Below are 55,318 nucleotides of genomic sequence, written 5' to 3' on the forward strand. Positions count from 1 at the left end.
GGCTCGGCGGCGGGCGGATGAAGAAGAACGGCGGCGCTTGGCTGAGGAAGCACGGCGCTTGGCTGAGGAGGAGGCACGGCTGGCTCGATTAGCCGCCGAGCAGCAGCGGTTGATAACCCCCGTTGTCGCGGTGGTGGATGATGAGTTGGTCGAGGAGATCATTGCGCCGCGTCCGCCCGTGCCACCGGTGACGTCAAAACGTGAGAAGCCGCTGGACGTTGATGCGGATGATTTGACGGTCAAGCCCGTTAAAAAACATGTCGAGCGCTTGGAAAAAGAGAAGGAAAAGGTTGTCAAAAAGGCGCCGCGCAAGGATGTCGGGCGTGGCAAGCGGCTGGATACGGTGGCGGTGGATTACGAGGAAGAGGATGTCGGTGAAGCCGCACCTGTTGGGCGGTCGGCGAATCGGCGGCGGAAAAAACCCACCAAGCCGCAACAATTGGTGGATAAACACGGGTTTCAGCGCCCAACTGCGCCGATGGTGCGCGAAGTGGCGATTCCCGACACTATTTCGGTCGGTGAATTGGCGTCGCGGATGTCGGTCAAAGTGGCCGAGGTCATCAAAGAACTGTTCAAGCAGGGCATGATGGTCACGATCAATCAGGTGCTGGATCGGGATACCGCCACCATCGTGGTTGAGGAACTCGGCCACAAGGCGGTGGCGTTTAATGAGCAGGATGCCGAAGATACCTTGTTGGCATTTTTAGAAGCGGAACAGGAACAGGCCACGCGCCTGCCGCGGCCGCCGGTGGTGACGATCATGGGGCATGTGGATCATGGCAAAACGTCGCTGTTGGATTACATTCGCCGCACTCGCGTCGCAGCGGGTGAAGCGGGCGGGATTACGCAGCACATTGGCGCATATCATGTTGAAACGCCGAAAGGGGCGGTCTGCTTTTTAGACACGCCCGGTCACGCCGCGTTTTCTGCCATGCGGGCGCGGGGGGCGCAGGTGACGGACGTAGTGATTTTGGTGGTCGCAGCGGATGATGGTGTGATGCCGCAAACGGTGGAGGCAATTAACCACGCCCGCGCTTCCAATGTCCCCGTCGTGGTGGCGGTGAATAAAATGGATAAGCCCGGCGCCAATCCTGATCGTTTAATGCAGGAATTAACCCAATACGCATTGGTGGCAGAAGAATGGGGCGGCGAGACCATGATGGTCAAGGTGTCGGCTAAAACGGGATTGGGCATTGATGAATTACTCGACGCCGTGTTATTACAAGCTGAAGTATTAGAATTAACCGCGCCACTCGGCGGTTCCGCACACGGCACCATTATTGAATCGAGTTTAGAAAAGGGCCGCGGCCCCGTCGCCACTGTATTAGTGCAATCGGGGACGTTGCGCACCGGTGATATGTTAGTCAGCGGTTGTGAATACGGGCGGGTGCGCGCTCTATTTAATGAAACCGGTCAACAAGTGCAGAGCGCCGGGCCATCAATTCCGGTGCAAGTTTTAGGATTATCCGGCGCCCCGAATGCGGGTGATGATGTCATTGCCGTTGTGGATGAAAAACGGGCGCGTGAAGTGGCTGAATTACGCCAACAACGTGAACGGCAATCCAAAATGGATGAGCAGCGCGTGGCCAGTTTGGATAAATTGTTCTCGCAATTCAAAGAGGGCGAGGCCAAGAGCGTTAATCTTATTCTGAAAGCCGATGTGCAGGGCAGCGTCGAGGCATTGCGCAGCAGTCTATTGCAATTAACCAGCGATGAAGTCAAGGTCAATATCGTCGCGTCTGGCGTCGGTGGTTTAACTGAATCAGATGCCAATTTAGCGGTCACATCCCACGCCATTTTATTAGGCTTTAATGTCCGCGCCGATGCACAAGCGCGACGGATTATTGAAGAAAAAGGCTTGGATTTGCGCTATTATTCAATTATCTATGAATTAATTGGCGATGTAAAACAGGCAATTTCCGGGCTGCTCAGTCCTATTGTGACCGAAGAAATTATTGGCTTGGCCGAAGTGCGCGATGTATTCCGCTCATCCAAATTCGGCGCCATTGCTGGGTGTATGGTCACAGAAGGCGCTATTCGGCGGAATAATCCCATTCGCGTCCTGCGCAATCATGTCGTGGTCTTCACCGGCGCATTAGAATCATTACGCCGCTTTAAAGACGACGTGCAAGAAGTCAAAGCGGGCATAGAATGCGGCATTGGCGTTAAGAATTATAATGACGTGCAAGTGGGCGATCATATCGAAGTGTTTGAACGCACCGAACGGGCGCGTGAATTGTGACCACCAATTATCATGCAAAACGGCGCGCACCGAATAACACCCGCTATGAACGGGTCGGCGCTGAATTATTACGCGCATTAACGTTGATTTTGCGTGATACGGTCAAGGATCCGCGCCTCGATAGTATTACCGTACATGAAGTGCGGGTCAGCCGTGATTTAGCCTATGCCAAAGTATTTTTCACTTGTTTTACTGATTCTCATTCACCGGTGGACACCTCGGCGGGATTAGAAGCTACCCAACAAGCGCAGCAACATCATCAAACTCAGCAACGGTTATTAAATGGTTCATTAGCCGGTTTTTTGCGTCAAGCATTAAGCCGCGCCGTGCAATTGCGGGTGATGCCTGAATTGCATTTTGTTTATGATGATTCCATTCGCCAGGGCGAATATTTGGCGGCATTAATTGAAAACGCACAACCTGTCCATTCAGTTGACGAATTAGACGATTCCCATACAGCGTAATGACACATGGCTAAACGACCCTCCGGCCGCGCAGTTGCCGGTATTCTGCTGCTTGATAAACCCATTGGCATTACCTCCAATCATGCGTTACAGCGGGTTAAACGATTATTTTACGCCGCTAAAGCCGGTCATACGGGCAGTCTTGATCCACTTGCCACTGGTTTATTACCGCTGTGTCTTGGTTACGCGACCAAGTTTTCGACGTTTTTATTAGACGCCGATAAACATTATCGGGTGCGAGTGCGCCTCGGTGAAACCACCACCACTGCCGATGCCGAGGGCGAAGTATTAGCCACCGCATCCACTGCCGGTATTACCGAATCGGCGGTGCGTTCGGCATTAACGCAATTCACCGGGGCGATTGAACAATTGCCGCCGATGTATTCAGCAGTGAAATATCACGGCGAACGGTTGTATAAATTGGCCCGCGCTGGTCAAGAAGTTGAACGCACCCCGCGCACCATTCACATTTATCAGCTTGATTTATTAGCCGTTGACTTACCCGATATTGAATTAGACGTGCATTGTTCAAAAGGCACCTATGTCCGCACCTTAGCGGAAGATATTGGAAAAGTATTAGGCTGCGGCGGCCATGTTGCGGCATTACGGCGCACCGGTGTTGGGCCGTATTTAGAAATGGGTGATACGCCGACCCAGTTTATTACCATGACTGAATTAGAAACCATTAGCCAACGCGATGAACCGCCCGCCGCTCGTTATTCGGCATTAGATGCGTTGTTATTACCGCTCGACACCGTGCTGGGGCATTGCCCGGCGGTGAAATTATCAGCGGATGCGGCCTTTTATTTACGTCAAGGTCAATCGGTTTTAATCCCGCAAGCGCCCACCGATGGCTTAGTGCGCTTGTATGATCCGTCGGGACATTTTATTGGGATTGGTGACATTCTCGACGACGGTAAAGTACAACCGCGTCGGTTATTATAATTTCGTATTGCGCTGTGCCTGAAGTCATTGTTGGGCAGCGCGAGTTTTATTCCATTTGATGGCATTAGGAGATTGCCCATGACAATGACCGCGGAAGATAAACGTCAAGTCGTAGCCGACCATGCGCGTGGTACCAATGACACGGGTTCGCCCGAGGTGCAGGTCGCGTTATTAACGGCGCGTATTAAACAACTCACCGAACATTTCACTATCCACAAGCACGATCATCATTCCCGGCGCGGTTTGGTACGCATGGTTAATTCACGGCGCAAGTTGCTGGATTATTTAAAAGGTAAAGACATTGACCGGTATCGGGCATTGATACAAAAACTTGGCTTACGGCGTTAATTCCATTTAGCATTTGGGCTGTACTGTCTTTAATAACCGTAGGCGCGGGAGTGGCCGTTTTAGATAATTAACATGCCGTTATTATTCTCAAATTCGGCGCTCCCCAACATGATCCAATGAGGCGTTAATTCTGTGACTCCAATTAGTAAAACCTTCCGCTACGGTGAACACACTGTCACGCTCACCACTGGTGAAATCGCCCGTCAAGCCGATGGCGCCGTGATGATTGCTGTTGATGATACCGTCGTATTAGTCACCGTGGTTGTGGATAAACGTGCCACTGAAGAAAAGGATTTTTTGCCATTAACGGTTGATTATCAAGAAAAGAGTTATGCGGCAGGCCGTATTCCCGGTGGGTTTTTTCGACGTGAAGGGCGCCCGAGTGAAAATGAGATTCTCACGGCGCGGTTAATTGATCGTCCCATTCGCCCGTTATTCGCCGACGGCTTTGGGCGTGAAGTGCAGATTATTGCCACAGTTAAATCATTAAATCCGGCAGTTAATCCAGAAATTCCGGCACTGCTCGGTGCATCAGCGGCCTTATCTATTGCTGGTGTTCCCTTTAATGGCCCAATTGGTGCGGCGCGGGTGGGTTATAAAAACGGTGAGTATCTATTAAACCCGGCGCTGATTGGTTTAACCCCTGATAGCGATTTGGATTTAATTGTCGCCGGTACCGAACAGGCGGTGTTAATGGTCGAATCCGAAGCACGCGGGTTATCAGAAGAAGTGATGCTCGGCGCGGTGTTATTTGGTCATCAACAGATGCAGGTTGTCATTCAAGCCATTCGTGAATTCGCCGCGGCGGTCAATAAAACACCGCTGGCTTGGGCGCCGTCAACGGTTGATTCTGAATTAACTGCGGCGGTGGCGGTGGCAACAGATCGGTTGGGTGACGCCTATCGTATTAAAGATAAAATGGCGCGTTATGCGGCATTAGATGTGATTCGTAGTGAATTATACGCACAATTAGCGACTGATAATACAAATTGGACGCAGCCGCAGGTGTACGCGGCAATTGACCAATTAGAAAAAAGTATTGTGCGCGGGCGGATTTTGCGGGGTGAACCGCGTATTGATGGGCGTGATACTAAAACGGTGCGGCCAATTACAATTCGCACCGGTGTATTACCGCGCACGCATGGTTCGGCATTATTCACACGCGGCGAAACGCAAGCATTGGTGATTACCACCTTGGGGACGGAGCGTGATTCACAAATTATTGATTCATTAGATGGTGAACACCGCGAACCGTTTATGCTGCATTATAATTTCCCGCCGTTTTGTGTCGGTGAAATTGGGCGGGTTGGTAGCCCTAAACGGCGCGAAATTGGGCATGGACGTTTAGCAAAACGCGGCGTATTAGCTGCGATGCCGAGTACGGATGAATTTCCGTATTCAGTGCGCGTGGTATCAGAAATCACCGAATCGAATGGATCGAGTTCAATGGCGAGTGTCTGCGGCACCAGTTTGTCATTAATGGACGCTGGGGTGCCAATTAAAGCACCCGTGGCCGGCGTGGCAATGGGGTTAATTAAAGAGCATGACCAATTTGCCGTGTTGACTGACATCATGGGTGATGAAGATCATTTAGGCGATATGGATTTCAAGGTCGCCGGCACCGCCGACGGTATTAACGCCTTGCAAATGGATATTAAAATAGAAGGAATTACGCGGGAAATTATGGAGGTCGCTTTAGCGCAAGCCAAAACCGGCCGGTTGCATATTCTTGGTGAAATGAATCGAGTGATTTCCAGTCACCGCACTGAGATGTCCGAACATGCCCCGCGTATTATTGAATTCAAGATTCATCCTGAAAAAATCCGTGATGTCATTGGTAAAGGCGGTGCCGTCATTCGTGCAATTACCGAAGAAACCGGCGCGACCATTGATATTACCGACGATGGAATTGTTAAGATTTTTTCAGTGCAAAAGAGTGCAGGTGAAGAAGCAAAACGCCGTATTCGGTTAATTACCGCAGATGTTGAAGTGGGTAAAATCTATGAAGGGCGCGTGGCGCGGTTAATGGATTTTGGCGCTTTTGTGACTATTATGCCCGGGCGTGATGGCTTGGTGCATATTTCACAAATCTGTGAAGAACGGGTGCAAAGTGTCAGTGATAAATTGGCTGAAGGGGATGTGGTGCGCGTCAAAGTTTTAGAGGTTGACAAACAAGGACGGATTCGTTTAAGTATGAAGGCGTTGACGGATGCAGAACGCAATAGCACGGATGACTAACGGCTATTCAACTTCATTACCTTGCGATCATTGCCACCATGAAACAAACCATCGCTCTCATTAGCGTTCTCCTTTATCTTGGTAGTGCCGCGTTAATTACTTACCGGTTATTTTGGCGTGATAAAGCACCTAATATCCCGCCGCGGTGGTTGGCATTAGGATTGGCGTTTGCCGGGTTATTGCTGCATACATGGTTATTATCACAGGCGATCTTCTCTCATGGCGGTTTGAATCTCGCATTTTTTAATGCGTTGTCATTAGCATCTTGGACAATTGTTGCGTCGTTATTAGTGCCAAGTGTGAATAAACCGGTGGAAAATCTTGGGATAATCTTATTACCAATTGCCGCCCTGACTATTGCATTAGATGCGCTGTATCCCAATTTGAGTTTCATGGGCGCTGATGCCAGTTGGATGTTGAAATTACATGTTTTATTATCCATGCTGGCGTATAGCTTATTGACACTAGCGAGTGTGCAAGCTATCTTATTAGCAGTGCAGGATCATTACTTGCGGCGGCGGTTGCACGGGAGTTTTATTCGGACATTACCGCCGTTGATGACAATGGAAGCATTGTTATTTGAAATGATTACCGTTGGTTTTGTGTTGCTGACATTAGCCCTATTGAGTGGGATTGCATTTCTTGATAATATGTTTGCGCAACATCTTGTCCACAAAACGGTGCTGTCGGTCGTGGCTTGGCTGACCTTTGGTGGGTTATTGGTGGGACGGCAATTGTGGGGCTGGCGTGGACGCAAAGCGATTGTGTGGACGCTCAGTGGGTTTGCATTATTGATTTTTGCGTATTTTGGCAGTAAATTGGTGTTAGAATTGATCTTGCACCGAGCGCCTGTGTATTGAGTTGTTTTGCAGCGGAATTGGTTTTTTAGTCACAGTTTTATTGATTGCCGATGTAGCTCAGTTGGTAGAGCAACTGATTCGTAATCAGTAGGTCGGCGGTTCAAATCCGCCCATCGGCTCCACAAATTCAAGGACTTAGATTCACAGGCAATCAGGCTTGTGAAAACGCTTGTGAAAACTATCGCGTTGCTGGGGCAGTCGCCGGTAACACATCGTAAACACGCAACATGGCAGCAGACCGATGCCCGCTTGCAGCCAGTTTGTCACCATCAGCATCAGATACACCCTTACGTTTCAAGTCGTGTAGCGTAAATCGCACATGTCCCGCAATTGCCCATTCCACCATCATTCTTTGCCATGCAGTCTGAATTGTTGATTCAGACATACGGCCATTCGTTGGCGACGGTATCACATACACGCAGTCACTACCGCTATGCAACGCGAGTGCCAACTCGACCGCCGCCCGCAAGCGCGGTGTCCACTGGGTGAGTGCATCTTTTGAACCCTTCCTTCTAGCAGCAAATAGCCCGTCGTCACGAATTGATTCCCGCCGCATGTCACAGACTTCTGAGACACGCAATCGGCATAAATAAGCCAATTCAGCAACAGGGATTAAATACGAATAGCGGGCGCCCGCGTGAATTAAAAACGCTTCGTATTCATCATCACTCACATACCGCTGTCGCGGCGATTCTTTTAATGTTTTCACTCCGCGAGCTGGATTCGTTTTCATTAAATCACGTTCAAATGCCCACGCAAATAAACGCCGCAAATAACGCAATTCGTGATTAGCACGGCTACGCGACACAATCGCACGAGCGTCGGTGTATTTTCGTATCACGCCCGGCGTCCATTCTGTCAGTTTTGTATCGCCCACCAATTGACCGCGCTTGTTTTCTACCGCGCAAATGCTTTTTGCACAGTAGTCATAATCCGCCTTCGTTTTAACAGCCAATTCCGCGTATTCCCGCGACGCGGTGAATTGCGTGGTTAATAGCCGAATGGTTAAAACAGGTGGCGCATGAGCAATCGCTTCATAGGCGTTCCATATCTCACGCAATGTCGCGTCAGGAGGTGCAATACGCCGCGTAATGAGTTTTTTATTATCATCATCATAATAGCGATACACCCAGCGCCCGCGACCTTGTGGTGAATAATAAACGTAGTCAGGCAATGCGTCGGGTTTAATGCCGTTGGGCAATTTCACGGCTTGATTGCGCGGACGTGGCATCTCAAAACTCCATGCTGCCAGCGGGTGAATCTAGCGTATCACGAACGATGCCCAACGCGGCGTTGAGTGCGTCCAGCGTAGTCCATATCCCAGCGCGGCTGTGAAAATAGCGTATGCCGTTTTTTTCGCACCAGCGGGCGATGTCAGATGGGCGTTTTAATCCAGTTAATTCAGATAATTTGTCATGTGTAATGATGTTCATTGATGTTCTCAGACATTAAAAAACCCGCCGAAGCGGGTTGGTTGTTGTGTTAAGTTAGATTATTTATTGATGGTTTGCATTATTTAATGGCATTACGCAATCAACACAATTCTCGATCAATCGAGATGGTGGTCGAATCCCCCATGTCATTCTGTCGCCGACAATGCCATGTTGTTGCGCGTATTGAATTGGTAACGGGCGATAATACCGCGCTAATTGTTCATCTCCGTTATCATACGTCCATTCTCTCACTCGCCCAAATCCTGCACCATACTTTGCACCGACATGATGTGCTTGTCTTAATAGCGATTGGATAGCGTTTAATTCGCCAATTACATGCCATGTCACTTTATCAGTCACAATGTGATTGATCGCCATTCTTGCGTTTTTGAAAGCACCGCTTTGCACTTGCACTTTTTTCATTGCGTCAGGCAACATTTTTTCTGCCTGCACTTGATCGAAACGTCGGTGTAAATACCGACGCGCAGAACCATGTGTTTTATAGATCGGAAAAGATGCCGCGTACCACCATATACTATCATGCTCTATATGCTCCAATGGCAAATCATCAACCGGTTGCATAGCATGGTTTAATCCCTGTTGAATATTAAACTGGTCAGCGCCATACCGCTGTTGAATATGCCAATAACCGAGTATTCCATCTATTGCTGGTGACCATTGATCGGATGATGCAAATCCTGAGTATAGGTGCGCGGTGATTAGTATTGGCTTCATGTGATTGTTTTCACTATTGGAAATAAGCAACGCAGTTTATGATACGTTTCAAAAAAATTATCTCTCAACCAAGACAATTCAGCATGCAGATGATGATCCGTGCTTATCCACCAAGATAAACGTATTCTGCCTCTGTTTTCTAATCCCAGTAATTCAGCAGAATAAATCGGATGCAATGGCAGATTGTTCACTGCAATATAAGCAAATATGTCCTGCCATTTCCAATGATTCACAGGGCAACATCGCAACATGCCGTCTTTTTTTCGATAGATAGCGCCATGAACAGCACCATCATAAGACCGTCCTCTGCCCTCCTCGCGTCTCAATCCTAATGCTACACCATCAAATCTCCCATTTGAAAAAGAATTAACTGGATCAAATAATGCTAATTTATCTTTTTTAGCAGAGCTTATCTCACCTGACAATTGCTGACGCTTTAATTCAATTACGTCGTATTCTGGTTTAACAATATGCAATTGTTCAATTAGTTTCATGGCAGTTAATTTGTCAAACATCTCATCTGTGCCGGGAAATTCAACACCTGAGTTGTGCCACATAACAGGCAATAGCGTTGGTGATATTGTTTGAATTAAATGCAGCATCACCACGCTATCTTTACCGCCTGACACAGCAATATACGGACGTTCGCACTGTTCTAGCCATTGACTAATAATTATGTGCGATTCATCTATTCTCTTACTGTGTATTGGCAATTGCGCATAAATATAATCTTCTTTTCTATAATCATTCCATAATATAGTCATACCGTTCCTATTAACCCACGCAAATCATTCGCCTTTGATTCCAGCATAGCGTCATAGATACCACGCACATGCTGGTCATAACTTTCTTTCGCACCTTCGGCTTGTGACGCTAATAAACAATTGCCGTCACCATTCACGCGCACGAAATCACATTTTTCGCCTGTATCCATATCCAATAATCGGTAATCTAATGTGACTTTGCCGTGACCTTTATTCGCTTGACCACCAAGATGTGGGCTACGCGACCACGAATGTAATGCTGATACGAATGCGCCCAGTTCAATTTGACTGACATCAATCAAATCAATCTCATTATACAGCCGCGACCCGGGCGCTAATAACTCGCAAGTGACGCGCATTTGTGTTGCAACCTCACCGTCGTTTTTAGTTTTCTTTTTGCCAGTCAATTGCTTTAATTCATCTGGTGAAGGCAAAAACTGTTGCAATTCCTCACGTTTGGCGTCGTCCGTGCGCGTGAATGATTTATCAAATGTCATGTCAGCATAAGAGATTTTTTGCGCTTCAATATGCCACTGCTCAGGTAATACTGGACAGGCTTCACGACAGAGAGGATAGCTGTTCGACACGCGCAATTTGCCAGACATAATCTGATTGCCAACGCCTCCACCAAACAGGCTTAACATTGGAATCGCGGCACGAATACGCCGCGATTGCTCTATGTCTATTGATGATTCACCACCAATGCGCCCACCAGTATAGAACAGGTGAAACAAATCTAATGGTAACTTTGGATTATCTAGTTTATTTAGCATGTAAGTGGCTGCATGATCGCGCAACGCACCACGCCACGCATTACCGTTGTAACTAAATATTTCTATCAATTCGCCGTCGGTCTGAATAATTGGCTCTTCTACCAAATAAGAGTTGGTGCTAATGGATTCGCTAATGTGGCTCAGTGGCGAGCGTAACGTAAATAAGCCTTGTAAACGGTAGTAACTCATAATGATTCCTCAACAAATGTTTCGTCTTGTAACTTGCTTTCAATCGGTTTTTCAACTTCTAATCGTTGACGCACCAATAAAACAATGAGTGTTGTTTCACGGTAAAGTTTGCGCAATACCAATGTCTCATTGCTTGCTGCAATAATGCCGGTCAAAAACTCACGACTGTTTGCCGATTGAATGTAGTTAGTATGACCTTCACTATCAATAATCGGCAATAAACCTTTAATCCCTGTTTCCATCCATTTCGGATGCAAGGTGCCACACAATAGACGTGGTTTTAATGATTCCAAGAATTGCGCTATATTTTTAGCGCGCTTTGCGCTTGCTTTTACAAAGCGTTCAATGCGTTCCCACATGTCAGGCGACACTTTGAATCGCCGCACATCACGCGAGCGATAGACTGCATAAACCAATAATGCCGCTGTCGCTTCGTGGTCATCGTCTGTATCAAATGAATAAATCATATTGATTTCCTGTTGGTTTTATTACTATTGGTGGTGATGGTAGTTGATTGATGACCGTCTGTAGTTCAGAACGAGTTGCGCAAAAATGCACAACTGATAATAAATTAGGCACAGTGTTGCGGTATGGCTTAATAGCGTTTTCCATTTCGCGCCATGCCGTTAATCCCACTTTTAACAACTGTCCTTTGTGATAATCACCCGTTAAAATTGAATCTTTACTAAATCCAGCATTATACAGCAATTCAAATGCCGTTAAACAATCAATAAACTGCTGTCGCTGAATAAATATTCTGGTAGTTTCATATTGCACCCAATATGATTCGCGTGAATAGCTGATTCTCCCTTTGAATAAAATTTGTTTTTTACCGCTGACTGCCATTATCAGTAAAAATGGTGGTAGTGGTGGATCGCTTAATACGTCACGCCAGCGGGCGCGAGTTGGTGTTTCGTGATAATCAGGTAATGAAAATACATGTGAAAAATATAGCCAGTTACATGCACGAACCATTTTTCCTTCCTTTTCAGGAAAATGCGTCCATAATCCACGCTCAGGATGAGAATTAACGTACTGTACCCAGCCAACGCTACTCGCAGTTGCAGCACACGCTTGACATAGCGTATTTGAATCAAGACGTGCCGCGCTATTGCAATCTGTAAAGTTGTTTGATAGTGCGTCTTTTAATTGCCATCCAACACCGTTGGTTTCGCCGCCGCATAACCAACAATGTGAATCCTTACCGACTCGCGGCGGCGGGTAATTACCGCAATTACAGCACTTCCATGCAAATTGCGCGGCACTGTTTATGTGTTTAATCATTAATACACCTTATTTGCATTCATACATTAAAAAACCCGCTTGCGCGGGTTGGTTGGTTGGCAACACGACTGGTAAATCAGATCGCCATAAATCAGTATCAGGGTCAAGGTTTAACGTATCCGTGCAAATCACTCTTATTGCGCCCACTACGCCCGTCTCTTCAAATAAAACCTGTGCCAAGTTATTCGCCGCTATTTGCGCGGCAGTCGGGTCAATTTCAATCATCACGCAATTAGCAGACATCTTTAATTTACGCTCGGGCGGCAGGTCAACTAATTGCAACAGCCGCGCTGTGTAAATACCTGTGCCACCGCATGGATCAAGCCATTCCACATCATCATCAGGCTCGCGGCCGAATTGCGTTTTTAATTGCTCCAGTGCAGAGCGTATTTGAAAATCCACCACTTCAACCGGTGTGACTACCACGCCATCTCTGTCTTTGCGTTTTGATTCAACGCCATTTTGATAATCCAGCGCTATTTGACACTGCCGAGACGCTCTTGCATCGCGTTCCATTGTTGAATTGCCCTATTTTTTGTCTCAGTATTGACGCGGTAATTGATGTTAATTGTATTAAAAAGCGCCGCACCACCCGCTATCCCGCATTCTTGGCAGCAGACGCGCATTCCCGCATTATTAATGTCAGACTGATTATTAACAAGTGGTATGTATGTTTGAATGTACGGCCACTTTTGACTGCCGCAAAACCGACATTTCATTAAAGTTGATTCAATCATCTGCGATTTTCCAATTACATTGCGCACACACGTTACGCGCCGTTTCAAAATCGGGAACAGCGCAGAGCCAATAGCCTTCACCGCTATCAAAATTAGCGTCTGCTACTTCAATTGCTACCGCGTATTCCTGACCTTCAATGTCAACATTAGGATTTAGAATGATGCGCACCAACAAATCGTCAGTATTCACAAATTCACTGTATTCTGAAAACTCATAAGAGTCGAGTTCAAAAAATGCTTTTCCCAGCAGGTATTCTCTATCAATCATGTATATTTCCTAATAAAAAAACCCGCCGAAGCGGGTCTGATTTGAGTACTAAACGGATTTAATGCGTATTAACTAATCTGCTTTACCCAACAACTCAGCCGCCTGCTTTATGACTGCTGCATATCGCGGCATTTTAGGTTCAATAAAAATCACGCCGGCTAATAGCGCGGCAGATAAATCCACATTCACGCAAGCGCAGGTTAATGATTCACCTTCACGCCTAATCTCAGCCACCAAATCCACTGGTTGTGGGCACACCACCTGCTCTATTTTCTCAAGATAATACAGGTTTTGATTATTTTGCGCTTTTTCTGCCATCACTATACCGTCCTTTTTTAAGTCATACAGCAGGCGGCTTAATTGATCCATGCTGTAAAACTCTTTCGCGCCACAATCATAGATTTCCCGCGCTGTGAGCGGCGTAACTGATTGTCTTAATACCGTGTAAACCACATCTTCAACCGTATTCATTTAATTACCCTTTGCTGAATGTTTTGCCAATTCCACGCCGTCTTTGAATCCATCGTCAAAGCCATGTTTGAACCCATGTTCAAACGCGGTTATGTAATGGAATTGCGAGACCGATTCGACGTATTGCCAGTGGGCGAGTGCTAATTGCTTTGCTCTATTCTCCGCATCAATTTTCATATCAGTTTCATGCCACATTTGCTCGGGCGTTTTTGCCATAATTCACCTCCCAATAATTCACTGCATCGCAAAAATGATCGAAGCGGTATTCCGTCAAGAATGCCGCATCTTGCCGCTCCAATGGCGGGTCATGTCGCCACCTGCCAGTCATTCTTGATAATGAATACTGGTCTTTTTTTATTGCAAACCGTTCAATCCCGTATTTGTCTGTGATGCAATAGACTTTGATGCCGTCACTCATAACTAATACCCATGCAACTGTTTAATTCGTGGCATTTCCCGCGATAGATACAGTCAGCTACCATTCGTTCAGCAAGCGCATAATCAATTTTCGCTATCTCATTTTTGACTGTTTTCCAAACATGTCTTGTTTCATCTGCTGACTTTTTACAGAGCCGCTTTCTACTCATGTTAACTAATTCCTGTGCATTGATTAACATGGCATGGTTAATTGGCGTATTGCGGTCAGCCAACTGGTCACGTTTTGATTGCACGAAATGAGTAACGCCGACGTTATGCCGCACTAAATGCACGGATACGAATGTCGGGATTTGATGCATCTCAATCCAAAATAGTTGCGTCCGCATCGGTGAATGTTCACACTGATACATGCGATCTAACGTCATCTTTGATGGCTCTGCATTCGGATCACGAGTGAAGTCACACGCAGTCCGCATAAGCACTTCATCTGTCAGTTTAATAGCTGTAACGCGCATATTCATCACTCCATCATCATGTCAGCAATAATCAAAAACAACCCCGCAATGGGATAATAGATACTAATAATCGTTTCAACTGTCATCATAGCCACCACTCATCTTGTGATTCAATCTCTATTTGCCGTGCTTTATACGCACTATAGCCGTACAGCGCGATAACAACCGCTGGAATTATTAACAATAAATACCACCACATCATGGTAATAATTCCTCTTCCCAGTCAGCGTTTTTATGCTTCAGTGCGTATTGAATTGACGCAACCGTTTCGCGCAAATAAAAGTGATGTTCAATGCGATTAGCGGCGACGGTCAGTGCCACCAGCATTGCAATAAACGCGGTCAGATAGATCATTAGTTCGATCATTATTCCCTCCAAAAAAACCCGCGGGTGAGGCGGGTTGGTAGAATCAAAATCAATCGCAATCAAACATCAGTTAACCCCAAGTTCAAACGCCCGCGCACGAATTGCATGAACTGATCGTTCGAGTTTTGCCGAAATAATCCGAACTGGCATAACGTCATAGACCTCTTTAATAAAGTCATCTTCGTACTGTTCAAAATCACCGCCAACGGTAATACCCAATACGAACAGTTTGTTTTTCACCGAATTTTCTGACCTATCTAGGTATGTACAAATATCTGCCATTGATGTTTTCCCGTACATCTCAAGCAAGAATTTTTCTTCTGTTTTTGACCATTTCTTTTTTAACACCATGGCGGCAAACTCAATGGTTGTATTTCCATCGGATATGATGGAAAGTCTTTTGTTTTCATGCAATGTTTTAATTTCCGCATCGCGGTTTTGTACCGCTCGCGGCCGCGTTCTATTGCATCGTCATCTAATTGATACAGTGCCACGCCATACGGCGGCTCAGTTTCTGTGACAATGTGAATAAATGCGCGATCACCTAAACCACAGGCTTTTAATGCGTCTAAATAAAACGCGGCTTGCATGTGATATTTATATTTGGCGGCTGACTTTGCAAATGATGCGGCACTGGCATCATTCGCGGTTTTCAAATCAACGATCACGTCTAGGTTGTTGCACAGCCAGTCGGGACGCGCTTTACAGCGCAAGCCGGTATCATCATCAGTCCAAGTCAGGGTGACTTCAGATTCACCAGAGTTTAATAGTATTTGCGCATATGTATTTTTATTAAGTTCAGTGCGTATATCACTCACTATCTCATGTTGTGCTTGCGTCACCACTAATGAATCTGGCAGCAAACTGTCATTAAACGCGCTAAACAATGCTTTACCTTCTTTAGTGCGTTTATCAATTGCAGGCGCTACCACAACGCGACGGTTGTATTCAGGCAATTCTAATACCGCCAAATGTATTAGTGTCCCTAGTTGTTTTGCAGGTGTTGATTCGTTCGGGTGTGTTTTGCCGTACATGTAATGCGCTGGACTACGCTCAAACAACATTAAACTGTGAACGTTGACTGCGTCTATTGCGCGGTAATCATTCATAACGAATAAACACTCGCGGTAATGACGCGATAATTGCATGGCGGGCGTTTAGCAGTCACTGCACGTTTCATTACACACCTCGTTCAGCAACCGCGTAGCATTCACAATTGAGTTGCGCCATGACGCTAGAGATTAGCGTTAATTTTGTGTGCGGCGGCGCTATTAATCGCGTAATAAAACCGCGATTCGTATCTGTTATGCTTTCGGCATAAATACCGAATAGCGCTAATAATCGGGTGATTTTTTCGCGGGTCACACCATCGGTATTTGGGCGAATGTCCAATACAATTTGTTTCATGCTGTGCGCTCCCATTTGAAATTGCTAATATTGTTAGCGCCGCCAAGATGACGTGCGGCTTCCGATAAACTATCTAGTGCGTCACAGATCGATTGATACAACACGTTGTCACTACGCTCTTTATGCGCTTTTAATAGCGCGTCTAATGCGTAAATCGCGCTCATGTATTGCCAGTAATAGGTGTTATTCATTATTCATCTCCGCGATGCGTTGTTTGCAAATTGCCGATAAATTGACCTGTTCGTTAGTAGTGAGCGATCTAATCTTTGCGCTGTTGTGCGCCCACCACTCGCGCAATTGATCTTCGGTATTGATCGTGCTTGCCTCTGTTTGTAATTCTTCTAATGCCGTTTTTAACTCTTCTGATACGCTTGCGGCTGGTTGCGCACCACTTTCTAGCCAATTCCGCAATAAAAAACCCGTCTCTACGGACGGGACAAAATGCTGCCCGTCAAAGATGCCCGTGCGATCTTTTGACGCGGTTGCTAAATGCTGTTCAATTGCCAAGTCGAATACAGTGGTGAATTCGTATTCCATGCCATCTCTTTGAATCGGCGCTAATCCAATTTTCATTGGTTTTTTCTTGCCATTTTCATCTGTCATTTCATACGCCGTTTTGGTGCGCATAGTGACAATGACGTGCAACGGTGCGCCGATAATTGCATCCACCATTGAGTTGTGTTTCGGTGTGACATCACGCCACGCGGTGAAGCTATTGCGAGTAGCAGTACTGGCTTTGCTGTGCATGTCTAATACACCACCATCGCCTGTCCATGCGTGGGAAATGGAATCAATAATTAACACTTCATAGCCTGATTTAATTGACGCGTTAATTAAATCAATGTAGCGTTGCGGCGTGTACGGCGGCGTTAATTGCGCAACGTCATAATCAGTGATGTTTGAATATAATTCACCACTGCCGCGCTCAGTATCGACTAATGCAATGCGTCCATTAGGCGTTAATCCCTGTGCAATTAATAATGCGCTATAGGTTTTGCCACTCCCGCTGGGTCCGCATATTGCCAAACGTAGTTTGGATTGTTTTCGTTCTGCTTTACGAAACATCTATACAATCTCCATTCAAATTCAAGCAATAAAAAACCCGACCTAATAAGTCGGGTTGTTTTTACAGTGTCACATGTTTCTGTTAAATAGAATTCACAGAGGCGAAATCATGCCACTGCTGCCGGTGTTATCCGCTCACTTGCCGGCTTGAGCCGCATCCATTGCGTTTAGTAATAAAACCCACCACCAGCAGCTGGTGAATAGACGTATTCGTTGTCGTCAGGTTCGATAAAATCTTCTTCTTCTTCTTTCTCACTTTCGAGCATTGCTAACAAACATAAAGCTGTTATCTCTTCATTCGTGAAGAGTCGGTTTTCGCGCTGTGCTGCATTGCCGATGGCGTTGATTGCTGTCAATTTATTCATGCTTGCTCTCAATTAAATAAGTCAAAGTCATCTTTGGCATCAAAGATTTTATTACGCTCAAGCCGTGTCAGAATGGCATCAAGTCTCTGCATTTCGTAATGCAAATAAATCAATCCGCCGGTAAATGATATTAGCAATACTGTCAGATATGCCATTAATGAAATGCTCATTTATTTATCTCCAAATAAAAAAAACCGCGGTTAAACGGTTGGTTTAGCGATATGTCATTTAAGCGTCACACGGTAGATTAAAAGGTCTCGTGAGACGCATTGCAGATTAAAACCAACGATCCCTAAAAGAGTGAGCCAGTCGTGATGTGGAATACCGCAATCTAATTTGCGGCGGATTTCATCATAGGGATATTCCTCTAAAAAGTATTTCAGTCTATTTACTGACAGATAACGATGTCCATCATAAATAATGGGTGTGTCACCATTTACATTAGGATATTTTTCTTTAACATCTTTGACTGTTTTCATTATTTCATTTTTATTGGCTTGTTTTCTAGCTTCGCTATTTGCCGCAAGAGTGAATCAATGCGCTTGCGTTTCATTTCATTTACTTGTTGAATTGCATCCTCCTCTGTGAGTGCGTAGTCACGCTTGAGATAAAAACGCGCAATGCCGTTATTTATTACGGTCAAGATTCCTTTATCGTCGACGCTGTATTCGTGATCTTCTAATTTCACGATGCCCGTTGACAGTGCGTATTTAGTAATGAATATCATTTATTCCTCCGGTTAGTAACTGTGTGCGATGTTTTCCAGCGCATTTACTGCTGACAATGAAGCATAAATCCCGCTATCAAAACCTATTGTTTGATAGGTTTTAATCGATTCAGACAGCCACTCATCTAATACAGGTTTTGGAATCTGCTTAAAAAGATAAAGCAGGTTGTGAATAGCGTAATGTCCGTCAATATGACTGACACCCGCTCCGATTAAATCGCTATGCGTCATAGTGCATTCTCCAGTCATTAAAAAACCCGCCGAAGCGGGTTATTAAGTGCGAAAACGAAACCCACTGGTCAACACCAATTGATGCTGACCGCTGGGAATTAACCAGCGCATTTATAAAAGAAAGCCCGCTGTTTGAGCGGGCTTATGATTGAACACGTCCGGTTGGAGTGCAATTTTAATAGAGATTATTCCTATGATTAACCAGATGTTTCGGTGTTGGTTGTGATTACCAACAAAAAACAGATGCTGGTACAAATCATTATTGAGTTTAAGTGCATCCCATAGCATGTAATGCTTATGGGTTGGATTTTTTCGCAAAAACTCATGTGCGCCCCAATCTCTTAATTGCAGACTATGCTTACCATCATCATCTCTAAACGTAATACGCGGCTTAATTTGCTCTGGTTTTTCTTCCTTAAAAAACGACATCATGTACTCTTCGCCTTGCTTGATATGGTCAAAACAAAACGTGACATCGTCAGGCTTGATAATACCGAGTGAAGCCCGCTTTTGATTTAATGCAGCGATTGATGTTTCTGCTTTACTCGCTAGATAATCGTACTCCTCTTTTTTATTAGCAGTCTCAATAACACTAATTGATTGATCACCATCTAATCGCCATGATTCCATTCTGCTATCATCACGCGGGCGGCGTAAAAACAGTTTTAATCGCGTCCACCGCGGTAGGCGATCAAACATGGTGATCGGATAAACTCGCATGAATGATCTTAATTCACGCGAGTAGCCGGCACTACAAACAACCATGCCGTGTTTTTTTGACTGTTCAGGCACTGTGCGCCCCAACATGACAAAGTCATCAATCACCATGAACGTTAGCCAATTCGGCTAGATGATCGCCGTGACAGCGCAATGGGTGACACCAACACACCAATACTTTGCCTTTTAAGTTGCCGATTTTCTTTAATAGGCTCGGCTTGTATGGCAAGTAATGATTAGCGTAGTTATCACACACCTCGTCGCGTGAACCATCCGCTGGCGTTTCAAATGGGTTGCCCCAATCGCTATTGCGATCAATCTTGACCATCAAACCCGCCTGATCTGCCCATGCAATTAAGGCGTTATCAATCGGCTTGCCGCTGTCGTCATTGCGCATACTGGCAACGACGGTTACGCCTTTTTCTACCAGTTGACGGCGTTCTAATTGCGCTTGCGTCCAACCTTGCGCAAGCCACATCTTGATTTGCTTCACATACTCACGAGTGGCTTGGCGTGTTGGAAGGCGACCGGTATCGGCGAAAATCTTTTCGCACCAATCCAAAACCTTGTCGGCTTCAGCGTTCGGGAGGCTGGCGACTTCGCGGTGATGACTGAACGTCACAACTTCGCGCCGGCGCGAAGTTTGAAATGCCTTACAGACATAAGCTGCATCAGCGCACGTCTGAAATGCCGGTCCATCCCATTCATCTGATTCAACCAGTGCCTTGCGATCACCGTAGCCGTGTTCACCGAATGCCCACCAATCGCCCAGCCACCAATTCATTGCGCCTTCGACTTTGGCGAGTGCAGAACCGGCTTCTTTCCATTCCGATTCAGTCAGGTTAGTTGGTAGCGTCCAGCCTGTTTTAGTCAATTGACCGGCTTGTGGCAGTAATGCCGATATTTCTTTACTCATACTATCTCCAATTATTAGCCAATAAAAAAGCCCGTGTTAGTAGCACGGGCTTTACGGTTTGTCACGTCACATGTTGTGGAATCATTCAATCATGCCGTGACTGCGGCGGTTTCGCACTCACCGCTTGCGTCCATCCGATCAACCATCAAATCAATCTAATAGCCCGCCGTGACGGGCTATAGGATTGGAATTGATTGTAATTACGCGTTTTGGCAATACAGCGTCAGGTAGGACAGCATCCCGTCATAAGTCACTAACGCATCATCTTTGTTAAGAATAATCTGTCCAGATTTAATCACCATGTCGAGCCAAGAATTAAGCTGAATGTCTGACAGATTGAAGTCTATCCTGACATCAGCGACACGATAATAATACTCACCGTTAATTGTTGTTGGTGATAACGTCATTTTTCAATTCCTCTAGTTACTGGTTATTGGTGGCAAACCCACCGGTCAACACCAATTGATGCTGACCGCTGGGGATTGTTAGTTACGCCAGCTAACCGAAAAAACCTTGCGGCGGAATAATTCGTTATGAATTAAACGCTTTGACTGCTTTGACTGCTTACTATTTGCCTGCTCATACAAAATGAGCAGTTTTTTAGTTGGCATCATGTCCATTGGGAATGATGAAAAAAACTCTTTTTCTTTTCTTGCGCGAGCAAGTGTTCCACTTCGGAACAATTTTGCTTGCGCTTTTTTTAATTCAGCCTCGTTGTCAATTCTCATAGGCAAATTTCTCCCTTAGTTTTCGCCGCCGTGCTTTTTAGGGCTTGGCATTGGGCGTGTTTGCTTGTAAAAATAGTCTATGTAAAATAGACTATGTATGCACTCTACTGTAGATAGACTTTCTTGGCAAGCAAAATTTTGCAATCTTGCGAAGCTAAAAAAACGCGACTTTATGGCTTTACAGTGTTGTTTTTGATGTTGTTAAACGAATCTTTGTACGCTTTCACAACATTAGCAAGCTGTTTTCTGTACTCAGGCGGGGTCTCACGAACGCAATATAATATGTCGCGTTCTAGGTCATCAGTAACAAAATATGGGTCTTCAGATGTGAGTTCAGCAACTGTCGTATCCAACACTTTCGCTATCTCTCGAATGGTGTCAAACAAGGGTCTGTTTCGCCCTGTGAACCAGTGACCGACAGTGCTTTTACTCACGCCTAGCGCGGCGGCGATTTGCTCATAGGTAATACCTAGCGCCTTTCGCCGTTCAGTTGCCACTTGATACCAATACTTTTTGCTCATGCCATAAGTATAGGGACTAGCCACAGGTTGCGCGTCTATCGTGGGTAGCAATATCGGTTGCAGATCACGTCTATTCATAATAGACTACTCCTATGGAAATTGCACAAATTATTGATCGTATCGGCGTCGTCGAGCTGTCGAAGCGGCTTGGCTGCACAAAACAATGTGTCAGTCACTGGCGTACAGGGCGAAACCGTATTCCCGCTGAGTACGCAGTGAAAATCGAGGAGGTGTCTCTAGGAATAATAAAGCGTTACGAGTTACGACCTGATTTATGGGAATTAAACATTCAAAAGAGTGCCTCCAATGGATAAAAGAACTTCACACATTGCGTCATGCGTTACGCCCGAGATGGAAATTGCTGTTAAAGCAATTGCGCACTTGGACGGGCTGACTGTCAGCGATTTAATTAACAAGCTGTTAATTCAGCATGTTGAAGAAAAACGTAATGAGTACTTACGTCTTAACAGCGTATTTGGTATTGGTCAAGATTTATGATGTTAAACCATGTTGAATAGGATCAATAAATGAGTGAGTTTAGAACGTCACTTGGCGAGCAGATTTTCAAAGCCCGCTATGCAATGACTAGAGATGAAACGTGGAAAACACGAAGCCAGTTAATTGTGCAGGATGTGTGCGGGCGCAGATCAGGTGCGCGCAATATCCAATCGCATCCGTTAATGAGCAAAGATGAATTGCGCGACCTTCAAAACTTTATTGAAAAGTTTATGTTTCTACCGGGTGGCAGATACATCTATTACGCTGGTCGGGAGGCAGCATTTTATAACAATTGCATGATGTACAAAGCAATTGAAGACAGTCGTGAGGAATGGGGGCGGCTATTAAAAGCGCAATCAGACGCTTTGATGAGCGGCGCTGGAGTGGGTTGTGATTATTCAGTATTGCGCCCACACGGGTTAATGCTTGCGCGTACAGGTGGCACGGCAAGCGGCGTGATACCGCTATTGCACACTGTGAATGAAATGGGCAGGAATGTCCGTCAGGGCGGGTCACGGCGCAGCGCAATCTATTCAAGTCTGAACTGGCAACACGGCGATATTAACGAGTTTATTAGCGTTAAAGATTGGCGCAATACGCCAGTGCCGGGCGTGAAAAACATGACCTACTTTGACATTAAAAATAATGATTTTGATGCCCGTGCGCCATTAGACGGCATGAATATCAGCGTGAATTATGATGATGAATGGCTGGAGAAGCCCTTAAATGATGTATTTATTCGCAATGTGGAAATGGCTTTGCGCAATGGTGAGCCGGGGTTTTCATTCAATTTCGGCCCGAATAAACATGACACTTTGCGCAATGCTTGCGGGGAAGTGTGCAGCGCCGATGATAGCGACATATGCAATCTTGGCAGCATTAACTTGGCGGCAATTGATGACATCACGACATTGCACCGCGTGGTTGAATTGGCAACGAAATTCTTGGTTTGCGGAACAATTCGGGCGCATGTCCCCGATGAAAAAACGCTAATGGTGCGCGAAAAAAACCGCCGTCTTGGGTTGGGTTTAATGGGTGTGCATGAATGGTTATTGAAGCGCAATTATCGCTATGAAATGAATGATCAATTACGCACTTGGTTAGGTGCGTACAAATACGAATCCACACGCGCTGCGAATGAGCATTGCGACAGGTTTTATTTATCACGACCAGTCGCCTGTCGTGCAATTGCACCAACTGGTACCACGAGTTTGTTGGCAGGAACGACTTCCGGTCTGGAACCGCTGTATGCCGTTGCGTATAAACGACGCTGGATTGATGGCGATAAACGACGTTATCAGTTGGTCATAGATAAAACCGCACAGGATTTAATTCAGTCACTCGGTATTACTGACCCAGACAATATCGAAACGGCAATTGACTTAGCAAATGATGTTGAGCGGCGCATTGCATTCCAAGCCGAATTGCAACGCGACTATGTGGACAATTGCATTAGCTCCACAATTAACCTGCCTGCATGGGGGAGTGAATTAAACAACCAATCAACTGTTAAAGATACCGCTAAGTTAATTGCGAAGTATGCGCGTGATTTACGCGGTTTGACCTTTTATCCCGATGGTGCGCGAGGTGGTCAACCCATTACTCGAGTTGAATATGCCGAGGCTATCGGCAATGAAAACGTGACCTTTGAAGAGAATGATGCCTGTCAGTCGGGCGTGTGCAACCTGTAATTACTAAGGGGAATTGAATGAATATCCATGAATACGAAGAGTCGGTGATTGCAACGTCAAACTATCAACGATCAAATGAATCGTTGTTTATTGTAACGGTGGCGCTGCTGGGTGAGTTAGGTGAATACGCCAATAAGGTTAAAAAAGCGAGCTTTAAGAAGACGCTTGATAACGCTTTGGTGATTGATGATTTGAAAAGCGAGCTGGGCGACGTGTTGTGGTATTTGACTGAGCTATGCCACCAGCACGATTTGTCATTAGATGATGTGGCACGGGCTAATGCAGACAAGGTGACTAATCGCAAACAAAAAGGGCTGACGTACAATCAATGAAAAAACCAGCAATAACCATTGAACCGATTGCGTATTGTGTTAGCGGTTGTGACGATCCGTTTATTCGTATTGAAGCATGTGGGCAGTCAGAATGGATTGTCGTTAGCGGTGACGGTTGCTGTCTGGGTGTTAGCGGCGAGTGGAATGATGATCCGGGCTGTCGGTTTAGAACACCCAATTGGTATCAGGAACATCAATTCTCAACTATAGAGGAGGCGGTTGACGCAATTGATTTTTATCAAAAGAGATTAGACAGGGCGGTTTTTTAACTAATAAAAAACGCCCATGCGCGTTCAACACATGGGCGTCGGGTGTCAATTGTAACGTCAATGAGAGAATGAAATGAACACAGAAATCAACGAAACAACCAACAGTAACATTATTTTAGATGGCAACGATGTTGTCAAGACGTATCCGAACGATGGCGACGTCATGGTTATTCCTGTTAGTCAAGTTAAGTTTCGTGGCGACTTGTATCCACGCATGGAACATAACCAGGCAAAGGCACAGGAATACTCAGAAAACATCGAAAACCTGCCACCAATCTGGGTCAATCAGCACTACGAATTGATTGACGGTAATCACCGGCGTATTGCACACCAATTAGCTAAATGCGAAACCATTACTGTTGAAATACATCATACAACAAGTGATGCGCATTTATTGGAATTGGCTATTAAAACCAATGCTACGCATGGATTGCAAATGTCACAGGCTGACAAAAAGAAAATGGCAATCAAGTTGTACGCGGCAGGTGAACGCGGTGCTGACCGCAAAAAGGCATTAGCTAATTTATTAGCGGTGACTGTGCGTAGCCTAACTGAGTGGGTCAAGGATTTAGATCAGGCTGAACGCGATGCGCGTAAGGCGAAAATCAAGGCAATGTACTTTCAATGCTATACCGCTGAGGAAATTGGTGACGCGGTGGGTTTGACGAGACAAGCATTAGAGAAAGACGTACTTACGCAACTTTTAGAAGATGTTCCAAAAGTTGCCAAAGTCCAGTTTTTAGATGATGAATTTCAATTGCCGATTTACAACATATGGTCATTTGCTAAGAAGACTAATAAGACATCGCACTTTGGCAATACCGAACAGCGCATTGTTGAAAACCTGCTATGGCTATACACGCAACCATTAGACATCGTGATTGACCCATTTGGTGGTGGTGGCTCAACGCTTGATGTGTGTAATGAACGCGGTCGCCGCTGTTGGATTAGTGACCGCAAGCCAAAGCCCGGTTTAGAAGAAAAACTCCGCACGTTGGATATTACCTCTGAATTGCCACAGCTTAATAAGCGTTGGGCAGATGTGGCATTGGTTTATCTTGACCCGCCGTATTGGTGGCAGGCAAAAGGTCAATACAGTGATGATGCTGAAGACCTTGCTAACACACCGACTGCTGACGATTTCCACGCCAAAATGTCTAAGGTGGTTAAAGCGTTCTCAGCAAAACTCAAAGCCGGTGCGCGCATTGCGTTAATTATTCAACCAACGCAGTGGAAATCACCAGACCGGCAATTTACAGACCACGTTATTGCAATTATTAACGCAGTCGGTAATAAGAAATTGATTGTCGAAAACCGCGTGAGCTGTCCGTATTCGACAGAACAATGCAATCCGCAAATGGTGGACTGGGCAAAAGAAAATAAACAGTTACTTGTTTTAACACGCGAACTGATTATTTGGAGGGTCGTTGAATGAGTTATCCAAAGCACGACATTCAAGCAACATCTGACGCTGTTGTTGCTTTATTAACTAATGAATTGCGTCCACTGCATTACCGTGAAGCGTATTTACGCTGTGCGGTGTTAAATCCAAAACTCGGTTTTTATTCCAACAAAACCGACCCAGCAGAGAAATTACGTCAATTGTTTGCTGAAACAAGTCGTGAGATTTTTGTCTGCGATGGTTTCTTTTATTTATATGAGTGGCTGACTGAATGCCAAGATTTGTTGTTTCGCAACACAATTGCCGCTGACAGATTAACGCAAATACAACGTGACAAATGTTTTTATGACAGCGGTCGTCGCCATGATTACATGGTAGATAAATACGGCAAAGCCAATACGCCGCATGGCATTGAAGAGCGTCAACGGCGAGCGTTAATTGAATACAGTGTTAAAGCCTACTTTCAACGGCAATTTCCAACACTGTTTTTACCACCTAGCAATGAAAACCAATTCACGCAATGGAGCGAGGATGATTTTCGTTTGCAATTCGGAAACACTCTGTCTGCGTTTGATGTAAAGGAGTTCACACGAACTAATAGAACGATTTTAACCTCTGTCAAACAGCATATCACCTACATCTTTGCTGTATGGAATTATGACCATGCAGACATGATTGGTTTTATTCGCGGACAGGATGCAATCAATCTGACTGAATTGGAGTTATCACGAGTGAACCGCATTGTTAAATCAGTAGGGATTGATGATATTTCTAATATTGCGTCTTTATTGGTTGCTGTGAATATGTACAAGTTCGGATTGTTGTTCACAGAAGTCAAGTCGGAGTTTTATAGAAAACAATCAGTCGCGGCATAAATCACAAAAACACCAACGCCCGAGTGGATTCAGCACTCAGGCGTTGGATTTAAGTCACGATTCCTAACGGAGGATCGCACGAATGGATTTTACACTCAGAGATTATCAATTGCAAGCCGAACACGACATTCGGCAGTGCTACCGCTCGGGAAAACGGGCAGTTTGCCTCGTGATGCCCACTGGTGCAGGCAAAACCCGCACCTTCTGTTCTACCGCGTCTCAATCGGTGTCACGCGGCAAACGTGTATTGATTTTGGTTCACCGGAAAGAATTATTACTGCAAACATCACGCACATTAGAATCAGTCGGTTTATCTCACGGTTTAATTGCACCCGGCATCACGTTTAATCATCGCGCACCAATTCAAGTCGCGTCAGTACAGACATTAGTACGGCGCTTAGATGTCATTAACTGGTCGCCCGATTTCATTATTGTGGATGAGGCGCATCATGCCACGCGCAAAACAATCTGGGGGCAAATTCTTAATCATTTTAATCATGCTTACATGCTCGGCGTCACCGCCACGCCACAGCGCCTCGACGGTCACGGCTTAGGCGTTAATAGCGGCGGTTTTTTTGACTCGATGGTCACGGGGCCGTCAGTCCGTGAATTAACGCGGCGCGGGTTTTTATCGCCCTCAGTTGTGTACGCACCGAAGGATCGAATTGATTTATCCGGTGTTTCAATTCAAGGCGGTGATTATAAGAAAAACGCATTAGCTGACGTCATGGCAAATCCCGCCATTGTCGGTAATGCCGTTGATCATTACCGTAAATACTGTCACCAACAGCCCGCTATTGCCTTTTGCGCTTCGGTATCTCGCGCCGAAGAAGCCGCGGTTGCGTTCAAAAGCGCTGGTTATTCCGCCGCCTGTGTGAGTGGTCAAACTGATGACAAAATCCGCGCCAAGTTAATTGCCGATTTAGGAAATGGGCAATTAAACGTATTGACTTCGTGCAATATCGTTTCTGAGGGTACGGATATTCCAGTGGTATCCGCCGCGATATTATTAAGACCGACCCAGTCATTAGCATTAGCGCTTCAACAAATGGGGCGCGTCTTACGCCCGCATAAAGACAAAACCCACGCCACCATTCTTGACCATGCCGGGAATGTATTCGTGCATGGTTTTCCTGATGATGACCGCGAGTGGTCATTAGACGCTAAACCTAGTCGCGGTAAAAAAACCAATAACGCATTACCTATGAAGCAGTGTGATCGCTGTTTTACGGTGCATCGCCCAGCGCCAATCTGCCCGCAATGCGGGTACGTTTATCCCATTGCGTCACGCGAAATCACCGAATTAAACGGTGAATTATCTATCGTGACATCAGCGCAAATCATTGAATTAAAACCTGAATCAAAACGCGCAGAGCAGGCTAATCAAAGAACGCTAAACGATCTAATTGAACTGGCTAAACGGCGTGGCTACAAACACCCGCGAGCATGGGCGCAGCATATTTTTGATTCCCGCACAATCAAACAACAAAAATCATTCGGAGTGAATAAATGAGTCAGTCGGAACATGAAATCCAAAATTTAATTCTACTCTCAGCGCGGGAATTGGGTTACACACTGTGGCGGAATAATACCGGCGTGGGTTGGCAGGGAAATAAAACGTCACGGCGTCAAGATGGCGCCATGATTGTACAGAATGCTCGCCCATTACACGCTGGGTTATGCAAAGGCTCCAGCGATTTAATTGGTTTGCGTTCCCGCGTGATTACACCCGACGATGTCGGGGAATGTATTGCGCAATTCGTGGCGCTGGAAGTGAAAGCGGCGGGCGGGCGATTATCACATGAGCAAGTGATGTTTCTTGATTTTATTAAAAACGCTGGTGGAATTGCGCGAGTGGTGCGCTCGGTGGAGGATGCGAAATGAACGACCAGTTATTTGACATTAAAAACATCTTAAGCCGTGTTGATATCGTCACTTTAATTGACAGTGCAATTGAATTAAAGGCTGTCGGGCATAACGGACGTTATCGCGCACTCTGTCCGTTTCATGATGAAAAAACGCCGTCGTTTTTTGTTAGCCAAGACAAACAGTTTTATCACTGCTTTGGTTGTGGTGCGCATGGCGACGCGATTGATTGGTTAGTCAATTATCACCGAATGTCTATTCGTGGTGCGATTGAGACTTTGGCGCATCAGGCAGGCGTGGAATTGATTCCATATGCGAAAGAAGCGCGGCGGAAACGGGCGGAAATTGAGCTGCTCAAAGACATTGAAGATGAGGTTTTATTGGAATTGCAGGTATTAGTATTGGGAATTGGTGATCGCGTCAATTATCGCAAGATTCCCGAAGCGACTAAACAGCTATACCCGCATATCACTGCACCTCCCGAACAGCCGTTAAAACGTGAGTTTGAGGCGGCTAAACGCGTATTAAAGGCATTGCAGATTTTGTATGGAGCTGCTGGGTATGAGCAATAAAGTCGAGTCATTGCTTGATCGAATTACGATTAAACCGCCTGAAGCTAAAGAGCGCAAACGCCGCGAAAAACCCACCGTGACTGTCTCACCGCCTGAGGCGAATTTGCATTTTCGCTCATTGGGTTACAACGGCGATAAGTTTTATTTCTTTACTACGGCCGGGAAACAGGTGCGTGAATTGAGTGCGTCAAAACTGTCGCGTGAAACCGAGTTATTTACATTGGCACCAATGGATTGGTGGGAGCGTGAGTTTGCACTTGACCAAGGGTTTTCAAGACAAGCGGTTAAGATGGCGGCGAACTTTTTAATTCAAAATTGTTATCAAAAAGGCGTGTTTAACGCTGATAATAAACGCGGGCGGGGCGCATGGTGCGATGGTGAGTCCATTATTGTTCATGCTGGCGACCGATTGTTTATTGATAATAGAGAAACGGATTTAGTTATCGCCGATACCGACGCGGTGTATGAGTGTGAACCGCGTATTGAAATCACAACCGATAATCCACTCACTACGGATGAATCGAAACGGGTGTGGGATTGGGCGATGTCGCTGAACTTTGAAAAGCAAACCCATTCAGTCTTATTGTTGGGGTGGCTTTCGTGTGCATTAGCTGGCGGTGCGTTGAATTGGCGGCCGCATATCTTTTTGAATGGATCAAAAGGCTGTGGCAAATCATCTATTTTAGACACGATGCTGCATTTATTAGGTGGTTTTGCTATTGCGGCTAAAGGGGACACTAGCGCGGCAGGATTGCGGCAGGTGTTGCAAAACTCGGCTTTGCCGGTGTTGTTTGATGAGGCTGAATCAGACTCAATTCGGGCGCAGGCGAAAATGGACGATGTCCTTTCTCTCATGCGCCATGCCAGCGCTAACCTAGAAGCGCGAGTAATTAAGGGTAGCAGTGGTGGTCAAGCCAGTTCATATGCGGTGCGCTCGTGTTTTTGTTTATCGGCAATTCGTGATCCGATTAAGCAAGCGGCAGACATGTCGCGTATTACTACGCTGTCATTAAAAAACTCCAATTACCAATCAAGTGAAAAGCAAAGGACAGTCACTCAGCCATTAGCTGACGTGATTTGCGATAAATCCTTTGCTAGTCGATTTCGTGCGCGGGTGTTTTCTCGCCTGCCGCAATTGCTGGAATCAATTCAGTTATTCACCGACGCATTAAAGGAAACGTTTCCCGATTCACGCATGAGAGACCAAATCGGTGCGTTGCTCGGCGGAATGTGGGTGGTGATTTATGATGAATTACCCACGCACGAGCAAATGAATTATTACATTCAAAACCTCCATTGGTCAGACCAACACGACATCGTGGAGTCTGCCAGTGATGAGCAGGCGTGTTTGGATGCAATGCTCAATACGAATGTGCGAGTGGATGGTGATGAATGGCGCGGCGATATGTCGATTGGATTATTGGTCGAGTTTGTAATGTCAGGCGGTACATCAATTGGTGTGCCGGAGAAATTGCGGATGACCGATGCGAAACGCACACTTGGGATGTACGGAATGAAGGTGGAGGATCAAATGATAGAAGGTGCGCTGTCCGTAACAGGGCGGCTGTTGGTTGCCAATGCGAACGGAATGCTGCAGCGAAAGGTGATGGCTGTTACCAGTTGGCCGAGCGGTTGGAATAAATTACTGATACGCCTGCAAGGCGCTGAAAAGATTAACAAAACCGTCAAAATCGGCGGCACGGCCTGTCGGTGTATCGCTGTCCCATTAACGGATGATAATCAGGCAAATGACGTCTGTTACCAGTTCTGACACCAAAAAACTGCTTTTACAATCAACGACTTAAAAAAATAACGCCGCTGTGACGGCAAAAATACATCCCGCGTGAGTTGGTCATTTTTTTGTGTGACCGACTACGCGGGATGTGTGTTTTTACCGTTAAGTAAATGAAATGGTTAATATTTCTGTCGTGGTGGTCTAGGTAATGGTCAGCATGGCGGTTGTTTTCTGTTACCGATGTTACCGTATCTGTAACGCAATTTTTGCTTATAAAACAATGTGTTATCCAAAAACAGGCAAGGTGACAGAAATATACACACCCATATATGTATTTACACCTATCCGCCGAAGTTACACATTTACATTCATATCTCACCCAGTCAAAAAATTGCGTGTATACGAGTGTGTATGCGCACATTTTTTGTTACCTATCTATCTATCTATTTGATTAATATAGATATAATAGGTAATAGGGAGGTAACAAAGCTAGTAACAAAGTAGGTAACAGGTGGTAACAGTGTGCGCGCACCATTCCGATCGACTTTGCTTATTTACAGGCATATTCAACCAGCGCCGCTGTGACGCGACGGTTGGTGGTGGGCGGTAGGGTAAGATGGGTTGGTGCGTGAAAACGCTGTAGCGGGCGGTTTAGACGCATTACAGGCGATTTGGTGGTGGTAAGGACGGATGCTCGCTCGCCAAGAAGGCATGGGTTGTCTTGGCGAGGGCAGCATGAAAAACTACAATCAAATCAGCGCTTTGCTTCAACTATCAAGGAAATCACCACAGTTTCGCCACGAGATGGTTGACAACCGCGCAGGTGGCGACTACGCTTGATTTAAGAGGCGTGGAAACCTCTTACAGCGGCAACCGCACCCGTCAGACATGCGGTATTTTTTCGCCTAAGCGACTGATTTAAGGGCAGTCGGGAGTGCAGGAATACAATACCCGTTAGGGGAATAACTGCGCGGCGCTGTAGACCGTTCCACCCTCCCGACTGCCCGTGTCTTACGGGTAACGTGGAAATCACTACAGGAGACCATCGTGTCTAATCAAATCACTCAGTACCTATTCCCCGAATCCGACACCACCAAACGCAAGGTGCGCGCTGTCATGCGTGATGACGCGCCGTGGTTTGTTGCCGCTGATGTGTGTGCAGTGCTTGGGATTGAAAATCATCGTGACGCAGTTGCTAGATTGGATGACGACGAAAGGGGGTCTGTTAAAGTCGACACCCTTGGCGGCGTTCAAAGCGTGGCAGCTATCAACGAGTCGGGTTTGTACACTTTGATCTTGCGTTGCAGGGATGCCACAACCGAAGGCACGGTTGCCCACCGTTTCCGTAAGTGGGTGACGGCTGAGGTGCTACCCAGTATCCGCAAAACTGGCAGCTATCAATCCAAGCAGACTCAGCGACCTATCACCATGTCGGAACTTAAGCGCATGACTGATACAGCCTTGCAGACAGCGCGGCAGTTGAAAACATCGGATGTTGAGACGCTGGAAACGGTGATGGGAAGTTTCAGTAGTGCAGGAATTGATCCGTCGTTTTTTAATCCAATGCTGGAAGGTCTTAAACAACGGGCGCAAAACGCACCAAAACCAAATAATAATGTCACCAATTCCACCAATTCCACCAATATAGATGATGCGTACGCTTGTCTTAATACAATACTAGACGCGGAAATCAAGGTTGACGGTATTGATTACCGAGTGCGTGATTTAATCAGTCAGCCGCTGGTTGGTATTGATAATAGCGCGGTGAAACGAGCACTCGGTATGTACGGGCTGAGAATTGATGACAGCGCACAACGTCTGTTGATCGCCAATTCCAATGGAATGCTGTCGCGCAAAATATTGGCAAAAACCGCTTGGTCAACAGGTTGGAATAAAACAATACAGCTATTGCCGGAATCGGATAAACCGAATAAAACCGTCAAAATCGGCGGCACAGTCTGTCGGTGCGTGTCCGTGCCGATCAACACCGTACATTAAACGACTTCCTGTACAGAATGGTTGAATAGAATGCAATGGTTTGATAGCAGTCACGCCCGTCCTGAGCATAATTGCTGGTGCGCTGTATTGGTCAGTGATTGCAGCGTTGCGCACGGATATTTAATGCAACTTCAATTGTATGATGCTGAATTAGATGCATGGTATTTCTACGGCAGTCGTGTTCCGCAATGGGAATCTCCAGCTTATTATTGCGTATTACCTCATCCACCGGCGCATACCTTTAGGAATCGGAGCGATCAATATGATTAAACGCGCAGTCGCACTAGCAGTGACATTATTTGCGTCAAACATTCACGCCGACTGCTATACGCTCTACGGCAGTGATCACGCGATCATATCGGCAGGTTACACACCGCCGTTCGACATTGGATTACCGAATAAATCGGCTGAATGGACAGCATCGCAAGCGCGGGGTGAATATTTAATCATCACCCACCACCAATGCGATAACACAGCGCCCAACGTCAGGAATCAAACCCACGACTTAAAACTCGGGTTGCCAGTCTTGGTTGACACACATAATCAACGGTCGCCAATGGGCGGCGGCATCACAGTAATAGGTCAGGATTTCGCCACCACTATTGACAGTCGGGCGGATCGGAATAGCAGTGGCTACAGTAATAAACACGTACACGTCGACGCCTATACGCGACGTGATGGCACTCACGTTAGATCGCACTACCGCTCGCGGCCACACAGATAAATAATTTGACAGCCGCTAAACGGGCGGCGTCTGTCGGTGCAGTGACACTGCCAATTAACACCGTGCATTAAACGATTATCATCAGATGTAACTAACCGCCTTCATCGGCGGTTTTTTTATGCCTGTAGTTTCTTTACATTTCCGAAAAATGTGTATAGTGATTTCTATGGATTAACACACACAAGATGGGCTATGAACAGCAGCACATATACTGGTCGCATTGTCGCCGATGCTGAGATGAAAACATCGCAATCAGGCAATGAGTATTGCAGGTTTCGACTGGCATCAGATGTTGGTTTTGGTGAGAACAAAAAGACGCATTGGTTGGATTGCGCGTTATTTGGTAATCGCGGCAAAACCTTGTGCCAATATTTAAAAAAAGGTACGTCGGTAGTAGCAGCGGGGAGTTTGGAACCGCCGCGCCTATATGAAACGCAAGCGGGCGAAACGCGAGTATCGCAAAGCCTGATTTTGAATGATGTGGCGCTAATGAGTGAAAAGAAAACGTCTGCCGCGCCCGCGACTGAGACTGAGACAACTCGCGCCACTGCGCCTGCGCCGCGCACTCAATACACAGATGAAGAAGTGCCGTTTTAGCAATTGGAGAATTACCTATGAAAACTGAGACTAATGTACGAATCAGAGTAACAAAAGAACGTGCCGCGTTAATCGGTAAGATCAATAAATTAGAACGTTTTCTTGAAACGTTGCAGGATTTTGCCACCGGTGAAACGCCGCAATTGCTGTTATTAAAACAGCAGTTAGTGGTCATGGAGCAGTACGCGGCGCTTTTAACGCAGCGCCTAGATTTGTTGCCAGCTGAATAATCCGATTCTAGCTAATTGTTTCCCGTTGCCTAGTGTGACGGGAATTGAAATGATTAATGATTTGCGAGTTGACCGCATGAGAATTAAAACAATCGGCAATGCCACGCTCTATTGTGGGGATTGTATTGAGATTTTGCCGATGATTGGCAAGGTCGATGCTGTAATTACCGATCCGCCATATTTAACCACTGACTTACATTTTGATAAATACCTTGATTGTAACTACGTCAATCTATTGATTGATGCTGTAAAAGATGATGGTTATTTCGCCTGCTTTTCACCAATTGAAGCACTTGCTGAAATCGCCAAACTTTGGAAGGTGCGCTTTTCTGGTGTGATGATTAAATTACAACCATGTATGCGTACACATAACGCAAAGAAGCCAATGAATCAGCATGAGCATTATATGGTTTATGCTCATCCTCAATATAAAATCAGCAATCTAACTTGGAATGCCATAAAAAACTATGGCGCATCTCCATATAAAAAAGTACAAAAAAATACCGGATGTTTACGCGGATACAAAGATCAGTTAGATAGAGCTAACACTAGCGGATGGACTAAAGATGGGTATGTTTCAGAAAATGACGGATTCCGCTATCAAACCGATGTGATTTATGGCGCAACAAAGCCATGTATGTCACACGACGAGCGCACAATTCACCCAACACAGAAACCGGTTTCTACCTTGAGCGTTTTAGTGCAGTGGTTGACGAATGAAAAGGATTTAATTCTTGATCCCTTTATGGGAAGTGGCACGACTGGGGTGGCGGCAGTGCGCAGCGGGCGGCGCTTTATCGGAATAGAAATTGATCCCGACTACTTTGACATCGCCTGCGCCCGCATTGAAGACGCGCAGCGGCAAACACAACTGGAGTTGACAGCATGAATAGTAATGAAATTTTCAATAAACGGATTTGGTTAAACAGTGAAAAATCACCTAGCACGGGTAGCGTTGTCTGTTTTCACGGCAAAAGCAATTGGCGGCATGGCTCGTCACAAGAGCCAGAAATTGTAGATTTTATTGAAGTAGCAGATTGTCACTGTAAAGTGCGTTTGCACAGATCACATTTTGATACGACGGGTGAGTTTATTGAAAAAACACAACTGTTAGCAAAAACATTAAACGATTTTGCTGAATATTTAATTCAGATTGAATTAAAAAACGCCAACAAATAAACAGCAAATGACAATGGAATTGACCGCATAATGCCAACCATTGAACACACCCACCATCGCATTAATGAGCTGCGCGCACAGGGCGCTGACACCGAGGTATTAGAGATGGTGATTCAGCGCATGATCGACCACGATATTCCCATGCCGTATCTGTATTATGTTGATACTGGAAACAGTAGCATCATGGTTGAATGGACAATTGGTAATTGGGAAGTATCAATTGATGTTGATAACGAAATTGCACAATACTACGCATTCAAATATCACACCGACATTGACCACGAATTGATGCTTGACATGAACGACAGCGCCACCTACACAACATTAAAAGAACGGTTAGAGAACTATGCGATGGAAGCATCTTTGGCGGGACGGTAAGCCTGATCATAATTGCTTTTGCGCTGGAATGATTTGGGATACGCGCTCAGGAAAATTGCGCATTAGCCTGCTGCTATTCGACGGTGAAACGGACACTTGGAGCATGATTCATCATCATGCAGCAGAATACACGGAACCACCGCTCCATTATTGCGAAATCCCGTACTTCACGCGCAATGAGATTTCTAAATAAAAAACGCTATGAACGAATTAACACAGATTAGTCGTGATGTAATGAATCATAGTCGGGTGATTGTGCCAGTGCAGACGATGTTGCAATTGATGGACTATGTTCACCACAATCAACCCACCGGAGAATTGTTTAACGCCGCTCAGGAAATCTGTAGCACATGGCGATATTGTCAAAACGATAGCTACTATGCATTAGTTGACCGAAGTAGCTTTATTTACTTGGTACGTTGTTTATCGCAATTGGAGATAGAGCGTGAGAATAGAAGTTGAAAAGAGTTTATTGATGCCAGTACTGGATAAGGTCGCCAGCGTTGCGGGCGGCACTCGGCAAAACCTGCCAATCTTGAATAACCTCTTATTGGTAGCCGATGGAGAGGAATTAAAACTGCGTGCGACTGATTTAGAAATTGATATTCAGACGCGCTGTGAATGCTACGTTCCCGAGGCGGGCGCTATTACTCTGCCGGCAAAAAAGTTGCGCGAAATTGTGCGCGCATTGCCGGCGAATGTTGATATTCACTTTGAAGTGATCGATGAGAAATGCAAGGTTAAATCAGGGCGGTCGCGCTTTACATTGGCGACACTGCCGGCAATGGATTATCCGTCGTTAGAGTTTGGCGGCGAGCAATTGGTTGATTTTATGTATCAACCCCAGCATTTACTGAGCGCACTGAATAAAGTCCGTGCGTGTATGGCAAAAGATGATGTGCGCTATTATTTGAATGGCGTTCTATTTCATTTTGCCAGCGAAAACCAATTGCGGTTAATTGCAACCGATGGGCATCGAATGGGATTTGTTGAAAATGTCACAATTGATCTGAATTGTGATTTTGCCGAACATCAATTCATTGTCACCAACAATGCGGTTGGGCAATTGATGTCTGTGTTAAATGACAAATTAAAAACGACTGAGCAGTCGTTAATCGCGTTTAGTGGGAAAAATATGCAGGCGACGTTCGGTGACATCATCATCACCACCAAACTCTGTGATGGTAAGTATCCCGATTATGAGCGGGTGATTCCTGACGTGGCGCCGCATTTAGCCTCAGTGGATCGCGTGGAATTGACGTCCGCGTTAAAACGTATGGGCGTTCTATCAAATGAAAAGCACAAGGGCGTCACATTTAATGTCGCGCCCAATAAACTGACATTAAAAGCATCTAACGCCGAGCGGGAAGAATCGGAGGAGGAATTGCAGTGTTTTTATGAAGGCGACGAGTACACGGTTGGTTTTAATATCAATTACTTGCTCGACATTATGAATGCGCACGACGGCAAAACCATTGTTATCTCGGCACTCGATGGGAACAATAGCGCGTCGTTTTTTAATGAAGATGAAGATGACCGCGATTCAAAACACGTTTTGATGCCAATGCGTTTATGATTAGAATTGATACCACAGATTTAAGAAATCTTGTTGGGTCGCTTGACCGCTTGGCAAAAGAGATGCCGTATGCGGTCATGCGGGCAATTAACAACACGGCATTTCAAGTACGCACTGCTGAACAAGCGGAAATATCTAATGTATTTGATCGCCCGACACCTTGGTTATTAAAGACAATTTATGTCACGAAAGCCACGACACAGCGTTTATCGGCTGCCGTTGGACCCAATGAATGGTTTACGAAAAGCGGTTATCGAGTTGGTCATTCAACACCGTGGGAGCGTGTATTAGCGCCACATGTGTATGGCGGCAAACGAATAAACAAGGCGTTTGAAAACCGCCTGCGCGCTGCGCGACTTTTGCCAGATGGTTGGTACGCGGTACCGGGTCAGGGCGCTAAATTAGACGCATACGGCAATATGCGCGGTGGCGATTTAGTGGCAATCATGTCGTGGATTGGTGCAATGGGTTTATACGCGGGTGATAATATGAATAAACGTGCCAAGCAATCACAACGCCGTAATAAAGCGCAGCAACGTGGCGAATCGTACTTTGCATTACGCACTGCGACGCATGGTTTAGCACCTGGTGTGTATAAAAAAACAGGTAGAACGTGGGTAACGTCAAGAATTAAACCTGTTTTAATCTTCGTTAATAAATCTAATTACCGCAAAAGATTAGATTATTATGGTGTGGCAAATCGTGTCGTTAACAGTGTTTTTGAAGCTGAATTAATAAAAGAAGTCAGAATAGAACGGATACGATGATTATGCACAAAATACAGTTACTGAAATTGTTTTTTATTTTTAATGATGTATAGCTCTGTACGATATTTCATAAACAGAGACATTACACGGTTCTAATTACCCTAATTCCGCGCTCTTAAAAAAGAACCTAACTATGTCGCTTGAATCAATTAGCTGGTACTCAGACAAGACAGGGATGACCCGCGTCACTGTCAAGAAGCGACTGGAAACGTCAGGCATAGCGAGCACTCATGGCGCTAAGTCCGCGATACTTTACGACACTAAAGATGCTCTCCCTGCCTTGTATGGGCGTGAGTCACTGTCAAATCAAGGCGACCTTATGTCCGCCCGCGCTGAGAATCTACGGGCAGACACACGCATAAAAGAATTAAAAGAACAGCAATTAAGAAGAGAACTAGCGCCGATTGTTGTGCTTGAATACGCGCTATCGTCATTATGTGCGCAAGTATCAGCAATACTTGATTCGATTGCGCCAAAGTTAAAACGTCGTTTACCGCAATTAACGGCGGCAGACATTGATATTATTCGTAGCGAAATCGCAAAGGCTCGCAATGCAGCAGCAACTATCGAACTTGAATTTGACAGCGGCAGTGAAAACAACATTGCAGAATACGATTAGACGTGGATTAAGTGTATTAAAACAACCACTGCCATTAAAGTTAAGTGAGTGGGCGGAACGTAATTTCTATTTGTCAACAGAATCTAGTTATGTCGAAGGCAGATGGGAAGCATATCCATACCAAGTTGGCATAATGAATTGTATTAGCAACGATGACATAAAAGAAATTACTGTTATAAAAAGCGCTCGGGTTGGTTTTACTAAAATACTACTGGCAGCAATTGGATATTTCGCAGAGCATAAGCGCCGTAATCAAGCGGTATGGCAACCAGTTGACGCGGACGCGGACGAGTTTGTTAAGACTGAGATAGATACCATGATCCGTGACATTCCAGTCATGCGCGCAATATTCCCGTCTTATAATCAAAAATCAAAACATAATACTTTGAGACAAAAGACATTTCTAGGATCAGTGCTACATATTCGTGGCGGTAAATCAGCCAAGAATTATCGGCGTTTATCATTAGATGCCGCATATTTAGATGAATTAGATGGCTTTGATGAAGTCGTGGAACAGGAGGGGACACCAGATGGTTTGGCAGTCAAGCGATTAGAGGGTGCATCGTTTCCTAAATTAGTCTGCGGATCAACACCAACGATTGCTGAAACATCGTTAATACAGCGTCGTGCCAATCAGGTAAATATGTTTATGCGTTACCACATACCATGTCCACATTGCGGTCAAACACAACCGTTAGAGTTTGGAGATAAAGACAGTCAATTCGGTTTTAAGTGGAAACAGAATCAACCACATACCGTGCAATACCAATGTATTCACTGCGGTCAGTTATTTAATCAAAACGACTACCTAACAACATGGCATGACGGACGCTGGGAGACAGATAACGGCGAATACTTTAATATCGATATTCAGTTTTTTAATCGTGATAATCAATCAATCGCTCCGCCAAGATCAATTGGGTTTCATATTTGGACAGCATACAGCCCACAGCTGACATGGTCAGACATGATTGACGATTGGTTACGGCGTAAAGGCGATCCGATTAAATTACGCGAGTTTGTTAATACAACGCTGGGAGAATCATGGCGTGAAAAGACAGAAAAAACCGATCCACAATTATTATTGACGAGACGTGAGAATTACACACAGTCATCAATACCATCGCGTGTGTTGTATCTCACTGCCGCCGCCGATATTCAAGACAATCGTGTTGAAGTTGAAATTGAAGGATGGCGCAAAGATGGTCGTGATAAACCACTGGAATCGTGGGGTATCAATTACATCGTATTAAACGGCGATCCCGCAAAAAGTGCGGTGTGGCAAGATTTAGATAAAATCCTGCTCAGTGATTACCATACAGAAGATGGACGTGTATTAAGAATTAAAGCAGCGTGTATTGATTCAGGCGGACACTTCGCAGCACAAGTGTATAGTTTTTGTGAATCACGACGCGGCAGAAATATCTACGCAGTCAAGGGCGTTTCTGGCAGTAGACCGATATGGACACAGAAGTCATCACAATCAAAAAAATACCAAGCGCAACTATGGTTAGTGGGTGTTGATGCGGCAAAAGAAACAGTGTATTCACGGTTAAAAATCCACGAACAAGGACCGGGTTATTGCCACTTTCCAGTGCATTACAATGAACATTATTTCAATGGCTTAACGAGTGAACAGGTACGCACTAAATACGTTAAGGGTAAACCAGTTAGAGAATGGTTTTTACCGCCGGGAAAACGAAATGAGCCGCTAGATATTCGTGCGTACAATCTAGCCGCGTTATTATCCCGACCAGTGAATTGGTCACAATTAGTGCAAACCGGCGGCGGTTTTAATAACACGGAATGGAGCACAGCGCCCAAAGCCGTGATTAGAAAACGTGAATCTCACTGGTAATAACAAATGTCGTTAGATGGCGATGTTTTAATTGACGTTAAGCAAGAATTGCTGCGTGAAGGGTTAGACTTGGCGGCAGTAACACGCGCACTGTCGCGTATTCGGCATCGCTGGGGCGGGCAGCGCGTATATGTATTGCAGATAGATCGTGCGGCGCGTAATGAAAAAATAAAGCAGGAATTAAAAAACGGCGTTCCAGAGCGTATTATCGCTAAACGAATTGGTATTAGTGTTTCAACGGTTAGGCGTAAGAAATCGGAATGGTTTGATTAGTATTTGACACGGACATTTTGCCCCTGTATTATTCAGTTCAAGCCAAGCACATCGCTAGGCACTAACGGGGAAAACACCATGGCTACGCAAATCCAATTTCTGACTGAACACTCATACGCCAGCTACTACGCGACGCACCTTGTGCAACGACGCACCGCTACCACGGTCACCATCGGCGGCACAACCCTTCGTGTCCGCATTGAAAACGACGTGGAGTTTGTCGAACACAACGGTATTCGGGTGAACGCCGACGGAACGTTCGGTCGTGTCATCCACCAATGGACGTGGTGTGCGGTGGCTGTGGCACAGCAACGCGACAACCGCGCTGAATTGCGCACGTTGTTTTGCACGTCGCGCAATCGCACCGCCTACGCTGACACCGCCATTGCCCGCCGCGTGTCGCCCACCTGCCACTGGATGTCCGTCACTGTAGAAGACATGCTGCACGGCGACCTGGCCCGTCACCGCGCTGAATTGCGCACGTTGTTTTGCACAGACCCTAACCGCCGCGCCCGCCACAGCGACATTGTTGAAACACACGAAACAGAATTGCCGCTCTACATTGAACACATGATCACAATCCCAGCGGGAGTAACCCTGCATTGAAAATGCCAAACATCCAGGAATGGAATCCTGACCCTGAATACCTCAGGGGGCTAATTAAACAAACAGGCTACGGCGTCAACCGCCTAGCCGCCGAATTGGGAGTGAGAAATCGGGAGTTTCGGTATTACATCTCCCCCACGGATAGCGCTGTCTACAAAGTAGCGCCCTATTGGTTTCAGTATCTGTTGGAGTGCGTCGCAGAGGCTCACAGCGGCGATTAGACGTCGATGTCCATACCCTGTAGGGCAGGCGCTACAGATTCGATTACACCGCCGCGCACATACACCCAACTGTCCACGTTGGCCTCACCGCGTACACGCATAGTACCGCCCGCCAACGGTGACACTGTACAGGTGTCGTCACCGTGCACTGTATCAACGTGGCACACAAGCAACGTGTCGCTTGGCAACAACTTCAACCAACGGCTAAACGTATTGCCGGTTGATTCACCAATCGTCACAGACTGACGCACAGCCACCCGATCACCGCTTAATTGCGCGCTAATGTCCACAGCGCACACAATCCCGCGTGATCCCAGCAATTCCACATACTCACCCACGTTTAGCATTGGGAAATCTTGACCGCCCATTGGCATCGTCGCCTGAATAATTGCGGGTTGGGTGTGTTGAGCGGACAGCACCCGACTACCCAACAGCCGCGCACCAACCGCGTCGGTCACTAACGGGCATTCAACCGTACTCGCCACATGATCGCCCGCCGTGCCACTCAGATACACCCGTGCCATGATCCCGCCCGGACTACCGCCGTGCACCACAACCGCATTAGCGCGTACCGATCCCTCGGCGCCACCATCACAACTCAACACGCCCGCGTCAGTAATCACCCGCGAGGGCAATTCATCCGCAAACTCCCATGGCAAAATCGGATAGCGCGGTAAAGCCGTCACCCGTTGCAACACGCGATCAGGAATTAACACCAATCCAACCGCTTGTGCAGCATCGTGCATTGCTTGAATTGGCGTTTTCTTTTGCCATGAATAACTCCCCGCCGGCAATAACCAGTCGGGCGTCGTGGTTGGGTACACCAACTCCCAACTATTATCTACCGGCAAGCGTTCATTTAATAACTGTGCAAAAGTGCGATCTTCTGCCAACATCCCATCTGTAGGCAGACAATAGGGATCAGACAGCCACGCTGTTAAACCGCGCCCACTCATTTGAATTGCATTTTTACCAAAGGTGCGATTGTGTGACCAATTCTCAACTAATACCCGCCAATAATACTGATCTATTCTGATTTCAATAGTTGCTGGTCGCCCGTCCAATTCAGGTTGCAATGCCGCAAGTGACGGCCGACCCAATACAGTCGCGCTAAATGACCACGCCCAACTGTCAGCATCAAACTTTAATGACACATTGGAAACGTGAATATCGGGGCCGTCGGGCAAGCGCCGAACCGACAAATCATGTTGCAACATATAGTACGCCCTACCCTCTAAAACACATTTCATGCCAAGTGACAAACGAGTGCCACTGTTACGCCCGCGACCTAAACACAGACGAATCACCCGCCGCGTGATCGGAATATCGCCCGTTGGTGGTGGGAAAACCGGCCGTTTCCAGCGCTCAGGCAACCCAGCATCATCCCAACAAGTCTGATACGGCGCTCGCAGACCGGCGCCGTCGGCAAAACACACAGTCAGCGGCCGCGTCACCAAATCACCGTCAACCCAACACGTCGCCACGCCCGCCGCGGCCAGCGGCAAATTGACAAAACACACCGCTTGACCTGCGCCCACCAGCGCCGCGTCATCCCAGCACGTCTGCCGCTGTTGCGTGACCAATAACGACTGATCCCAATCAATCATTCCACGCCCGCAAAACTGCGCCGCGTCATCCCAGCACGTCTGCCGCGCATTCGTGACCAATAACGACTGATCCCACGCAATCGCTTGGATTTGCGGGCAAGTTCCCGCCGACTGCCAGTCAGGATTGGCCACGCCCACCAACGCCCGCCCGTCATCAAAAGCAGACACCATGCCACGACTCAGCGCCGCCGCGTCAACCCAACAAAATGGCGCAGTTGAGACAGTATCAGGCAACAGATTGATGTTGAAATCAAGATTGGCATAGCCTGTCATAGGCGGGAATGACGCGGCCACGGTCGCGGCCACAATGTGCCGCAGTTGAATATCGCCCACCAATGCGGGCAACACACCCGCAAAATCACCCGCGCTGGCGGTTGACTGACACGGCAAACCCAGTGTGAGCGCCGTGCCAGTGTTGCTACCTCGTGCAAGGCATAAACGGATAGCGGGCATTGTCAGCCTTCAGACAACGTAAAACTCAGAATAGAAACGAGCGCACCTTCAACAAGGTTAATGTTGTCTAAAATCAACACGTTACCACTGCCAAGCAACCCGACATCAAAATCACCAATCACCGCGTCGGCCGCGTCAACCAGTCTGCCAAAGGTGGCAATGCCAGTGGTCAACACGGTCGCAGGATCAGTTCCCGCCGCCAATGTGAACACACCGTCGGCCGCGTCACCGGACGGAATTGGCAACATAAATTCTGCCAATACCACCTGATCTGATAGCGCCGTGTCAGGCATCGTCGGGATCGCCCCGCTGTACAGTGTGAGTTGCGCGCCCGACAACCAGTCACCCACCAACTGCGCCCGTTGGGTTTTGCGGGCAACGGCAAGACGGCAAATCTCACTCATTATCCCGATCCTCAGGTGTCACATAATCACGCAGCGCGCCATTCACCGGCTCGTCACCGTGATCGTGTGCCACGCAAAAATACAGATCACTGTTAATCCAATCGAATTGAAAATCGCCATTTTCATTCGATCTTGTTTGTTGTACTAATTGACCGCTGGGTTGATGATACAGCCTGACTCGATAAGCGCCGCGTACTCCCAATTCATCTGTCGTACCGACGATCTTATGACGCCCGCCATAAAACATGTCACGGCGAATCGGTGAATGAAAAACACGCCCGCTCATGTCCAAGGCCCCGTGATGTCAATGGCGCAGACGAATTGATTAGTGCCAGACACTGATTGACAAAACAGCGTCCGCCCCATTAACTGCGGAATATCTGTAATGATTGTTCCTTGCGGGATAGATGATTGGGAATGGATTGGATTCCATAGCCCGGGTAACATCCCGCGAGCAACATTTGCCGCCGTTTCCCACATTTCAACCGGCCAAGCATGGAAGTTATTATCGACGGGTGACGGATAAGGTTGCGGGGCATTAGAGAAAGCATTGCTTTTAGAGTGTGAAGACCCGCCGACAGTAATGACTCCTGCTGCGCCTGTATAACTACGCAACATCAGAGAGGAACTCAATAGACTATAAAATATGGGGGGGGAGGTAGCGCCGGCGGAGTTTGAGGCATTTAAGACGCAAGAATAAAGATCACCAGCTTTGTAGCTATTCAAATCACCAAAGGCGGCTGCGGTTTTCCATACGTTTTGATCGATAAACAAATACGCCATCTTATCATTTGCAATCAATCGCCACGCCATTGGCGTACTATTCGCGGCGTTGGAATGATGAATATAGCGCAATGATGACGCCGTGCTATTCGTACCAGTGTCAACATCCGACATCGTTTCATACAGCGCAATTAACGCTGTATAGGCAGTCGACGGCGACACCCCATTATCCTGCACACGAATTAACGCCGGACTTGCGTCAAGTGCCGTCCGCGCATACACCGCTTTATTCGTGCCACTGTAGCGTTTCTCCCAACCCGCCGGCGCTCGCTTGACGGTGATCGTGCCAGTCGCCGTGCAATCGGCAATTTCACTGGTGGCAAAGGTTAGCGTCGTGGTATTCGTGACACTTGCCACTCGCCACTCGCCATTTAATGCGGCAGGTTCAGCGCCGGCAATTAAGATCACGGGGCCAACATTGCCCACCATTGTAAAACCATGACCGGTGCTGACAGTCAGGGTCGCCACGTCACTCGCAACCGACAACGTCGCCACAGTCACCTGCCCAAAGCCATTCACCAAACAAGCGTCAAGCAAGCCGATCAAGCTACCCACTTGACCCGTACTGGTGGGTGCGCCCGCTTGCGCCGATTCAAAAAACTTAACGCTAGTATCAAGCATCAGTATTGCCTATAAATAACAATTCCACGCAATCGGTCAATTCCGTCGGCGGACTGGGTTGCACGGCACGAATTAAATCAACTGGATAGGTGGCGCCATGAACATTAAACCGCAAACAATTACCCGTCGCCCAACCCAATCCCCACCCTTCTTTTTTAATCTTAAAATACGCCCGACTGGTTAATGAGTTAATCGGTTCGCAATCGGTGTTAATGTCACCAACGGCAATTAACCCGAGGTTTTCGCCAATAACTTGATAATCAGTCGCGCTAATAAACTTCACTAAAAAGCGATCAGGATACGCACCATCGTTTTTAACCACAATGGGATAAAGCGCATCGTTGTATTGCGCAAGCGGCGCCGAGCCAATTAACGAATCACTCCACGCGCTCGTCCATGTTGATTGTGAAAACAAATTAGATACCCGCGCTTGCAATGTACCCGCATACATCACACCGGAACAATAACTGCCTTCAATAAACGTGTGCGATAGCGGCGTCATTAACGTGATTCGACCAGTAATATCGGTTGAGATCACCCGTGCCAAGTCAGCAATGGTATGCTTCACATGATAGGGCGAGGTCAAGCCATTTAATGACAGCGCGGCCGACAACGTAATTAAACCAGTTGCCCGATCAACTGAATAGAGTGACGGATCAAGTGCCACGCCATTATCACCGACAATAATAGCGCGATACAGCCGCGTTTGATTCGTGTTAATGACTTGATTGGGTGTTAATGATGAATACGGCGTATCAATCGTATGATGCACCAATACCAAATCACCGGGTTTATAAATCAAGGTTTTGCCGTCGGGCGGGAGTTTCGCCGCGTCCAATCCCAATAGATTGCTGTCAGGTGGCAAATAAGAACTGGCAACCGCGTTATACACAATCGTTTCGGCACTGACCAATTTAGGTCGCCAAATCTTCTCCACTTCTTCAATAATCACAATTGCGTCTGGGTTATACCACGGCTCCAATTTTTGCGCGTCGGTTAAATCCTCAACCAAATACCAACGCCCAAAGTTTGCTTTAACCACGCCGCGAGTGTAATCGCATTTAATGATGCAATCATTATCAATTAAAATACCCGTATCATTCACGGTTTTATTATAAGCAGTGCCAGTCAATGCACTCCAGCGCAATTGCAATGTGCCGGGCTTGACGGGTGAAATGGGAATACGAAACGTCACCGCGTCAACCGGTTGACTGCCAATCTGTGTTAATAATGACTCCAACGTGATCGTATTCGCCATACCACCAACCCATTGCGTCAAGGCAACCGTGCCAGTGGTGGGATCGAGTGAACCGACAATAGTGCCAGCGCCGGTCGCCGGTGACGGATCACGATAGATCGCGCCCGCATTGTCAACAAAAACCGACGTGCCAATCTTAAATCGAAGGGAATTGCGGGTAATGCGCCGAGCAAAACCCGGTGTGACATCTAAGTCAATGGCGCTCAAGGTCACGGTTTCCGTCGTCGTAGACGGCATCAATGCCGCTTTATATTTCACCATAATAGGGTCACCGGGAACACAGTCAACGTCAACCGTCGTGAAATCATAACCCGTTGTCACTAATCGCGTTGATTCGCTCGAATTAGTCCCTCCATTATCAGTAATACTTTCTCCTTCCGTTCCCATCTCCTTCGATGTCGTCGTATTTCTAATAGCCTGCGCTTTTGATTGTGGATTAAAACTAATAGCGCCGGTCGTGTAATCCACTGTGCCGGCATTTGCATTTTGCGATGTGTACAAATTGCCGTCAGTATCATCAAGCAACGTCACCGTACCCGATAATTCAGCAATAACCCAATTATCACCATTCGATATTGTTGTTTGTGAATAGTCCAACGTAGGTTGATAAAAAGTGCTGAGGTTTACTACAGATAATCCGTTAGCAACTGGCATAAATTACTCCTCGTTAGTCTCAGCGGGCGGTGTTGTACCATTTGAAAACGATTCAAAATATTCAGATGACAATTCTTGCGATTTGACCGGCGCTTCAATCACAATCGAGCCTTCTTGAATGGGCGTCGTTGTTAATACAAAATTGACATTACCATTGGTGTCTGGTAATGATCCAGTGATTGTTTGTTGAATATACTTTGCGTCGCCATATTCATAAGTAATATCAAACTCCGTACCCATTTCGGGAATAACATCAGGAATCACATACCACTTGCCTTGAATGTAATCAATCAAACCATGCCCGCCAGTTCCTTGTAATTTCCCTAGATTATCAGGATCATTATCCTTTAATTCATTCGTTCCCCACGTCACCACCACACTGCCTTTAATAATTCCCGCATTAGCGCATTGTCCTTTAACTATCGCCGGCGACAAACTACCCGACGGCATTGTGATGTAATTCACAGCCGTTCCCCACGCATAAATAATCTCCGAATCAACATCGGGCAATTCGCCGGTCTGCAATACCACAGTACCCGTCGTGAAATCCAACGTCGCACTGCCATAGCTCGAATCGGCGCCGCTTAATTGACCGTTGCCAGTATCATTAATCTGATACCAACTGTTATTTACCCGATAACTAATACGCAACGTATTAGGTGCGGGAACGGGTAGCAACGTAATCACCCAAACAAAGCCACGATTCTCAACTGTCACCACCTGACTAGCCGTGTCTTCTACGCGCAATGGTGCGGCTGCCGGCGTAAAAGAGATCGTTTTACTGGTAGTGCCATAACTGGGGCAACCGCTATTGAATTGGCACGCGCCGGTTGAATAATTGATCGTGCCGCGTTCAACACCCGCCGCAAATAACACCCCGCCCAAATCTGTAATAGATGCACCACTCACAACAAGAGAAAACGACCCGGGTAACACACCCGACCCAGCAAATAAACTCTTATTGGGGCCGACAACGTCCGCCGTCGTCGTATAACTGACAGCCGTACTCGCCGATTGCACAATCGCCAAACTATCGCCACCGGGCGTGGCATCAGGAATTGCCGTCTCAGTAAATGCGGTAGGAATTAACGGCGCATATAAACTGTCCACTTCAATTGAATATTCACCCGTCGCGGCCACGCCCGTTAATAATTGAACGCCATACACAGGAAAGGCGCCGGCGTTATAGCGCGTCTCATAAATGCGTGTTTTGAGAGTTATAGGTCCGGGATCAAACAGTGACGGCTCAGTGCCAATAAATTCACCGCGCAAGGCTTCGGCCAATTCACAGGTCACCCGCCGGACTAGAAATTCGATCTCGCCTTCAGTCCTGGTCGTCACCGCTTCGGTGATTTTTGTCAACCATATAGTTTGGCTATTCGTTTGCTTCCTGGTCTCATCAAACGCCACCAATTCCATGCGACGCCCGGCGCCCGGCAATTCACCCGTCACTCGTTGCCAAATGGTGATCGCCCGCTGACCAGTACTGTGATCGCCCCATAAATAGCCTGAATACATCGCCCCGCGCACAATGCTTGATTCGACTTTCGAGCGCAGATCATCATGCTCATCATAAAACGAACCGGTCGAAAACATTAACACCGACGCATTCGGATCCGCCGGCGGTTTCATTACCACGACGCCCGCGTCAAGATACTTGTCGGCGCTATCGCTCGTCACCGTTGCATAGATTTTTCTAATTGAACAATCGCCCGCCGCTCGGTCAACATCGGAAATATCATCAAACACACCGTTGGTATTGCCAGTTGCAATCTCAACGCCCGACATACGCCCACCACCATCAGATTCGTCGGTCATCCGTTCCGATTGAAAAAACCGCAAATCACTCGCTATGATTGTCATTTAATGCACCGTTAATCCAGCGTTTTCCAATTGCGCTAAAAAATCCTGCACGGCATTTTCTGATCCGTACAGTGCCGCGCTATTCAATTCAATCTTATGCACGACCGTTTCAATCACTTTAACCTCGGTGACTTGATTGACAACTTGATTAACTGTATTAGTCGCGTTAATCGGTGCGGACACAGATTGCATATTTTTTAATGCGGCAGTTTCATTAGCCAAATTCGACATCGTTTCATTATGCCGCGTATTCTCAGCATTCAATTGTTGTTCAGTACCCGACACCACCGTTGAAGTTTTATTCGACTGTTCTTTTAATTCAACCTGTAGATTTTCAATTTGCTTACGTTGGATTTGATCTAATAACTGTTGCTGTTCGCGCAACACTTTGATCGCTTCATTATTCCCTTGTGCCTCTGCGTCGGCAATTTGCGTTTCTAACTCTAATTGTTTTTGTTGCTGTTCAATCTTGAGTGCGCCTAATTTGTCATTATTCAACTCCGCCCACTCTTGTTGTAATGATACCAACCCGTCCTCGGCGGATTCGGTAAAAGACTGCATTTCATCTTTAGCCGATTTGATAGCACTGCGCAATTCAGCCAAATCCTCGTCACCTAATGCACTCGACCGTGTTTGCGCAGATTCTAATTGCCGAACATAGTCTGCTAATGATAAATTACCGCTATCGTATTCTGAGTTTAATTCATCCATATGCACAGCAAGATCATCAATTGCTTTCGCGTGCCGTGCAGCCGCAAGCCCAGCTTGTGTACCCGCCTGATCTAAATCATATAAAAAATCTCTTTGCTTTTCTAAACTCCAACCAAAGCCAGTAACACTCTTATTTAGTTTAGCCATCGCGTCCGCACTTGCCTGCGCCGCAATGTCATAATACTTCCCTAACTCACCTAATTTAACAATATTGATTCCGAGTGAGCTGCCCTGCCGCACATTATGATCAGTTGATTCGGCAGTGGCATCGGATAGTTTTTTAGTTGAATCTGCCGCATTTTCGGATGCGGTCGCTGTTTGTTGCGCGGCTTCGGCGGCATCATTTGCGCTTTTTGCTTGAATATCTAACGCATCCGCAGCAGTCAGCGCCATGTCGACCGCATGTTGCAACTGCGCCACCGACTCAGATTCAGCGGCGGTCATCACCCCATCCGCCTGCGCCGCCGCTAAAGCCGCGGACGCCTTTTGTTGCAATGCCTCCGCATGTTCTTTAGCCCCCGCGGCCGCATCTTGTGCCGATTGCGCTTTCAACTTCGCTAATTCAATTGTTTTAGCATCAACATCATTCGCAGCTTGCGTTGCGGCGGTTTCATCACCCCGTGCCCGCGCTGTTTCCATTAAAGATTTGGATAAATCAAGCGCAGTTCTCACGGCGATTTGTTTAGTTTCATTTTGCTCCTCATCCAATTCATTGGTACGGGTAATTGCATCAATTTCACGTTGCATACTTTTAGTGGCGTTTTCAATCGGCGCCACAATTGCTTCGTATTGCTGCGTCACCCCCAATAACGCCGCTTGCCGGCGTAAATCGGCATCAACTTCTAATTGCTGCGCCGCGGTGTATTTTTGCGCAACATCAATTTTTGCTTGCGAGAAAGCTAAAAACGCCGCTTTAGTATCGGCAGTTGCCTTATCTTGTGCGGCGGTCAGCGTACTAAACGCATATTCAGCTTTTTTTGCTAATATTTCTAACGAATCAGTTGATTCAACACCCAACCGTTGCAATGCTAACGAAACGGTCTTACTTGATAAATCGGCTGTATCGCCTGATTCTTTTAATTTAGCATTCAGTTTATCTAATTGCACAGCGATGGCGCCGGCCGCATCCATATCGCCAGCATCAATAAACTGATTATATTGCTCGGTTAGTTGCGCTATTTTAGCTTTTATCTCATCTGTAGCAGATGAGACTGTTTGCGATGAACTTGCTAATTTCTCTAATGCAGCATTAGCTTCATCCGATTTTTCTTTAGCATTTTCCAATACATCTTTGAGATGCTCTAATGACAACGCGGCATCGGCATTACCGCTTTTAGCCTTATCCAATGCGGTGTTGTAATTTGTTAATGCCGTGTTATAAGCGGTCGTGGCATCAGATGCGTTTTTTTGCGCATCTGTATAATTATCAAAACGCGCTGATACCTCATCAAATGATTTTTTTGCATCATCTAAACGCAGTTTTAAGACTTCGTGTTTTGCGCTACTGTCACCCGCTGTATTACCCGTGTCGGATAATGCTGTCGCGTACTCACTTGCAGCATTACTTAATGATTGCGCGGCGGACGCCTTATCCTGACTAAATACATTAGTGACGGATTGATTGGCTTCATTAGCAGAATCCGCCAAGTTTTTATTTGACGCCGCCATATCATCAGTGCTAGTTTTGATTTGATCTGATGACGACGTCATGGTGTCGGCTAATGAGACAACAGCTGCGCCCGCCGTCTCAAAATCATTCACTGCCGATTTCTGTAAATCAGTAAAACGTTGACCTAACTCATGCGCTGATTTAGCGGCTTTATCTGCATTTTCTTGCGATGTCAAACCAAAGTTAGCAGCCGCCTGCGTCATTTCCGCATACGCGTATGCTACGGCAACAGCTAATGATAAAAACAACGATGAAATGACTTTAACTGAACCGCTAAGACCATTCACGATCACGAAAACAGTATCGCCAAACATACTGATATTTTTAATAACAGTGTTGAACGTTTCTTTAGTATTAGTAGCGAAATCTTGAATATTCTTAGTGAGATTTTTCCAATCAAATTGTTTGAAAAACTCACCAATTGCTGCGCTCGCCGCTTTGAACGCAGTTAATACCGCGTCACCAATTTCATTCCACACGGGCGTTTTCGCAAAAGCAGTAATACTTGACGCCGCCGAACTGATTTCTGCCTTAAAACCATCGAGAAACCGTTCACCGAATGATATTTTTAATTCAGATAACGCACTTTCCAGCGTCAGCATTGCGCCACGAAAAGTATCATTTTGCTGTTGGGCGACACGAGCTGCCGTCCCTTCACGACCGACTGCCGCCGCCATCGAATCCAGCGCACCACTCGCCGCCTGACCAGTCAATACCAGTGCCGCGCTCGCCGCCTCCACGCCAACCAGCGTGTCAATGGCACCGACTTTTTCACCGCTCCCCATTTTCGACATTGCTTTTTCAAGCTCGGCAAACATGACTGTCGCGGGTCGCAGATTGCCGTTTAAGTCTTTGGTATCAACACCTAACTGCCGCAATAACGCAGACGCCTCTACCGTTGGCGCCGCCAGTCTTAGCAGAATAGCGCGTAACGCAGTACCCGCTTTACTACCCTGAATACCCGCGTCACCGAGCTTACCCGCCATCGCGGCAGTAGCTTCGAGGCTATTGCCGGTAGCCGCAGCCACGGGCGCAACGTACTTCATGGTATTGCCCAGCGATTCCAGTGTTGTATTCGAGCTTATGAAGGTTGCGGTCAATACGTCAGCAACATGCCCCATCTTGCTGGCTTCTAAACCCATACCGCTAAGAATATTTGAGGCAATATCCGCCGCCATACCTAAATCAACAGCGCCCGCCGCCGCTAGATTTAACATGCCGGGCATGGCGTCCAATATTTGATTCGTTTTGAATCCCGCCATTGCCAGATATTGCATACCCTCAGCAGCTTGAGACGCGGTAAATTGCGTGGTGGCGCCCAATTCACGCGCTTGTGCCGATAACGCCGCTAATTCAGAATCACTCGCTTGTGAGACAGCGCCCACTCTTGCCATAGCGCGTTCAAAATCTGCGGCTTCCTGTATCGCATTCCCGAATAGTGAAGATGTGCCGAATGCCACCGCCAGTGCCAAAAACTTCGATTTAATCGAATCAATTACGGCGCTGACATTGTCGCGGGCGTTAATTAAAATCTGGACAGCAAGATTAGCTAAAGACATAATAACTAATTAGTGATTTCACTCAGAATTAAAAAATGGATGTTATTAACCACATACCATGTATCATCAATCGGATCAGATGGACCCGAATCATACAATAATGGTAGTGGTGATATTTCTAGGTAGGAATTATTTCGATCAGGAATAACGACAAATTGACGATTGTCATGTAGAGTCAATGTCAATGATGGTGTCGGTATATCAAGCAATGCTTTTAATTGATTTAGCGCCGACCGTCTTATCCACGCAAAACGATCACCGCCTAATAAAGTCATTGGGCGACCAGCGAGTTTAATCGCTTCTTCAATTACCATCGCGCCCGTCAAACTGTATTCGGCATTCTGTACCACAGGTGTCCAAGTGTATTCATCAATCCACCGCAAACCATTGGGTAATTCAAGATCGTTAAGCGTGATTGACATAATAAAAACACTGTGAAATCATCTGATTATTCCGATTAAAAAATCACCAATAGACATGAACAGATTTGATCCTGTGATGTGCGGACATTTAACACTCCTAATAAAACACACGCAGCATGATCGAATTGACCATGCTGCAATTAAAAATCAAACGTTATTGTTGAAAATAGATAGCGCGGACTTTTTGATCTGTCACCGGCGCCCCAACAAACGTAATAGTAGACCCGGACAGCGAGTAATCTTCGGTCAAGTCTTGTAAAACGCCATCAAGAAACACCTGCACGGTGATTGCGGCAGGAGCAGTCGATAAAGTAAATACCGTGTTTGATCCGTTAACCACTCCGCTGGGCGTCTCACGCTTATATTTTGAGGCGGCGCCAGTGTTAGCAATTTCATTCAGCGCGGCTACCACACTGGTTTTATTGGTTGTCACGAGCGTTGAAATATCGCCAATTTCAACATCGTGCTCATTGACCGCTTCAGCTAAAGCTGTCGCGGTAGTCGTTAATGACGCAACACCGATTTTTGTTTCGGCGGCAGTCATTCTGTTCTTAAACGCCAAATCAAAATCGATTTGATACCCGGTCTCTGCTGTGCCAATGACGTTAATGAAATTAGACGTCCCAGTCACCGTCGCATCATTATGATCGAAATGATCTACACCGCCAGTTGTATTCCATAACAAATGATCGTTAACTTTCGCTTCAAAAGCCGCATTCGTGCCAACTTTGAAATAACCCGTTGTGGCGACTTTATACATGTCGCCAGTGTCTTTTTCCGTCAGATCATTTAATTGAAACGCACTGGCAGCATCTGCACCGCCCGCAACAGTGCCGACATAATTCAATGCATTGCCCAGCGCACTGATGCTACCAGCGAGCGTGGAAATGGCGGTGTCTAATTGATTTTTGTTGACAGCGTGGTTATTTTCAGTGCCTTCAATTACATTGACGTAAGCAGAAAAACTAACATTACCATCAAACGTCTTACCATTCACATCAATTATCGACGCAAACTGAGCGCCGCCGGTAATCGCCCCATCCGCCACCTTCGCGGCGGTGACGGATTTCGCTGCTAATTTATAGTCAACAATTGAAAGATCAACGATATTGTCGGTATTAACCGACATAGGCGCTAAGTGCGAGTTATTAACCTCACCTTCGGCAATCAATTCTCCGTTAATCGCGGCCAACGCGATTTTTGCCGTGGTAATAGAACGATCTTTATACAATTGTGAGCTTAATTGTGTACGAGCCATTAGAATAAATCCTGTTTAAAAACAACCAATCTCTATCTCTGCCTCAATCTCACTTAATCTATTAACGACAACTCCGAACAGTGCGCTGTATATCGCGGAGATT

The 55,318-nt window shown here is 46.4% G+C and carries 71 protein-coding genes and 1 tRNA gene (2 of these 72 only partly in view); 33 read left to right on the plus strand and 39 right to left on the minus strand.

From position 1 onward, the window contains the following. From infB to HUK38_RS04470, 7 genes are all read left to right on the plus strand, one after another. Positions 1-2,242, plus strand: the 3' portion of a protein-coding gene (gene infB / locus HUK38_RS04440; protein ID WP_182582873.1) for a translation initiation factor IF-2. Its footprint begins 995 nt before the window's first position; 2,242 of the gene's 3,237 nt are visible here — the last part of the coding sequence; its start codon lies beyond the left edge, outside the window; the stop codon is at positions 2,240-2,242. Continuing rightward, positions 2,239-2,706: a 30S ribosome-binding factor RbfA gene (rbfA, locus tag HUK38_RS04445; protein ID WP_182582875.1), complete on the plus strand. Its 468-nt coding sequence runs from the start codon at positions 2,239-2,241 to the stop codon at positions 2,704-2,706. Before infB ends, rbfA begins: the two co-directional genes overlap by 4 nt. A 6-nt stretch (positions 2,707-2,712) precedes the next feature. Further along, positions 2,713-3,651 (plus strand): tRNA pseudouridine(55) synthase TruB, encoded by a 939-nt coding sequence (gene truB / locus HUK38_RS04450; RefSeq protein WP_182582877.1) that lies wholly within the window; start codon positions 2,713-2,715, stop codon positions 3,649-3,651. A gap of 78 nt (positions 3,652-3,729) precedes the next feature. Next, positions 3,730-3,999 (plus strand): 30S ribosomal protein S15, encoded by a 270-nt coding sequence (gene rpsO, locus HUK38_RS04455; protein ID WP_182582879.1) that lies wholly within the window; start codon positions 3,730-3,732, stop codon positions 3,997-3,999. A 132-nt stretch (positions 4,000-4,131) separates the two neighbouring features. Continuing rightward, positions 4,132-6,237, plus strand: a complete 2,106-nt coding sequence (pnp, locus tag HUK38_RS04460; protein WP_182582881.1) for a polyribonucleotide nucleotidyltransferase — start codon at positions 4,132-4,134, stop codon at positions 6,235-6,237. A 38-nt stretch (positions 6,238-6,275) separates the two neighbouring features. After that, positions 6,276-7,097 carry a cytochrome C assembly family protein gene (locus HUK38_RS04465; RefSeq protein ID WP_182582883.1) on the plus strand — a complete coding sequence of 274 codons (822 nt, stop codon included), beginning with the start codon at positions 6,276-6,278 and terminating at the stop codon, positions 7,095-7,097. Positions 7,098-7,143: 46 nt separating this feature from the next. Continuing rightward, a tRNA-Thr gene (locus HUK38_RS04470) sits at positions 7,144-7,219 on the plus strand. Positions 7,220-7,275: 56 nt separating this feature from the next. Here HUK38_RS04470 and HUK38_RS04475 read toward each other — a convergent pair. From HUK38_RS04475 to HUK38_RS04615, 29 genes are all read right to left on the minus strand, one after another. Beyond that, a complete protein-coding gene (locus HUK38_RS04475) occupies positions 7,276-8,328 on the minus strand; it encodes a site-specific integrase (RefSeq protein WP_182582885.1) in 1,053 nt (350 codons plus the stop codon). Position 8,329: 1 nt separating this feature from the next. After that, positions 8,330-8,530, minus strand: a complete 201-nt coding sequence (locus HUK38_RS04480; RefSeq protein WP_182582887.1) for a DUF4224 domain-containing protein — start codon at positions 8,528-8,530, stop codon at positions 8,330-8,332. Between the two features lie 63 nt (positions 8,531-8,593). After that, positions 8,594-9,265 carry a hypothetical protein gene (locus tag HUK38_RS04485; RefSeq protein WP_182582889.1) on the minus strand — a complete coding sequence of 224 codons (672 nt, stop codon included), beginning with the start codon at positions 9,263-9,265 and terminating at the stop codon, positions 8,594-8,596. Further along, positions 9,262-10,029 carry a phosphoadenosine phosphosulfate reductase family protein gene (locus tag HUK38_RS04490; RefSeq protein WP_182582891.1) on the minus strand — a complete coding sequence of 256 codons (768 nt, stop codon included), beginning with the start codon at positions 10,027-10,029 and terminating at the stop codon, positions 9,262-9,264. The genes HUK38_RS04485 and HUK38_RS04490 overlap by 4 nt, the downstream gene beginning before the upstream one ends. Then, complete coding sequence (locus HUK38_RS04495; protein ID WP_182582893.1) at positions 10,026-10,991, minus strand: hypothetical protein; 966 nt, start codon at positions 10,989-10,991, stop codon at positions 10,026-10,028. Before HUK38_RS04495 ends, HUK38_RS04490 begins: the two co-directional genes overlap by 4 nt. Further along, positions 10,988-11,458, minus strand: coding sequence for a hypothetical protein (locus HUK38_RS04500; protein ID WP_182582895.1), 471 nt, complete (start codon positions 11,456-11,458; stop codon positions 10,988-10,990). Before HUK38_RS04500 ends, HUK38_RS04495 begins: the two co-directional genes overlap by 4 nt. Then, positions 11,442-12,275 (minus strand): hypothetical protein, encoded by an 834-nt coding sequence (locus tag HUK38_RS04505; RefSeq protein WP_182582897.1) that lies wholly within the window; start codon positions 12,273-12,275, stop codon positions 11,442-11,444. The genes HUK38_RS04500 and HUK38_RS04505 overlap by 17 nt, the downstream gene beginning before the upstream one ends. A gap of 9 nt (positions 12,276-12,284) precedes the next feature. Continuing rightward, entirely contained in the window at positions 12,285-12,791 is a 507-nt protein-coding gene (locus tag HUK38_RS04510; RefSeq protein WP_182582899.1) for a hypothetical protein, read from the minus strand. Positions 12,792-13,004: 213 nt separating this feature from the next. After that, the gene (locus HUK38_RS04515; protein ID WP_182582901.1) at positions 13,005-13,280 is read right to left on the minus strand and encodes a hypothetical protein; all 276 of its coding nucleotides are present in this window, start codon (positions 13,278-13,280) and stop codon (positions 13,005-13,007) included. 72 nt (positions 13,281-13,352) lie between these two features. Then, positions 13,353-13,751: a hypothetical protein gene (locus HUK38_RS04520; RefSeq protein WP_182582903.1), complete on the minus strand. Its 399-nt coding sequence runs from the start codon at positions 13,749-13,751 to the stop codon at positions 13,353-13,355. Continuing rightward, the gene (locus HUK38_RS04525; RefSeq protein WP_182582905.1) at positions 13,752-13,967 is read right to left on the minus strand and encodes a hypothetical protein; all 216 of its coding nucleotides are present in this window, start codon (positions 13,965-13,967) and stop codon (positions 13,752-13,754) included. It abuts the gene before it with no gap. Continuing rightward, positions 13,936-14,169: a hypothetical protein gene (locus HUK38_RS04530; RefSeq protein ID WP_182582907.1), complete on the minus strand. Its 234-nt coding sequence runs from the start codon at positions 14,167-14,169 to the stop codon at positions 13,936-13,938. Before HUK38_RS04530 ends, HUK38_RS04525 begins: the two co-directional genes overlap by 32 nt. Further along, complete coding sequence (locus tag HUK38_RS04535; RefSeq protein ID WP_182582909.1) at positions 14,162-14,644, minus strand: hypothetical protein; 483 nt, start codon at positions 14,642-14,644, stop codon at positions 14,162-14,164. Before HUK38_RS04535 ends, HUK38_RS04530 begins: the two co-directional genes overlap by 8 nt. Positions 14,645-14,842: 198 nt before the next feature. Further along, positions 14,843-15,010, minus strand: a complete 168-nt coding sequence (locus tag HUK38_RS04540; RefSeq protein ID WP_182582911.1) for a hypothetical protein — start codon at positions 15,008-15,010, stop codon at positions 14,843-14,845. Between the two features lie 66 nt (positions 15,011-15,076). After that, complete coding sequence (locus HUK38_RS04545; protein ID WP_182582913.1) at positions 15,077-15,361, minus strand: hypothetical protein; 285 nt, start codon at positions 15,359-15,361, stop codon at positions 15,077-15,079. Then, the gene (locus HUK38_RS04550; RefSeq protein WP_182582915.1) at positions 15,352-16,158 is read right to left on the minus strand and encodes a PD-(D/E)XK nuclease-like domain-containing protein; all 807 of its coding nucleotides are present in this window, start codon (positions 16,156-16,158) and stop codon (positions 15,352-15,354) included. Before HUK38_RS04550 ends, HUK38_RS04545 begins: the two co-directional genes overlap by 10 nt. A 31-nt stretch (positions 16,159-16,189) precedes the next feature. After that, positions 16,190-16,417, minus strand: coding sequence for a hypothetical protein (locus tag HUK38_RS04555; RefSeq protein WP_182582917.1), 228 nt, complete (start codon positions 16,415-16,417; stop codon positions 16,190-16,192). Next, a complete protein-coding gene (locus tag HUK38_RS04560) occupies positions 16,414-16,608 on the minus strand; it encodes a hypothetical protein (RefSeq protein WP_182582919.1) in 195 nt (64 codons plus the stop codon). The genes HUK38_RS04555 and HUK38_RS04560 overlap by 4 nt, the downstream gene beginning before the upstream one ends. Beyond that, a complete protein-coding gene (locus tag HUK38_RS04565; RefSeq protein WP_182582920.1) occupies positions 16,601-17,482 on the minus strand; it encodes an ATP-binding protein in 882 nt (293 codons plus the stop codon). Before HUK38_RS04565 ends, HUK38_RS04560 begins: the two co-directional genes overlap by 8 nt. 167 nt (positions 17,483-17,649) lie before the next feature. Further along, positions 17,650-17,847: a hypothetical protein gene (locus tag HUK38_RS04570; RefSeq protein ID WP_182582922.1), complete on the minus strand. Its 198-nt coding sequence runs from the start codon at positions 17,845-17,847 to the stop codon at positions 17,650-17,652. 8 nt (positions 17,848-17,855) lie between these two features. Then, complete coding sequence (locus tag HUK38_RS04575; RefSeq protein ID WP_182582925.1) at positions 17,856-18,017, minus strand: hypothetical protein; 162 nt, start codon at positions 18,015-18,017, stop codon at positions 17,856-17,858. Between the two features lie 54 nt (positions 18,018-18,071). After that, positions 18,072-18,326: a hypothetical protein gene (locus HUK38_RS04580; protein ID WP_182582927.1), complete on the minus strand. Its 255-nt coding sequence runs from the start codon at positions 18,324-18,326 to the stop codon at positions 18,072-18,074. After that, complete coding sequence (locus HUK38_RS04585) at positions 18,326-18,574, minus strand: hypothetical protein (protein WP_182582929.1); 249 nt, start codon at positions 18,572-18,574, stop codon at positions 18,326-18,328. Before HUK38_RS04585 ends, HUK38_RS04580 begins: the two co-directional genes overlap by 1 nt. 12 nt (positions 18,575-18,586) lie before the next feature. Beyond that, positions 18,587-18,805 carry a hypothetical protein gene (locus tag HUK38_RS04590; RefSeq protein ID WP_182582931.1) on the minus strand — a complete coding sequence of 73 codons (219 nt, stop codon included), beginning with the start codon at positions 18,803-18,805 and terminating at the stop codon, positions 18,587-18,589. Positions 18,806-18,916: 111 nt separating this feature from the next. Further along, positions 18,917-19,504 (minus strand): hypothetical protein, encoded by a 588-nt coding sequence (locus HUK38_RS04595; RefSeq protein ID WP_182582933.1) that lies wholly within the window; start codon positions 19,502-19,504, stop codon positions 18,917-18,919. A gap of 118 nt (positions 19,505-19,622) precedes the next feature. Then, positions 19,623-20,438 (minus strand): DUF4326 domain-containing protein, encoded by an 816-nt coding sequence (locus HUK38_RS14885; RefSeq protein WP_202985511.1) that lies wholly within the window; start codon positions 20,436-20,438, stop codon positions 19,623-19,625. 200 nt (positions 20,439-20,638) lie between these two features. Next, positions 20,639-20,845: a hypothetical protein gene (locus tag HUK38_RS04605; RefSeq protein ID WP_182582935.1), complete on the minus strand. Its 207-nt coding sequence runs from the start codon at positions 20,843-20,845 to the stop codon at positions 20,639-20,641. Between the two features lie 78 nt (positions 20,846-20,923). Continuing rightward, entirely contained in the window at positions 20,924-21,166 is a 243-nt protein-coding gene (locus HUK38_RS04610) for a hypothetical protein (protein ID WP_182582937.1), read from the minus strand. A gap of 170 nt (positions 21,167-21,336) precedes the next feature. Continuing rightward, positions 21,337-21,765, minus strand: a complete 429-nt coding sequence (locus HUK38_RS04615; protein ID WP_182582939.1) for a helix-turn-helix domain-containing protein — start codon at positions 21,763-21,765, stop codon at positions 21,337-21,339. Positions 21,766-21,779: 14 nt separating this feature from the next. On the opposite strand from HUK38_RS04615, the gene HUK38_RS04620 reads away from it, so the two are divergent. The 26 genes from HUK38_RS04620 (at position 21,780) to HUK38_RS04745 (ending at position 41,732) form a co-directional block, all read left to right on the plus strand. Then, positions 21,780-22,001 carry a transcriptional regulator gene (locus HUK38_RS04620; RefSeq protein ID WP_182582941.1) on the plus strand — a complete coding sequence of 74 codons (222 nt, stop codon included), beginning with the start codon at positions 21,780-21,782 and terminating at the stop codon, positions 21,999-22,001. Next, complete coding sequence (locus HUK38_RS04625; RefSeq protein ID WP_182582943.1) at positions 21,994-22,185, plus strand: hypothetical protein; 192 nt, start codon at positions 21,994-21,996, stop codon at positions 22,183-22,185. The genes HUK38_RS04620 and HUK38_RS04625 overlap by 8 nt, the downstream gene beginning before the upstream one ends. Before the next feature lie 29 nt (positions 22,186-22,214). Further along, a complete protein-coding gene (locus tag HUK38_RS04630) occupies positions 22,215-23,876 on the plus strand; it encodes a hypothetical protein (protein ID WP_182582946.1) in 1,662 nt (553 codons plus the stop codon). 17 nt (positions 23,877-23,893) lie between these two features. Beyond that, positions 23,894-24,208, plus strand: coding sequence for a MazG nucleotide pyrophosphohydrolase domain-containing protein (locus tag HUK38_RS04635; RefSeq protein WP_182582948.1), 315 nt, complete (start codon positions 23,894-23,896; stop codon positions 24,206-24,208). Continuing rightward, positions 24,205-24,477 carry a hypothetical protein gene (locus HUK38_RS04640; RefSeq protein WP_182582950.1) on the plus strand — a complete coding sequence of 91 codons (273 nt, stop codon included), beginning with the start codon at positions 24,205-24,207 and terminating at the stop codon, positions 24,475-24,477. Before HUK38_RS04635 ends, HUK38_RS04640 begins: the two co-directional genes overlap by 4 nt. A gap of 73 nt (positions 24,478-24,550) precedes the next feature. Then, on the plus strand, positions 24,551-25,912 hold the full coding sequence (locus HUK38_RS04645; protein WP_182582952.1) for a DNA methyltransferase: 1,362 nt from the start codon (positions 24,551-24,553) through the stop codon (positions 25,910-25,912). Continuing rightward, positions 25,909-26,754, plus strand: a complete 846-nt coding sequence (locus HUK38_RS04650; protein ID WP_182582954.1) for a hypothetical protein — start codon at positions 25,909-25,911, stop codon at positions 26,752-26,754. The genes HUK38_RS04645 and HUK38_RS04650 overlap by 4 nt, the downstream gene beginning before the upstream one ends. Before the next feature lie 82 nt (positions 26,755-26,836). Further along, entirely contained in the window at positions 26,837-28,267 is a 1,431-nt protein-coding gene (locus tag HUK38_RS04655; RefSeq protein WP_182582956.1) for a DEAD/DEAH box helicase, read from the plus strand. Then, positions 28,264-28,638: a VRR-NUC domain-containing protein gene (locus HUK38_RS04660; protein WP_182582958.1), complete on the plus strand. Its 375-nt coding sequence runs from the start codon at positions 28,264-28,266 to the stop codon at positions 28,636-28,638. The genes HUK38_RS04655 and HUK38_RS04660 overlap by 4 nt, the downstream gene beginning before the upstream one ends. Further along, positions 28,635-29,192 (plus strand): CHC2 zinc finger domain-containing protein, encoded by a 558-nt coding sequence (locus tag HUK38_RS15585; RefSeq protein ID WP_182582960.1) that lies wholly within the window; start codon positions 28,635-28,637, stop codon positions 29,190-29,192. The genes HUK38_RS04660 and HUK38_RS15585 overlap by 4 nt, the downstream gene beginning before the upstream one ends. Next, the gene (locus tag HUK38_RS04670) at positions 29,182-30,963 is read left to right on the plus strand and encodes a hypothetical protein (protein WP_182582962.1); all 1,782 of its coding nucleotides are present in this window, start codon (positions 29,182-29,184) and stop codon (positions 30,961-30,963) included. Before HUK38_RS15585 ends, HUK38_RS04670 begins: the two co-directional genes overlap by 11 nt. 1,011 nt (positions 30,964-31,974) lie before the next feature. Then, positions 31,975-32,925 carry a BRO-N domain-containing protein gene (locus HUK38_RS04675; protein ID WP_338065358.1) on the plus strand — a complete coding sequence of 317 codons (951 nt, stop codon included), beginning with the start codon at positions 31,975-31,977 and terminating at the stop codon, positions 32,923-32,925. Between the two features lie 30 nt (positions 32,926-32,955). Then, positions 32,956-33,195: a hypothetical protein gene (locus tag HUK38_RS04680; RefSeq protein ID WP_182582964.1), complete on the plus strand. Its 240-nt coding sequence runs from the start codon at positions 32,956-32,958 to the stop codon at positions 33,193-33,195. After that, positions 33,188-33,649, plus strand: a complete 462-nt coding sequence (locus tag HUK38_RS04685) for a hypothetical protein (protein ID WP_182582966.1) — start codon at positions 33,188-33,190, stop codon at positions 33,647-33,649. Before HUK38_RS04680 ends, HUK38_RS04685 begins: the two co-directional genes overlap by 8 nt. A 192-nt stretch (positions 33,650-33,841) precedes the next feature. Then, positions 33,842-34,246 carry a single-stranded DNA-binding protein gene (locus HUK38_RS04690; RefSeq protein ID WP_182582968.1) on the plus strand — a complete coding sequence of 135 codons (405 nt, stop codon included), beginning with the start codon at positions 33,842-33,844 and terminating at the stop codon, positions 34,244-34,246. A 17-nt stretch (positions 34,247-34,263) separates the two neighbouring features. Beyond that, positions 34,264-34,476 (plus strand): crAss001_48 related protein, encoded by a 213-nt coding sequence (locus HUK38_RS04695; protein WP_182582970.1) that lies wholly within the window; start codon positions 34,264-34,266, stop codon positions 34,474-34,476. 49 nt (positions 34,477-34,525) lie between these two features. Then, the gene (locus HUK38_RS04700) at positions 34,526-35,365 is read left to right on the plus strand and encodes a DNA-methyltransferase (RefSeq protein WP_182582972.1); all 840 of its coding nucleotides are present in this window, start codon (positions 34,526-34,528) and stop codon (positions 35,363-35,365) included. Then, the gene (locus HUK38_RS04705) at positions 35,362-35,655 is read left to right on the plus strand and encodes a hypothetical protein (RefSeq protein ID WP_182582974.1); all 294 of its coding nucleotides are present in this window, start codon (positions 35,362-35,364) and stop codon (positions 35,653-35,655) included. The genes HUK38_RS04700 and HUK38_RS04705 overlap by 4 nt, the downstream gene beginning before the upstream one ends. A gap of 30 nt (positions 35,656-35,685) precedes the next feature. After that, positions 35,686-36,033 (plus strand): hypothetical protein, encoded by a 348-nt coding sequence (locus HUK38_RS04710; protein WP_182582977.1) that lies wholly within the window; start codon positions 35,686-35,688, stop codon positions 36,031-36,033. Between the two features lie 28 nt (positions 36,034-36,061). Continuing rightward, on the plus strand, positions 36,062-36,226 hold the full coding sequence (locus HUK38_RS04715; RefSeq protein WP_182582979.1) for a hypothetical protein: 165 nt from the start codon (positions 36,062-36,064) through the stop codon (positions 36,224-36,226). Positions 36,227-36,478: 252 nt separating this feature from the next. Continuing rightward, positions 36,479-37,609, plus strand: coding sequence for a DNA polymerase III subunit beta (dnaN, locus tag HUK38_RS04720; protein WP_182582981.1), 1,131 nt, complete (start codon positions 36,479-36,481; stop codon positions 37,607-37,609). Next, positions 37,606-38,376 (plus strand): hypothetical protein, encoded by a 771-nt coding sequence (locus tag HUK38_RS04725; RefSeq protein ID WP_182582983.1) that lies wholly within the window; start codon positions 37,606-37,608, stop codon positions 38,374-38,376. The genes dnaN and HUK38_RS04725 overlap by 4 nt, the downstream gene beginning before the upstream one ends. Positions 38,377-38,509: 133 nt before the next feature. Then, complete coding sequence (locus tag HUK38_RS04730) at positions 38,510-38,995, plus strand: terminase small subunit (RefSeq protein WP_182582985.1); 486 nt, start codon at positions 38,510-38,512, stop codon at positions 38,993-38,995. Further along, the gene (locus tag HUK38_RS04735; protein ID WP_182582987.1) at positions 38,967-40,853 is read left to right on the plus strand and encodes a terminase gpA endonuclease subunit; all 1,887 of its coding nucleotides are present in this window, start codon (positions 38,967-38,969) and stop codon (positions 40,851-40,853) included. The genes HUK38_RS04730 and HUK38_RS04735 overlap by 29 nt, the downstream gene beginning before the upstream one ends. 6 nt (positions 40,854-40,859) lie before the next feature. Then, positions 40,860-41,126 (plus strand): hypothetical protein, encoded by a 267-nt coding sequence (locus HUK38_RS04740; RefSeq protein WP_182582989.1) that lies wholly within the window; start codon positions 40,860-40,862, stop codon positions 41,124-41,126. A 78-nt stretch (positions 41,127-41,204) separates the two neighbouring features. After that, the gene (locus HUK38_RS04745) at positions 41,205-41,732 is read left to right on the plus strand and encodes a hypothetical protein (protein WP_182582990.1); all 528 of its coding nucleotides are present in this window, start codon (positions 41,205-41,207) and stop codon (positions 41,730-41,732) included. Between the two features lie 217 nt (positions 41,733-41,949). On the opposite strand, the gene HUK38_RS04750 is transcribed toward HUK38_RS04745, so the two are convergent. The 10 genes from HUK38_RS04750 to HUK38_RS04795 all read right to left on the minus strand — a co-directional run. Next, positions 41,950-44,013 (minus strand): hypothetical protein, encoded by a 2,064-nt coding sequence (locus tag HUK38_RS04750; protein WP_182582992.1) that lies wholly within the window; start codon positions 44,011-44,013, stop codon positions 41,950-41,952. 2 nt (positions 44,014-44,015) lie between these two features. Continuing rightward, on the minus strand, positions 44,016-44,417 hold the full coding sequence (locus HUK38_RS04755) for a hypothetical protein (protein WP_182582994.1): 402 nt from the start codon (positions 44,415-44,417) through the stop codon (positions 44,016-44,018). Continuing rightward, entirely contained in the window at positions 44,410-44,703 is a 294-nt protein-coding gene (locus HUK38_RS04760; RefSeq protein WP_182582996.1) for a hypothetical protein, read from the minus strand. Before HUK38_RS04760 ends, HUK38_RS04755 begins: the two co-directional genes overlap by 8 nt. Beyond that, positions 44,700-45,821: a hypothetical protein gene (locus HUK38_RS04765; RefSeq protein WP_182582998.1), complete on the minus strand. Its 1,122-nt coding sequence runs from the start codon at positions 45,819-45,821 to the stop codon at positions 44,700-44,702. Before HUK38_RS04765 ends, HUK38_RS04760 begins: the two co-directional genes overlap by 4 nt. Continuing rightward, a complete protein-coding gene (locus HUK38_RS04770; RefSeq protein ID WP_182583000.1) occupies positions 45,814-47,733 on the minus strand; it encodes a hypothetical protein in 1,920 nt (639 codons plus the stop codon). The genes HUK38_RS04765 and HUK38_RS04770 overlap by 8 nt, the downstream gene beginning before the upstream one ends. 3 nt (positions 47,734-47,736) lie before the next feature. Next, positions 47,737-49,596 (minus strand): hypothetical protein, encoded by a 1,860-nt coding sequence (locus HUK38_RS04775; protein ID WP_182583002.1) that lies wholly within the window; start codon positions 49,594-49,596, stop codon positions 47,737-47,739. Beyond that, positions 49,597-53,535 carry a phage tail tape measure protein gene (locus HUK38_RS04780; protein ID WP_182583004.1) on the minus strand — a complete coding sequence of 1,313 codons (3,939 nt, stop codon included), beginning with the start codon at positions 53,533-53,535 and terminating at the stop codon, positions 49,597-49,599. Between the two features lie 5 nt (positions 53,536-53,540). Then, complete coding sequence (locus HUK38_RS04785) at positions 53,541-53,957, minus strand: hypothetical protein (RefSeq protein WP_182583006.1); 417 nt, start codon at positions 53,955-53,957, stop codon at positions 53,541-53,543. Positions 53,958-54,111: 154 nt separating this feature from the next. Beyond that, positions 54,112-55,215: a hypothetical protein gene (locus HUK38_RS04790; RefSeq protein WP_182583008.1), complete on the minus strand. Its 1,104-nt coding sequence runs from the start codon at positions 55,213-55,215 to the stop codon at positions 54,112-54,114. A gap of 61 nt (positions 55,216-55,276) precedes the next feature. Continuing rightward, on the minus strand, positions 55,277-55,318 hold the final stretch of the coding sequence (locus HUK38_RS04795; RefSeq protein WP_182583010.1) for a hypothetical protein. 177 nt of this gene lie beyond the right edge of the window; only the last 42 of its 219 coding nucleotides appear in the window; its start codon lies off the right edge, out of view; the stop codon is at positions 55,277-55,279.

It is taken from the genome of Thiospirillum jenense, assembly GCF_014145225.1.
In the GTDB taxonomy this organism is placed as follows: domain Bacteria; phylum Pseudomonadota; class Gammaproteobacteria; order Chromatiales; family Chromatiaceae; genus Thiospirillum; species Thiospirillum jenense.

What these genes read in the sequence shown, in the direction of transcription:
- truB (WP_182582877.1), top strand. Translation starts at nt 2,713, where the DNA reads ATGGCTAAACGACCCTCCGGCCGCGCAGTTGCCGGTATTCTGCTGCTT.
- rpsO (WP_182582879.1), top strand. Translation starts at nt 3,730, where the DNA reads ATGACAATGACCGCGGAAGATAAACGTCAAGTCGTAGCCGACCATGCG.
- HUK38_RS04465 (WP_182582883.1), top strand. Translation starts at nt 6,276, where the DNA reads ATGAAACAAACCATCGCTCTCATTAGCGTTCTCCTTTATCTTGGTAGT.
- HUK38_RS04475 (WP_182582885.1), bottom strand. Translation starts at nt 8,328, where the DNA reads ATGCCACGTCCGCGCAATCAAGCCGTGAAATTGCCCAACGGCATTAAA.
- HUK38_RS04480 (WP_182582887.1), bottom strand. Translation starts at nt 8,530, where the DNA reads ATGAACATCATTACACATGACAAATTATCTGAATTAACTGGATTAAAA.
- HUK38_RS04485 (WP_182582889.1), bottom strand. Translation starts at nt 9,265, where the DNA reads ATGAAGCCAATACTAATCACCGCGCACCTATACTCAGGATTTGCATCA.
- HUK38_RS04490 (WP_182582891.1), bottom strand. Translation starts at nt 10,029, where the DNA reads ATGACTATATTATGGAATGATTATAGAAAAGAAGATTATATTTATGCG.
- HUK38_RS04495 (WP_182582893.1), bottom strand. Translation starts at nt 10,991, where the DNA reads ATGAGTTACTACCGTTTACAAGGCTTATTTACGTTACGCTCGCCACTG.
- HUK38_RS04500 (WP_182582895.1), bottom strand. Translation starts at nt 11,458, where the DNA reads ATGATTTATTCATTTGATACAGACGATGACCACGAAGCGACAGCGGCA.
- HUK38_RS04505 (WP_182582897.1), bottom strand. Translation starts at nt 12,275, where the DNA reads ATGATTAAACACATAAACAGTGCCGCGCAATTTGCATGGAAGTGCTGT.
- HUK38_RS04510 (WP_182582899.1), bottom strand. Translation starts at nt 12,791, where the DNA reads ATGGAACGCGATGCAAGAGCGTCTCGGCAGTGTCAAATAGCGCTGGAT.
- HUK38_RS04515 (WP_182582901.1), bottom strand. Translation starts at nt 13,280, where the DNA reads ATGATTGATAGAGAATACCTGCTGGGAAAAGCATTTTTTGAACTCGAC.
- HUK38_RS04520 (WP_182582903.1), bottom strand. Translation starts at nt 13,751, where the DNA reads ATGAATACGGTTGAAGATGTGGTTTACACGGTATTAAGACAATCAGTT.
- HUK38_RS04525 (WP_182582905.1), bottom strand. Translation starts at nt 13,967, where the DNA reads ATGGCAAAAACGCCCGAGCAAATGTGGCATGAAACTGATATGAAAATT.
- HUK38_RS04530 (WP_182582907.1), bottom strand. Translation starts at nt 14,169, where the DNA reads ATGAGTGACGGCATCAAAGTCTATTGCATCACAGACAAATACGGGATT.
- HUK38_RS04535 (WP_182582909.1), bottom strand. Translation starts at nt 14,644, where the DNA reads ATGCGCGTTACAGCTATTAAACTGACAGATGAAGTGCTTATGCGGACT.
- HUK38_RS04540 (WP_182582911.1), bottom strand. Translation starts at nt 15,010, where the DNA reads ATGATCGAACTAATGATCTATCTGACCGCGTTTATTGCAATGCTGGTG.
- HUK38_RS04545 (WP_182582913.1), bottom strand. Translation starts at nt 15,361, where the DNA reads ATGGTGTTAAAAAAGAAATGGTCAAAAACAGAAGAAAAATTCTTGCTT.
- HUK38_RS04550 (WP_182582915.1), bottom strand. Translation starts at nt 16,158, where the DNA reads ATGCAATTATCGCGTCATTACCGCGAGTGTTTATTCGTTATGAATGAT.
- HUK38_RS04555 (WP_182582917.1), bottom strand. Translation starts at nt 16,417, where the DNA reads ATGAAACAAATTGTATTGGACATTCGCCCAAATACCGATGGTGTGACC.
- HUK38_RS04560 (WP_182582919.1), bottom strand. Translation starts at nt 16,608, where the DNA reads ATGAATAACACCTATTACTGGCAATACATGAGCGCGATTTACGCATTA.
- HUK38_RS04565 (WP_182582920.1), bottom strand. Translation starts at nt 17,482, where the DNA reads ATGTTTCGTAAAGCAGAACGAAAACAATCCAAACTACGTTTGGCAATA.
- HUK38_RS04570 (WP_182582922.1), bottom strand. Translation starts at nt 17,847, where the DNA reads ATGAATAAATTGACAGCAATCAACGCCATCGGCAATGCAGCACAGCGC.
- HUK38_RS04575 (WP_182582925.1), bottom strand. Translation starts at nt 18,017, where the DNA reads ATGAGCATTTCATTAATGGCATATCTGACAGTATTGCTAATATCATTT.
- HUK38_RS04580 (WP_182582927.1), bottom strand. Translation starts at nt 18,326, where the DNA reads ATGAAAACAGTCAAAGATGTTAAAGAAAAATATCCTAATGTAAATGGT.
- HUK38_RS04585 (WP_182582929.1), bottom strand. Translation starts at nt 18,574, where the DNA reads ATGATATTCATTACTAAATACGCACTGTCAACGGGCATCGTGAAATTA.
- HUK38_RS04590 (WP_182582931.1), bottom strand. Translation starts at nt 18,805, where the DNA reads ATGACGCATAGCGATTTAATCGGAGCGGGTGTCAGTCATATTGACGGA.
- HUK38_RS04595 (WP_182582933.1), bottom strand. Translation starts at nt 19,504, where the DNA reads ATGTTTGATCGCCTACCGCGGTGGACGCGATTAAAACTGTTTTTACGC.
- HUK38_RS14885 (WP_202985511.1), bottom strand. Translation starts at nt 20,438, where the DNA reads ATGAGTAAAGAAATATCGGCATTACTGCCACAAGCCGGTCAATTGACT.
- HUK38_RS04605 (WP_182582935.1), bottom strand. Translation starts at nt 20,845, where the DNA reads ATGACGTTATCACCAACAACAATTAACGGTGAGTATTATTATCGTGTC.
- HUK38_RS04610 (WP_182582937.1), bottom strand. Translation starts at nt 21,166, where the DNA reads ATGAGAATTGACAACGAGGCTGAATTAAAAAAAGCGCAAGCAAAATTG.
- HUK38_RS04615 (WP_182582939.1), bottom strand. Translation starts at nt 21,765, where the DNA reads ATGAATAGACGTGATCTGCAACCGATATTGCTACCCACGATAGACGCG.
- HUK38_RS04620 (WP_182582941.1), top strand. Translation starts at nt 21,780, where the DNA reads ATGGAAATTGCACAAATTATTGATCGTATCGGCGTCGTCGAGCTGTCG.
- HUK38_RS04625 (WP_182582943.1), top strand. Translation starts at nt 21,994, where the DNA reads ATGGATAAAAGAACTTCACACATTGCGTCATGCGTTACGCCCGAGATG.
- HUK38_RS04630 (WP_182582946.1), top strand. Translation starts at nt 22,215, where the DNA reads ATGAGTGAGTTTAGAACGTCACTTGGCGAGCAGATTTTCAAAGCCCGC.
- HUK38_RS04635 (WP_182582948.1), top strand. Translation starts at nt 23,894, where the DNA reads ATGAATATCCATGAATACGAAGAGTCGGTGATTGCAACGTCAAACTAT.
- HUK38_RS04640 (WP_182582950.1), top strand. Translation starts at nt 24,205, where the DNA reads ATGAAAAAACCAGCAATAACCATTGAACCGATTGCGTATTGTGTTAGC.
- HUK38_RS04645 (WP_182582952.1), top strand. Translation starts at nt 24,551, where the DNA reads ATGAACACAGAAATCAACGAAACAACCAACAGTAACATTATTTTAGAT.
- HUK38_RS04650 (WP_182582954.1), top strand. Translation starts at nt 25,909, where the DNA reads ATGAGTTATCCAAAGCACGACATTCAAGCAACATCTGACGCTGTTGTT.
- HUK38_RS04655 (WP_182582956.1), top strand. Translation starts at nt 26,837, where the DNA reads ATGGATTTTACACTCAGAGATTATCAATTGCAAGCCGAACACGACATT.
- HUK38_RS04660 (WP_182582958.1), top strand. Translation starts at nt 28,264, where the DNA reads ATGAGTCAGTCGGAACATGAAATCCAAAATTTAATTCTACTCTCAGCG.
- HUK38_RS15585 (WP_182582960.1), top strand. Translation starts at nt 28,635, where the DNA reads ATGAACGACCAGTTATTTGACATTAAAAACATCTTAAGCCGTGTTGAT.
- HUK38_RS04670 (WP_182582962.1), top strand. Translation starts at nt 29,182, where the DNA reads ATGAGCAATAAAGTCGAGTCATTGCTTGATCGAATTACGATTAAACCG.
- HUK38_RS04680 (WP_182582964.1), top strand. Translation starts at nt 32,956, where the DNA reads ATGCAATGGTTTGATAGCAGTCACGCCCGTCCTGAGCATAATTGCTGG.
- HUK38_RS04685 (WP_182582966.1), top strand. Translation starts at nt 33,188, where the DNA reads ATGATTAAACGCGCAGTCGCACTAGCAGTGACATTATTTGCGTCAAAC.
- HUK38_RS04690 (WP_182582968.1), top strand. Translation starts at nt 33,842, where the DNA reads ATGAACAGCAGCACATATACTGGTCGCATTGTCGCCGATGCTGAGATG.
- HUK38_RS04695 (WP_182582970.1), top strand. Translation starts at nt 34,264, where the DNA reads ATGAAAACTGAGACTAATGTACGAATCAGAGTAACAAAAGAACGTGCC.
- HUK38_RS04700 (WP_182582972.1), top strand. Translation starts at nt 34,526, where the DNA reads ATGATTAATGATTTGCGAGTTGACCGCATGAGAATTAAAACAATCGGC.
- HUK38_RS04705 (WP_182582974.1), top strand. Translation starts at nt 35,362, where the DNA reads ATGAATAGTAATGAAATTTTCAATAAACGGATTTGGTTAAACAGTGAA.
- HUK38_RS04710 (WP_182582977.1), top strand. Translation starts at nt 35,686, where the DNA reads ATGCCAACCATTGAACACACCCACCATCGCATTAATGAGCTGCGCGCA.
- HUK38_RS04715 (WP_182582979.1), top strand. Translation starts at nt 36,062, where the DNA reads ATGATTTGGGATACGCGCTCAGGAAAATTGCGCATTAGCCTGCTGCTA.
- HUK38_RS04725 (WP_182582983.1), top strand. Translation starts at nt 37,606, where the DNA reads ATGATTAGAATTGATACCACAGATTTAAGAAATCTTGTTGGGTCGCTT.
- HUK38_RS04730 (WP_182582985.1), top strand. Translation starts at nt 38,510, where the DNA reads ATGTCGCTTGAATCAATTAGCTGGTACTCAGACAAGACAGGGATGACC.
- HUK38_RS04740 (WP_182582989.1), top strand. Translation starts at nt 40,860, where the DNA reads ATGTCGTTAGATGGCGATGTTTTAATTGACGTTAAGCAAGAATTGCTG.
- HUK38_RS04745 (WP_182582990.1), top strand. Translation starts at nt 41,205, where the DNA reads ATGGCTACGCAAATCCAATTTCTGACTGAACACTCATACGCCAGCTAC.
- HUK38_RS04750 (WP_182582992.1), bottom strand. Translation starts at nt 44,013, where the DNA reads ATGCCCGCTATCCGTTTATGCCTTGCACGAGGTAGCAACACTGGCACG.
- HUK38_RS04755 (WP_182582994.1), bottom strand. Translation starts at nt 44,417, where the DNA reads ATGAGTGAGATTTGCCGTCTTGCCGTTGCCCGCAAAACCCAACGGGCG.
- HUK38_RS04760 (WP_182582996.1), bottom strand. Translation starts at nt 44,703, where the DNA reads ATGAGCGGGCGTGTTTTTCATTCACCGATTCGCCGTGACATGTTTTAT.
- HUK38_RS04765 (WP_182582998.1), bottom strand. Translation starts at nt 45,821, where the DNA reads ATGCTTGATACTAGCGTTAAGTTTTTTGAATCGGCGCAAGCGGGCGCA.
- HUK38_RS04770 (WP_182583000.1), bottom strand. Translation starts at nt 47,733, where the DNA reads ATGCCAGTTGCTAACGGATTATCTGTAGTAAACCTCAGCACTTTTTAT.
- HUK38_RS04775 (WP_182583002.1), bottom strand. Translation starts at nt 49,596, where the DNA reads ATGACAATCATAGCGAGTGATTTGCGGTTTTTTCAATCGGAACGGATG.
- HUK38_RS04780 (WP_182583004.1), bottom strand. Translation starts at nt 53,535, where the DNA reads ATGTCTTTAGCTAATCTTGCTGTCCAGATTTTAATTAACGCCCGCGAC.
- HUK38_RS04785 (WP_182583006.1), bottom strand. Translation starts at nt 53,957, where the DNA reads ATGTCAATCACGCTTAACGATCTTGAATTACCCAATGGTTTGCGGTGG.
- HUK38_RS04790 (WP_182583008.1), bottom strand. Translation starts at nt 55,215, where the DNA reads ATGGCTCGTACACAATTAAGCTCACAATTGTATAAAGATCGTTCTATT.